Source organism: Bradyrhizobium nivariense (assembly GCF_029846695.2).
Taxonomy (GTDB): Bacteria; Pseudomonadota; Alphaproteobacteria; order Rhizobiales; family Xanthobacteraceae; genus Bradyrhizobium.
In genome coordinates this window covers 1-52,682 of record NZ_JARWCR020000067.1, presented here as the reverse complement: position 1 = coordinate 52,682, position 52,682 = coordinate 1, and the positions used below count along the sequence as shown (strand labels likewise).

The following is a 52,682-nucleotide window of genomic DNA, read 5'->3' as shown; positions in this document are numbered from 1 at the left end:
CGTCAATTATCCACGGCGGTAGCCCGCAAGAGCGGAGCTATATGGGGGACGGTATAGACCCCGGATGCCGCTGCGCTCATCTGGGTTATGCTTGCTACCCCTAAGATTTGGGCGTTGGTCTCGCGACAACCTCACGCGCTCTGCTCATGTCGGCTTGGTAAATAGCGTTGAGGCATTGCCCGTTTGAGAGGTCGAGCTGAAAAGGAACCCAGGCATCCTGGATCGGAGTCCATGCCTCGCCAGATAGTTCCAGCCCGCTTCTCTTGAGACTACGAAAGCCGTCCCAGGAAATTCGCGGACTGTGCCATTTAGTATTGTCCGCAGCGATCGCGCAGAAATCAACTATGGTGCGAAATACAACGAACTTCTCTTCTTCGAGAACAAAGATCTCCTCGATTTGAGCTCCAATACGGTCGCGCAAGCTGCGAGTCTCGGGATCGACGACAACGGCTTCCCCCATCGCGATAACGATTACGTCGCTTCCATTCGGATGATTCAGAACCGAACTGAATTGGTCAATCCACCAAGAAAATTACCAACCCACGGTTCCGAATCCAATGGATAGAAGCGAACAACTTGGCCCTCGCGCCATTCGCGAGGGCCGTTCTCGGTGAACGATACGGCTGGGGGGCCGTACGGCGGTAATCCAGGTAGGACTTCAAACCGCATAGTGAGCACGCCGAGTTAGAGCGTCGCTCACAACACCCGATTGCTCTCCTTCACCTTCTCCGCATCCAGATACACGCTTGAGCCCATCTCCTTGAACTTCGCGCTCATCCTGGCCATGCCGTCCTCGGCGGTCCCGCTCATCGACATTCCCACGCCGTTCGGATCATTCAGCGTCGCCGCATAGTCGCGCACGTCCTGCGTGATCTTCATCGAACAGAATTTTGGTCCGCACATCGAGCAGAAATGGGCGACCTTGTGGGCTTCCTTCGGCAGGGTCTCGTCGTGGAAGTTCTTGGCGGTGTCGGGATCGAGGCCGAGGTTGAACTGGTCGCTCCAGCGGAAGTCGAAACGGGCGCGGGAGAGGGCGTCGTCGCGCAGTTGTGCGGCCGGGTGGCCCTTGGCGAGATCGGAGGCGTGGGCGGCGATCTTGTAGGTGATGACGCCGACCTTGACGTCGTTACGATCGGGCAGGCCGAGATGCTCCTTCGGCGTGACGTAGCAGAGCATGGCGCAGCCGAACCAGCCGATCATGGCCGCGCCGATACCTGAGGTGATGTGGTCGTAGCCCGGCGCGATGTCGGTGGTCAGGGGCCCGAGGGTGTAGAACGGCGCCTCGCCGCACTCCTTGAGCTGCTTGTCCATGTTGATCTTGATCTTGTGCATCGGCACGTGGCCGGGGCCTTCGATCATGACTTGGCAGCCCTTGTCCCACGCGATCTTCGTCAGTTCGCCGAGCGTCTCGAGTTCGGCAAACTGCGCGCGGTCGTTGGCGTCGGCGATCGAGCCCGGGCGCAGGCCGTCGCCGAGCGAGAACGAGACGTCGTACTTGCGCATGAGGTCGCAGATCTCGTCGAAATGGGTGTAGAGGAAGCTTTCCTTGTGATGCGCCAGGCACCACTTCGCCATGATCGAGCCGCCGCGCGACACGATGCCGGTGACGCGGTTGGCGGTGAGGTGGATGTATTGCAGCCGCACGCCGGCGTGGATGGTGAAATAGTCGACGCCCTGCTCGCACTGCTCGATCAGCGTGTCCTTGTAGAGCTCCCAGGTCAGCTTGACGGGATCGCCGTCGCACTTTTCCAGCGCCTGATAAATCGGAACGGTGCCGATCGGCACCGGCGCGTTGCGCAGGATCCATTCGCGGGTGGTGTGGATGTTGCGCCCCGTCGAGAGGTCCATCACGGTGTCGGCGCCCCAGCGAATCGCCCACACCATCTTCTCGACCTCTTCCTCGACGGATGACGTCACCGCCGAGTTGCCGATATTGGCGTTGATCTTGGTCAGGAAGTTGCGGCCGATGATCATCGGCTCGAGCTCGGCATGGTTGATGTTGCAGGGAATGATGGCACGTCCCCGCGCGATCTCGGAGCGGACGAACTCCGGCGTGATGAAGGCGGGCACTTCGGCGCCAAAACTTTCGCCGTCGGCAAGGGCTGCTTCCGCGCGTTCGAGCTGCTCTTTGCGGCCGAGATTTTCGCGCGCGGCGACGTAGATCATCTCCTTGGTGATGATGCCGGCGCGGGCGAATTCGAGCTGCGTGATCTTGTGACCGTCGAGGCCGCGCAGCGGCTGGTGATAGGCGCTGAACGCACGCGCGGCCTTGTCGGTGGAGACGCTGCCATTGTCCTCGGGCTTGATCTGGCGGCCCTGATATTCCTCGACGCCGCCGCGCTCGAGCACCCAGGCCTTGCGGCCGCGCGCGAGGCCGGCGTTGACGTCGATGGTCACGGACGGATCGGTGTAGGGGCCGGAGGTGTCATACACCGGCAGGTTCGGCTCGCCGGCGCCTTCGGACAGGATGATCTCGCGCAAGGGCACGCGGATATCAGGCGCGGCGTCGGGCGACGCGAAGATTTTTCGCGACGACGGCAGCGGGCCGGTGGTGACGGCGGGGATGGTCTTGTCGGGGTTGGAGCGGATGTTCATGGGATCCTCTTTAGTTCGTTGATGTCGTTGCGCGTGCGTCAATTGCGACTGTCATCCCCGCGAAAGCGGGGATCCAGTATTCCAGAGGCCTCGATGGGATACGGAGAGGCCGCGGCGTACTGGATCGCCCGGTCAAGCCGGGCGATGACGGCGGAGTGTGTGGAGAGAGCGAGGCTCATCACGCAGCCTCCTTTGACAGGCCGAGCCATTGCCGTACCCGCGCATCGGGGTCGGCGTTCTGGGTGACGTCGGAAACAACGGCGATGGAATCCGCGCCGGCGGCAAAGATCTCCGCGGCGTGCTCGAACTTGATGCCGCCGATCGCGACCAGCGGGATGGTGCCCACGCGCTCCTTCCATTCCGTGATCTTTGGAATGCCCTGCGGTTCGAAGCGCATCGATTTGAGCGTGGTGAAGAAGATCGGGCCCAGCGCGACATAGTCGGGTTTTGCGGCGAGCGCGGTCGCAAGCTCGTCCTCGTCATGGGTGGAGACGCCGAGCGACAGGCCGGCCTCGCGGATCGATTTGAGGTCCGCATCCGCCAAATCTTCCTGGCCGAGATGCAGGTACTTTGCGCCAGCGACGATCGCGGCGCGCCAATAGTCGTTCACGACGAGCTTGGCTTGCGTGCCCTCGGTGATCGCGAGCGCATCGGTGACCATCTGGAGCGACTGCGAATCATCGAGATCTTTCGCGCGCAGCTGGATGGTGCCGACGCCGAGCTTGGTCAGGCGCTCGACCCAACTGAGGCTGTCGACGACGGGGTAGAAGCGATCAGGATACGCGTTGCGATCAGGATACGGCATGCCAAAAAGGTGTCCCAACGACAGGGGTTGAAGGGGAGGCGAAATCGCGGGCGTTCATCAGCCCGGCTTCGTAAGCGGTGCGGCCGGCCTCGATACCGAGTCGGAAGGCATTGGCCATCGCGACGGGATCGGCGGCTTTTGCGATTGCCGTGTTGAGCAGCACGGCGTCATAGCCGAGCTCGAGCGCCTCGGCCGCGTGCGACGGCGCGCCGATGCCGGCGTCGACCACCAGCGTGATATCGGGCAGCCGCTCGCGCATCAGCTTGAGCGCGTCGCGGTTGGTGATGCCTTTCGCGCTGCCGATGGGCGCGGCCCACGGCATCACCACCTTGCAGCCGGCATCGACCAGGCGGTTGGCGACCGAGAGATCCTCGGTGCAATACGGGAACACCTCAAAGCCGTCCTTGATCAAAATGGTCGCGGCTTCCACAAGTCCGACTACATCGGGCTGCAGCGTGTCATTGTCGGCGATGACTTCGAGCTTGATCCAGGATGTCGCAAACAATTCGCGCGCGAGCTTTGCCGTGGTCACCGCCTCGCGCACGCTGCGGCAGCCGGCGGTGTTCGGCAGCACGGTGACGTCGAGCTCGCGGATCAGGTTCCAGAACGCATCGCCGGTCTTGCCGCCGGCGGATTCGCGCCGCAGCGACACCGTGACGATGTTCGAGCCTGAGCTACGGATCGCCGACTGCATGATCGCAGGCGAGGGATAGAGCGCGCTGCCGATCAGGAGGCGGGAAGCGAATTGTTTGCCGTAGAAGGTCACCATGGGGTCGGTGTCTCCTTAAATGTAGCTGTCATCCCCGCGAAGGCGGGGATCCAGTACTCCGCGGCGGCGCGGCTGGAATCGTGAAGCCGCGGCGTACTGGATCGCCCGGTCAAGCCGGGCGATGACAGTTGAGTGTGGGGCAACTGCATAACCATCACCCTCCCTGCCGCGGCGTGATGATCTCGATCTCGTCGCCCGCTTTCAGGTGGGTTTCGGCCCAGCGGCTTTTCGGCACGACGTCGTAGTTGAGCGCGATGGCGAAATGGGTGCCCTCGTAGTCGAGTTCGCTCAGCAGCGCGTCGACGCTGGCCGAGTTGATCTCGCGCTGCTCGCCGTTGACGATCACGCGCATTGCATCACCTCATTGTCGATCTGGCCGCGCTCGACATAAGCGAGCGTCAGCTCGGCCAGAACAGGCGCGATCAGGAAGCCGTGGCGGTAGAGACCGTTCACGCTGATCTTGCCGCCGCGGATGCCGATGCGCGGGAGATTGTCGGGAAAAGCGGGGCGAAGTCCGGAGCCGAATTCGACGATGCGGGCCTCGCCGAAGGCGGGATGCACGGCATAGGCCGCGCCCAGCAGTTCCAGCGCCGAGCGCACGCTGACGCCGGTGTCCTCGGCTTCGATCGAGGTCGCGCCCAGCATGAACAGATTGTCCTCGCGCGGGATCACATAGAGCGGCCAGCGCGGATGGATCAGCCGCACCGGGCGCGCGAGCTGCACCTCGCCGGTCTCGATCAGGATCATCTCGCCCTTGACGCCGCGTAAGTCAGGCTGCTCGTCGCGCGCAGCAAGGCCGCGGCAGTCGATCACGATGCCGTCGAGTTCGGCCGCGCTGACGCAGCTTTCGAATTTGATGGTGCCGCCGGCGGCGCGGATGCGCTCGTGCAGTTTCGGCAGCACGCGGCGCGGCTCGACATGGCCCTCGGTCGGGAAGAACAGCGCGTCGCGGAAGCGGCCTTCGAGCGACGGCTCGAGCTCGGCAAGGTTGGCGGCATCGAGCCGGCGATGGCCCTGCGTCATCCGCGCAAAGCGCTCGAAGTCGTTGCGTTCGCGCGAATGGGCGACGACCAGCGAGCCGTTGAAAGGCGTGTCCGGCAATTCGCGCCGCCAGATATCGAGCGAGCGCAGGCCGAGGCGGCTGATGATGGGTTCTGAAACTTCCGCCTCGCAATAAGGCGCGAGCATGCCGCCGGCCCAATGGCTGGTGGCATCGGTCATTTCGGCGTCACCGCGCTCGTGCAGGGTGACGGCGTGGCCGGCCTGCGCGAACAGCAAGGCCTGCCAGGCGCCCGCGATGCCTGCGCCGATGATGGATACCGTGGAATCCGGTCGTTTGGTCGTCTGCAACATCCCTGTCCCTTCGCCGGCATGACCCGGATCAGGTTCAAAGGGTCACCGCGGTCCTGGGCGGATTTGCCCATTTAGCGGTATCTCAGCTCCTCCTCGGAGCACCCCTCGGAACGGCTCTAATGTAGGCAAGTGACGGGCTGTGTCAACGCGTTTGGCGGGAACCGCACTTACCTGGGCGCCTGCGCCCGGGCGTTGCGGACGCGCTGGGCAAGCTTCCGGTGCGGCACGGCGCCGAATATCGGCTGCGGATTGCCGTTCGGCTCCAGCCAGGTCTCCGTGCTCGCTTGTTGCACCATCTGTTGCGCGGTTTCCTGCCGCTGCCGCTTTGCGACGTAGTAATAGCCGCCCGCAAAATAACGAACGGCTCGCGCGTGATCGCCATTGGCGGCGTGATAGGCGCCGGCGAGGTATTTGACGGCATAGGTGAGGTTGGTGTTGGGATCGCGCAGGCCCGCAGCGTCGCCGGTGTAGCCGACCCCGCGGGCGGTCGCGAGCTTGATCTGCATCAGCCCGATGGTGCCGCCATGGCCGACCAGGCCGGGCTGGTAGCGGCTTTCGCGCATGATCACGCGGTGCACCAGCGCTTCCGGCACGCCGTTGGCGCGCGCATGGGCCGCGACCATCTCGGCATAGTCGGCCTCGCCCGCGAATACGGCCTGCGGCAACGTCAGTCCGGCCGCGAGCAGCGCGGCAATACGTAAAATTTTCATCAGATTTCCCCGAGTGGCCTGCGCCCGGTTGCCGTTAGGACTCCCGAACACGGCGATGATGTGACCAAACGCCGCCGGCAGCGATTCTGCGGCGCAGAGCCGCCATTCCGACTCAAAGCTGGCGCAGATGCGCTTCGGGGCGGACGACCCCCCGCTCGTGACAGCATGCCTGTCTATTCGCGCAGGTACGCGAAAGCGAGTAAGGACGCGTTGCAAATCGGGAGAGGTGCCATGACAAAAGCCAACAAGGCCAAGGCACATTTCGGCGAAATTCCGAGGCAGAACCCATGTGCCCAATGCGGCACGCCGATTCCGGAGCCGGACTGGATCGAGCCGGGCGAGGGACGCATCTCCTATCTCTGGAATTGCCGCGCCTGCAACTATCGCTTCGAGGCGGTGGCGATCTTCGAGCGTGAGGCCTTCGAGCACCCGCCGCTCGCGGCCTGAGCTTACGCCGCCAGCCGCGGCTGCTGCCACACCGGCAATTGCATCCGCACGATCAAGCCGTGCGGCGCGCGGTCGTGCAGCGACAGCTCGCCGCCATGGGCGAGCGCGATCGCGCGCGCGATCGACAGGCCGAGGCCGAAGCCGGTGGAATCGTCCATGGTGCGCGCATCGTCGCCGCGCACGAACGGCTCCAGCATTTCCTGCTTGCGCGCATCCGAAATGCCGGGACCATCGTCCTCGACGTCGATGACGAGCCTGGTGCCTGACATGTCGAGACGGATCGTCACCTCGGCGCCGAAGCGCACCGCGTTCTCGACGAGGTTGGTGACGCCGCGATGCAGATCGTCGGGCCGCGCCGCGGCGGTCGCAGATAGCGGGCCGTCATAGTGCACGACATGGCCCATGTCGCCGAACTGGTCGGCGATGAGCTGCAGCGTGCTCGCGATGTCGACCAGCGTCACCGCCTCGATCTGGCGGTCGTTGCGCAACAGCGACAGCACGGATTCCAGCATCGAGCGCATCTGGTCGAGATCGATCAGCATGCGCTTGCGGTTGCCTTCGTCCTCGATGAACTCGGCGCGCAGGCGCAGCCGCGTGATCGGTGTGCGCAGATCGTGACTGATCGCGGCGAGCATCCGCGTGCGGTCCGACATCAGTCGCGCGATCCGCTCGTGCATGCGGTTGAGCGCGCGCGCGACCGAGCGGATCTCTTCCGGGCCGCGCTCGGGCAGGGGATTCGCCGTCCCGTCCAGGCTGAAGCTTTCGGCCGCCTTTGCAAACGACGACAGCGGCGCGGCGAGCGCATGCGCGGCCCATACGCCGAGCAGCGTCACGCTGATCACCGCAGATAGCAGCGTCGATATCCAGGGATTGCCCCAGAACCAGCCCGGCCGTCCCCGTTCAATATGGCCAGCGATCGTTGTGCCGTCGGGCACCTGGATGCCGATCCGGGACGAGCCGCCGTTCGGCGCCAGCGTGACGACCTTGTAGCCCTCGCCGAGATGGCGGCGCATGCCGTGCAAATGCGGGCCTTCGCTGTCGCCGATGGCCGTCACGGAGCTGGGCGCGATCGCTTCGACCCGCAGATCCGGAAAGGCGCGCGCGATGTCGGCGAGAAGGCGCGGCCGCTCGCTCGCGTCGGCCGCGGACAGCAGCAGCGCGGCATTAGCCAGTTCATGCTCGCTGTCGGGCGGCGCCGTCGCGCGGTCCGGCCGCGTAATCAGAAAACCAGCGGCGATGATGAGATGAAGCGCGACGATCGACACCACGACGAGCGCGGCGATCTGGCCGCTGATGCTCCTGAGATGGAAAAATCCCAAAAGCCGCATGTCAGACGCTCAAGGCTGCCGCGACCGCTTCCGTTCTTACCGCTTCCGTTCTTGGCGTGAACAAATAGCCGCCGGAGCGCACCGTCTTGATGATGGTCGGATCGGCCGGATTGGGCTCGATCTTGCGGCGGATGCGGCTGACGAGCACGTCGATGGAGCGCTCGAACGAGCCGGTGTTGCGCCCCTGCGTGAGGTCGAGCAGGCTGTCGCGCGACAGCACGCGGCCGGGCCGCTCGCAGAACGTCCGCAGCAGGTCGAACTCGGCGCTGGTCACCGCGACGCGCGCGCCTTCGGGATTGCGGAGCTCGCGCAGGCGCAGATCGATGCGCCAGCCTTCGAAGGCGAGCGTGCTGGCGCCTTCGATCGAGCTTGCGGCTTGTGCGGACGCCTGGCGGCGCAGCACCGCGTTGATGCGCGCGAGCAGCTCGCGCGGATTGAACGGCTTCGGCAGATAGTCGTCCGCGCCCATCTCGAGGCCGACGATGCGGTCGATGTCCTCGCCGCGTGCGGTCAGCATGATGATCGGCGTCTGCGCCTCCGCGCGCACCTTGCGGCACAGGCTGAGGCCGTCCTCACCGGGCAGCATGACGTCGAGGATGATGAGGTCGACGCGATGATCGGCCATGGCGCGCGACATCTCGCGGCCGTCGCTCACGGCGGTGACGTTGCAGGCGTTGTTGCGCAGATATTTCGCAATCAACGTCCGGGTTTCGCGGTCGTCTTCGACGACCAGGATGTTGGGATTGAGAATGGCCATGCGCTTTGTTTGTCCAAGATTCGGGCCAAAAGGCGAAGATTTTTGTTTCAGATTGTTTCTAGAGCCCTCGCCGCAACGCAAGGACATCACCGGGCAGTGGAGCGGCAAGGTCTCGTTAAGACCGTTAACCATATCGTGGCGTCGTCGGCTACGAAACCCCGCAAAACCCACGGAGCCATCATGACCTCGATTTCGGCGGCCTCCGCCGGTAACTACCAGTCGCCGTTGCAGCGGCTGCAGCAGGAATTGCAATCGGAAGTTTCCGCCGGCACGGTCTCGTCGTCGGACCAGTCGGCGCTCTCGACGGCGCTGACCGACATCGACACGGCGCTCCAGCAGAGCCGGTCGAGCGATCAGTCGAGCGGTACGCGTCCCTCCAAGGACGACATGAAGTCGAAGATCGACGACCTCATCTCCAACGAGGTGTCGAACGGGACCCTGACCTCGGACCAGGCCGACGAGCTGAAGAACGTGTTCGAGTCCACCTTCGCCAACGGTCCCGGCGGCGCCGGTGGTCCCGGTGGTGCGGGAGGGCCCCCGCCCGGTCCGCCGCCGGATGACAGCTCCTCGGACTCGTCGTCGACGGACTCGACCAGCAGCACGTCGACCGACTCCACCACGGCCGAGATCCTCCAGCAGTTCCTCAAGGCGCTCCAGCAGTCGCAATCGTCGGCGTCGTCCTACGGCGCCAGCGGCAGCTCATCCACCAGCTCGGACTTCTCCGCGCTTCTGATCGACTACAAGAGCTGACCTGAGCGACGCGGGTCGGTGCGGTCCTCGCCGCGATGATGCTTCTTCCCAGGGCGCATCATCGCCGGCGGGGAACCGTGCATCTCGAACGTTCCTGCGGAACGCAGGAACCTTCGTCGCAGTGCAGCGCCATCATTACGCAACGAAATTGCCGCGACTCAGGAACTGCCCGTGTTCAGCGCGGTTCTCTCCACACGAGTTCTGTCGAAGGAGAGGACAACATGTTGATGAAATCGATCGCCGCCGGCCTTGCCGGCACCGCGTTGCTTGCGACCGTTGCGTTCGCACAATCGCCGACCGCCACCACTGACAAGGCGCCGACTGCGGCCACGACGACAACCGCGACCGCTTCCGGCGAGTGGCGTACGTCGAAGATGTCAGGCCTGAGGGTCTACAATGAGGCCAATGAGAACATCGGCTCGATCAACGAGCTGCTGATGGACAAGAACGGCAACATCAAGATTGCCGTGATCGGTGTCGGCGGCTTCCTCGGCATGGGCGAGCATCTGGTCGCCGTGCCTTACGAGAAGCTGAAATTCGCCAACGAGGCGATAGCCTATACCGGCGCCGGCACGAACCCGGGCGCCAAGCCCCCCGCGAGCACGACGACGGGCGCTGCGACCGGCATGGACAAGTCCACGACGCCCACCGCGACGTCTTCGTCGAAGTGGTATCCGGACCACGCCGTGTTCAATGCGTCCAAGGACGAGCTGAAGAACATGCCCGAGTTCAAGTATTCGGAGTAATGCGGCTCGCTTGACGGCCTAAACGAAGCGCGCCCGGTTTTCACCGGGCGCGCGGTCGCTCGTAATGACGCAGGATGTTCGCTCAGTGCGTCACCAGCGGGCAGCCGCCCCTGCCGAGCGGGCGGAACGCCTCGTCGCCGGGGACGGTGGCGATGAGCTTGTAGAGGTCCCACTCGCCCTTGGATTCCTCAGGCTTCTTGACCTCGAACAGATACATGTCGTGGACCATGCGGCCGTCGATGCGGATATTGCCGTTCTTGGCGAAGAAGTCGTTGACCGGCGTGGCGCGCATCTTTTCCATCACCTTCGGCGCCTCGTCGGTCTTGATGTCTTCGATCGCCTTCAGATAGTGCATGGTCGCCGAATAGAGGCCGGCCTGGATCATGGTCGGCATGTGGCCGACCTTCTCGTTGAAGCGCTTCGAGAAGGCGCGCGTCTCCTCGTTCATGTCCCAGTAGAACGCGTCGGTCACGATCAGGCCTTGCGTGGCCTTGATGCCGAGCGAATGCGTGTCGGTGATTTCCTGCAACAGCGCGATCATCTTCTGGCCGCCTTGCGTCAGGCCGAACTCGGCCGCCTGCTTCAGCGCGTTGGTGGTGTCGCCGCCGGCATTGGCCAGCGCGACCACCTTGGCCTTGGAGGCCTGGGCCTGGAGCAGGAAGGAGGAGAAGTCCGACGAGTTGAGCGGATGGCGGACCTCGCCGAGCACCTTGCCACCGCTCTCCTTGACCACGTTGGCGGCGTCGCGCTGCAGCGCCATGCCGAAGGCGTAGTCGGCGGTGACGAAGAACCAGGTGTCCTCGCCGCGCTTCACCATCGCCTTGCCGGCGACGTTCGACAGCGCATAGGTGTCGTAGGTCCAGTGCACGGTGTTGGGCGAGCAGGCGACGCCGGTGATGTCGGAGGAGCCGCCGCCGGAATTGATGTTGATCTTGTTCTTCTCGCGCGTCAGCGCCGAGATCGGCAGCGCCACCGAGGAGGTCGGCACGTCGAAGATCGCGTCGACCTTGTCGTTGTCGTACCAGTTGCGGGCGATGTTGACGCCGACATCAGGCTTGTTCTGGTGATCGGCGGCGACCACCTGCACGGGCTTGCCGGCGACCTTGGCGCCGTAATCGGCGACCGCCATCTCGACGGCGGCAAGCGAGCCCTTGCCGGTCGCGTCCGCATAGAGGCTCGACATGTCCGTGAGCACGCCGATCTTGACGACGTCGTCGGAAATCTGCGCTTGCGCCGCGCCTGACGTGGCGGCAAGAGCGAGACCGGCCGCGACCGCGGCGATGAGTTTTTGCATATGTTTCTCCCTCAGCGTTGTTGTTTGGGTTTGTTGCGGGGACCGTTCTAGCGAGAAACGGTCGCGGCAGCTAAGCCAAAGATGCGTGAGGGGGTGGAGAAATAAGCAGGGCGCGACGGTGTTTCCTTCGCCTCTCCCGCTTGCGTGAGAGGCCGACGCGCTCGCAGAGCGCGGCGGGTGAGGGCTCTTGCCTCGCAGGGACGTTCTCCGCAATGCTCAACAATCCCGACGCGGAGACACCCCCACCCCAGCCCTCCCCCGCAAGCGGGAGAGGGAGCCCAGTGCCGATGCCGCCGCATCGTGCACACCATATGCGATAGCCCTGCCGCTTGCGGGGAGAGGGAGAAGTTAAGCTCAGGCGCTGCCGCCCTTGAGCCGTTCGTTGCGTCGGCGCAGGCCTTCCAGGGTGGCGAGAAGGATGACCGATACGGTCGTCAGAATCACCGCCGCTGCCGTGATGGTCGGGCTGATGTTCTCGCGGATGCCGCTGAACATCTCGCGCGGCAGGGTGCGCTGTTCCGGACCTGCCATGAACAGCACGATCACCACCTCATCGAAGCTGGTCGCGAATGCGAACAGCGCCCCCGATGCCAGGCCGGGCAGGATCAGCGGCAGGATCACGCGGCGGAACGCATAAAGCGGCGAGGCGCCGAGGGAGGCGGCGGCGCGTGCCAAATTGGTGTCGAAGCTTTGCAGCGTCGCGCCGACCGTGATCACCACAAAGGGCGTCGCCAGCGCAGTGTGGGCCAGGATCAAGCCGAGATAGCTGCCGGTCAGTCCGATCGGCGCGAAGAAGAAATACAGGCCGACCGCGGTGATGACACCGGGCACGACGACCGGCGACAGCACGAAGGCCAGCACGAGCGGCTTGAACCGGCTCTTCCACTGCGCCAGCCCCAGCGCGGCCAGCGTGCCAAGCACCATGGACAGCAGGGTCGAGGCGACGCCTATGATCATGCTGTTCTTCAGCGAATTCATCCAGCGCGGCGAATTGATGAAGTCGTCGTACCAGCGCAAGGAGAGGCCCGGCAGCGGATAGGTGAGGTACGAGCCCGAGCTGAAGGACAGCGGCATGATCGCAAGGATCGGCGCCATCAGGAAGATGAACACCAGCGTGGAGACAATGATAGTCGCGGTCCACGCGATACGCTGGCTCGGCGTGAGGAGCGAGGGATTGTCGCTCAATTCTTCATCCCTCCCGTGACCTGCTGGCCCTGCACCAGCTTTCCGTAGACGAGAGCGAGCAGAACAGTGGCGAGCAGCAGCACCGCACCCAGTGCCGAAGCAAGGCCCCAATTGGCCGTCTCGTTCGTGTAGAGCGCGATAAAGTAGCTGATCATTTGATCGGCGGCGCCCCCGACGAGTGCCGGCGTGATGTAGTAGCCGAGCGCCAGGATGAAGACGAGCAGGCTTCCCGCGCCGATGCCGGGCAGGGTTTGAGGCAGGTAGATCCGCAGGAAGGCGGCGACCGGTGGCGCACCGAGCGAGGCGGCGGCACGCATGTAAGCGGGCGAGATCGCCTTCATGCTGCTGTACAGCGGCAGGATCATGAACGGCAGGAGAACGTGGGTCATTGCCACGCAGACACCGAAGCGGTTGTAGATCAGGCGCAACGGCTCGTCGATGATGCCAAGCCAGAGTAGGCCGTCGTTCACGACGCCTTTGCTCTGCAACAGAACGATCCAGGCGCAGGTGCGGACCAGAAGCGAAGTCCAGAAAGGCAGCAGGACGAAGATCATCAGCAGATTCGACCGGCCCGGCGGCAGCGTCGCCAGCAAGTAAGCGACCGGGAAGCCAAGGATCAGGCAAAGTGCCGTGACACTGAGGCTGATGATGAAGGTGCGGGCGAAAACGTCGCGGTAGATGGCCTGATCCGGCGGGGCTGCGACGATCGTGCTGTCCACGTTCCGCGTCAGGTCGAGCGCCGCCAGCAGGTAGAAGCCGGTCATTGGGCCGCTGGCGTCCTTGATCGTCGTCCAGGTGGTGCGTTCGCGCCAGGCCGGGTTGATCTTGCCCAGCGCCTCCTTGGCCGTGCCAGGCTCCGGCACTGCCTTCAGATTGCGTGCAGTGCTGGTCAGGATGGTGCGGAAGCCGTTCAGCGCGTAGTTGAGCCGCTTGGCCGCGATGGCGATGGTGCCCGAGGCGCGCGCCGCCAGGATGTCGCTTGCGAGCGCCGCGTAGGCCTTTTCATCCGGCAGGTCCTTGCCGTCCCAGCTCGCGAGAGCAGCGACGGTTTGAGGCAGAACTTGACGCACCTCCCGGTCATCGACCGCGCGCCACAGCATGCCGGCGATCGGGCCTGCGAAGGTGAAGAGCAGGAAGACGAGAAGTGGCAGAATTAGTGCCAGCGCCTTGATCTGGCGCGCGCGCTCCGCCTGCTTCAGACGGCGCTTGAGCGGCACCTTGGCCAACGCATCGGCGCCGGTTGAGGAGGCTGCCGTCATCGGGAGCCCCATTGTGACCGGACATCTCTCGCCATTTTGGCTGTGGCAATCGCGTGTGGCCCTTCAGAGCGGCCTGAGCAAGCGCCTCGTCCTTCGAGACGACCGCTTCGCGGTCTCCTCAGGATGAGGCTCTCTGACGTCGCTGCCGCGCACTCCGTCCTCATCCTGAGGAGCCCGCCTAAGGCGGGCGTCTCGAAGGATGGCCGCGACGAAACTGCTGTCAATGCGCGCCGCACGCCGGTTCGGCCGCGCGCTATTTCGCTGCCCATTTGTTGAAGCGCTCAGTCAGGCGGTCGATGTTCTCGAGCCAGAAGGCAACGTTGATCTCGACCGCGTTCTTGATGTTATCAGGCGCTGTCGGCAGGTCCTTCAGAACGGCGGGCGCGAGCAGAGCGGCTGCGTCCTTGTTCGAGGTGCCATAAGCAATGTTCTCCGACAGTTTTGACTGGTTCTCCGCTTTGCCCGCGAAGTCCAGGAACTTGTAGGCGGCGTCCTTGTTCGGGCTACCCTTGAGGATGACCCAGCTATCGAGGGTGAAGAGCGCTCCGTCCCACACCATGCCGAAATTCTTCTTCTCGTTCTTGTTCGCGGTGTCGATGCGGCCATTGTAGACCGAGGTCATCGCCACCTCGCCGGAGGCGAGCAATTGCGGGGGCTGGGCGCCGGCCTTCCACCAGACGATGTCGCCTTTGATGGTGTCGAGCTTCTTGAACGCGCGATCGACGCCTTCGTCGGTCGCCAGCACCTTGTAGACGTCCTTTGGCGCGACGCCGTCGGCCATGAGGGCGATCTCCAGCGTGGTCTTCGGGCCTTGACGCAGGCCGCGCTTGCCCGGAATCTTCTTGGTGTCGAAGAAGTCGACCCAGCCCGCAGGCGCGCCCTTCAGCTTGTCCTTGTCGTAGCCGAGCACGAAATCGTAGAGGATGGCGCCGACGCCGCAGGGATTGACTGACGGCGGGATGTAGGCGGCCTCGCCGCCGATTTTGGAATAATCCAGCTTCTCGAACAGGCCTTCCTCGCAGCCGACCGCGAGCTCGTCGCTCTCGACCTGGACGACGTCCCAGGTGGCGGCACCGCCCTGCACCTTGGCGCGCAACACGCCGACGCCGCCGTCCCAGGACTCGTCGTTCATCGGAACACGGGCCGTTTTCTTGAACGGCTCGAAATAGACCTTCTTCTGGGCATCCTGATAGGCGCCGCCCCACGATACGACGGTGAGGTCACGCGCCTGCGCGACCGTCGCCAGCGCAGCGCTGGCGGTGAGCGCCGCGGCGAAACCCAGAGCAATCTTGCCAGTCTTGCGCTTCAGCATGGTCTTTGTTCCTTCTTCATCTGCGTTGCGTTGAGGTTGATCGATGCGGGTCCGGATCAGACGGGATCGAGGGCCAGGCAGTCCTCCGGGCGGAAGGTGACGAACACGTCTTCGCCGGGTGTGAGATTGTGAAGCGCACCCGGCTGAAGCTTGACCATGAACTCGGCATTCCCACTGACGTCGAGCACGGCCAGCGCGTGGTCGCCGAGATAGATGGTGTTCTTCACCTTGGCCGGCAGCCGGTTCGGTTCGTCGCTGGAGGTGCCATCCGGGATAATGGCGATCCGCTCCGGCCGCACCGACAGGGAGGTCGATGCGCCCGCGCCTGATACATTGACCGCGCGTGCGGTCACGGCGCCGCCACCGGCCAGCGCAACGCGGCAATATTCTTTTTCGACCGTCTCGACGGTGCCGGCCAGCACATTGTTCTCGCCTATGAAATGGGCGACGAAGCTGTTCACCGGATGCTCATACAGCGCGTCGGGCCTGTCGATCTGCTGCACGATGCCGTCATTGAACACGGCGATGCGGTCCGACATGGTGAGCGCTTCACTCTGATCGTGGGTGACGTAGACGACGGTGATGCCCATTGTCTCGTGCAGTTGCTTGATCTCCAGTTGCATCTGCTCCCGCAGGCGCTTGTCCAGGGCGCCCAGGGGCTCGTCCATCAGCACGAGTTGCGGATTGAAAACCAGGGCGCGGGCCAGGGCCACGCGCTGCTGCTGACCGCCGGACAGCTGCCCGGGCCGCCGGTGCGCCAGGGTTTCCATCTTGATCATGCGCAACGCCGCTCTCACGCGCTCCTGAGCTTCGGCCTTGTTCGTGTTGCGGACGGACAGCGGGAAGGCGATATTCTCCGCAATCGTCAGGTGCGGAAACAAGGCATAGTTCTGGAAAACCATGCCGATGTCGCGCTTGTGTGGCGGCACGTTCTTGATCGGCCGGTCAGCGAGGTGGATCTCGCCATGGGTCGGAACCTCGAAACCGGCCAGCATCATCAGGGTGGTCGTCTTGCCCGAGCCCGACGGGCCAAGCAGGGTGATGAACTCGCCCTTCCTGATTTCGAGATCGAGGTTCTTCACCACGAGGTGCTCGCCATCGTAGGTCTTCTGAATGCCGGAAAAGCGCACCAGCGCCGGCGCAGGCGTGACCATGCCGGCTTCCATGTCGTCCTCGCGTCATCAGCTACAGTGCTGTCAGCACCTCGTCCGAGGTTGCGAGAAACAGCTTAGCATCCTCCGACCAGAATGCCAGCGGCGCAAGCGACGACGCGCACGGACCCGTTGCGGAAAGGCGCGCGCTACATCCCCGACAGTTTCGTCACGGACACATTCAGCGTGCCGCCGGCTTCCGCGATCACGCGCAGTGTCTTGGAATCGAAGGCGATGTCGGCGAGGGTCAGGCTGTCGATCCTGGCCTCGACCTTGAGGCCGTCCTCGTTCTTCTGGTAGTCGGCGATCGCGGCGGCGATCTTCTCGCGTGCGTTGGCGGCTATCGGCTTCAGGTCGACCGTCGCTTTCTGCACCAGCGCCTGCTGCATCTGCGGCACCACCGCGCGCGCCGCGGCCCCGAGCAGGCCGAAGGCCGCCTCGGACTCCACCGCGAGCTGGATGTCGGCGAGCCGCAGCGTCTGCTGCGCCTGGTCGAGCATCGGCCGGCCCCAGATGTGCACCGTCGCTTCGGCGCCGAGACCGAGCCAGCTCTTCTTCTCCTTGGCGCGCACCAGAAGCGAGATCAGGAGGCGCTCGCCCGACGGGATCACGTTGACGCTCTTGACGGTGACGTCCACCGGACCGGAGCCGTCCTCGGGATAGGTGTGGCCGACCATCTGCGCCGCGATCAGCTTGTTGATCTCGGTGAAGGGCACGTCGATCGGCACGCCGATGTTCACGCCGGTGCCGGTCGGCGGCACGATCGAGATCTTGTCGGGGAACGGGCAGTCGGGCTTGGTCGGCGTCGAGGTGACGCGCGTCTCCGCTTCCAGGCCCATCAGCAGGGTCACGGCCTGCGCGTCGACGCGCGGCTGCGCCGCAATGGCGCGGATCGGCTTCATCTCCAGCCAGAGCGGCGGCAGTGCGGCCGAGGAGCCCGAGCCTTGCAGCGGGATCGAGCGGCAGGCCTTGGCCCATTGCACCTTCGCGTTCTCCCGCAAGCTCGGATCGTTGCGCATGCGTTCGGAGACGGCGTTGATCTGTTCGCCGACGGTCTTGTCGATCAGCGGCTTCACCTGGGCCGGCACGTTGACCTTGGCGCCGGCGACCGAAAGGTTGGTGTCGCCGAGATTGACCTGGGCGCCGAGATTGGGCTCGAGATGCCAGTTGGCCGCGAGCTTCGGCCGCGCGGTCACGACCACGTTGCCCTTGATCTCGGCGCTGGCGTTCAAATTCTTGATGTTGACCGCGCCGATCTGTTTCGCGGCATTGCCGCCGAGCACGCTGCCGAGCGCCTCGCCGAGGGCACCGGTGGCTTTCGACGACAGCGAGCCCGTCACGTTCAGCTTGCCCGTGAGCGGCGTCGACAGTGTCAGCACGTCCTTGTCGCCGACAGCCGACATCGGTCCGCGCACGGCGGACCAGCCGATGTCGGCGTCTTGCAGGATTTGCGAGATCGGGTTCTCGGCCTTGCCGGCGAAATTGCGGGGGGCGGCCTTCTCGGCCTGCTCGCGGATCGCCGACAGCGCGATGGTGACCGGCGCCACCACGATCGAGCTCTTCGCGACCGGGGGCAGCGGTGGCAGTTGCGCGACCGGTGGCGCGGAATTCGTCGCACGCGGCGACAACCAGTCCATCGCCTTCAGGCTGATGAAAAACGACGCCGCGAGCACCGCGACGGCGATCAGGATAGTCTTCAAATTCAGCGTTAGTCGCATCAATCCCCCAGGCCGCCCGGGGCAGAAGTCTACAGGGCAGGCGAGGAGGGCGCTAGAGCGCACGGATGGGGTGGAATTGGGGCGAACAGGTTAACGGCTGCGAACGCACCGTTGCCGCGCATTCGTCATTGCGCACCTAGCTGCGCTTCGGACGGCGGACCGCTCTCACATTGCCGCGACTTCCGCCACCGCAGAAGAAGCGATCGCCGCCGTCGGACTCCAATCCTGAGACCATTGTCCCGGCGGGCAGGTCGAGTTGCTCCAGCACCTTGCCCGTATCGGGGTCGATCCGCCTGATGTCGCTGTCCTCGCCTTCCCAGGTCCCGTGCCAGAGCTCGCCGTCCACCCAGGTCACCCCGGTGACGAAGCGCTTGCTTTCGATGGTGCGGAGAACCTTCCCCGTCTGGGGATCGACCTGATGGATCTTGCGTTCCCGATACTGCCCGACCCAGAGCGAGCCCTCGGCCCAGGCCAATCCGGAGTCGCCACCGCCGCCAGGCGCCGGGATGGTGGCGAGCACCTTGCCGGTTGCAGCGTCGATCTTCTGGATGCGGTCCTCGGCGATCTGGAACAGGTGCCGGCCGTCAAACGCCGTTCCCGCGTGCGCGGCGACATCGATGGAGCGGGCGATCTTGCCATCGGTCGGATCGACCGCATTCAACCTGTCGCCGGATGCGAACCACATATGGGTGCCGTCATAGGTGACGCCGTGCACGGCTTCGACGCCCGCAAAGGGCCCGTATTCCCTGACGATCTCGGCGGCTGAACGTTTCATCTGCTTGATCCCTGTGTGATGACCATCCTACGTCTTCAGGAGCGGTCCGGGGAGTAACAAGCCTGTCGGGAAACCCGGGACCGGCGGGGTCATCCAGCGCCGCGCCCGTCCGTGTCCGAAGAACTGCACCTTGTTCGATCGCGCCAGCTGTTCGAGGGCACGCTGCACGGTGCGCGCGCTCGTTCCCAGCGCCAGTGCGAGCGCCGAGCTCGACCAGGGCTCGCCGTCGGAGAGGAGGGCGAGCACCGTGGCGTGCTTTTCCTCGACAGGCCGTGCCAGCACGAGAACCTGCCGCGTCTTGCGAGGTGTCAGCGCAAAACCATGCCTGGTCGCGCTGACATCGGCGAGAAGCTTGAGCTTGGTGCGGAGCCGCCCGATTTCGACGCGCAGCCGGGCGCGATGCGATTCATCGACGTGCCTTGCCTGAAACGCTCCCGTGATCAACGCTTCCCGCGAGACATCCGCGGGCCAGGCCTGCGCCAGGATGCGGGCGAGCGCGAACAGCACCGGCCGCCTTCCGAGCGGCACGAGGATGCCCCGCCTGCGAACCGCGTGATGGAACGTGTCCACGACAAGCGCCTCCGACGTCGCGAGGTCCTCGACCTCCTTGAGCAGCAACGGCCGTTCGTGCCCGCGCGTGATCAGGCGTGCCGCGGGCGTGTCGAGCACGAGGCTCGTGCTTTCGACCTCGGCCGCAAGCGCAGCAATGCCGGCCTGCCGTGCTGCGCGAGCCGCGCGGCCGAGCGCCGCGCGCGCGTCTTTCGTTCTGAGCCGCCTGATTGCGACGCCGGCGATCACGAGCTCGCGGGCGACCTGCGAAGCCGGGGGCAGCAGCGTGGTGTTGATTTCGGCCAGCGTGCGTTCGGCCTCGTCGAGGCGCCCGACGAGGAGAAGACGACGCGCCTCGATGTGACCCGCATGGGCGGCGTTGGCGAGATCGCCATGCCCTTCGAGCGTCGCCCGCGCGGCCGCGAGCGTCTTCGCCGGCCAATTCAGGTCGCGCGAGACGAGCGCGATCTCGGCTTCGGCCACCACGCACCTTGCGCGCGCCACGGCCTCTCTCGGACCGAAGGCGCGTGCGGCGCTGCGCAGCAGCGTCTTCGCCTTCGCGAGATCGCCGAGCTGCGCCATCGCGATGCCGCGCAGCGCCAGCGAAGGTGCATCGTTGCGCAGTGCAACGCGGTTCAGCGCGCCGAGCGGATCGCCGGCTTCGAGCGCGCGCGCCGCCGCCGTGATCAGCGACTCCATTCAAATCCCGCCACACTTGTTACTCCCACCGCGCAACTGTCCGGTGCGAGAGATCGTTGACGACCGACAATGTGCGGTGAGGGGCGACCGGTTCCGCATCTCGCATAGCGCGACGCGGGATGGCCGCTCGGGCAAAAAGTCAAGCAAGAGGTTTGGAGAGCCATGATGACATCAGCTGAAAACGCAGGAAATAACCGACTGGCCGCCATGCAAACACCGCCGGTGGTATCGTCGCAGGACTGGGAGGCAGCCCGTCAGCAACTGCTCGTGAAGGAAAAGGCGCATACCCGTGCCCGCGACGCCTTGGCCGCCGAACGCCGGCGCATGCCGTGGATGGAAGTCACTAAAACCTATGCGTTCGAGGGGCCCGGCGGCAAGGTCAGTCTGCCCGACCTGTTCCAGGGCCGGCGGCAGCTGATCGTCTACCGTGCCTTCTTCGAGCCGGGCGTGTTCGGCTGGCCCGATCATGCCTGCCGCGGCTGCTCCATGGTGGCCGACCAGGTCGCCCATGTCGCGCACCTGAACGCCCGCGACACCACGCTGGTGTTCGCCTCGCGCGCGCCGCAGGCCGATATCGCACGGCTGAAGCAGCGGATGGGCTGGACCATGCCATGGGTCACCGTCACCGACAGTTTCGATGCCGATTTCGGCGTCGATGAATGGCACGGGACGAACGTGTTCTTCCGCGACGGCGACCGCATTTTCCGCACCTATTTCGTCAAGAGCCGGGGCGACGAGCAGATGGGCGGCACCTGGAACTATCTCGACATCACGCCGCTGGGACGCCAGGAGGTCTGGGAGGATTCGCCGAAAGGCTATCCCCAGACGCCGACCTATAAATGGTGGAACTGGCACGACAGCTACACCGAAGGTGCCGCGCCCGACAAGAAATGGGTCGAGATCTCGGCCGCCGGCGAGAAGGCTTTTCGCGAGGAGGCCGCAGGCGAAAGGAAATGACCAATCCCGTCAGCGCGGCCGCCGGCGCCAGCCGTGATGGCGTCATGGCCGCCCGTCACCTCGCCAGATGGCTGGGGCTGGCGGCCACGCCGACCTTCGCGATCATGGCCGTGCTGACGGCCGTGCTCGGCGCTCCGGCGGACATGCTGTGCGCTGCCGGACACGGCTCTTTGCTGGGCGGGATGGTGCCGATGTATCTGCTGATGACCGCGTTTCATTCGGCGGCGTGGCTGAGGCTGATCGCGGAGCGGCGAGGCAGGGCGGCGTGAGTAGCGTCCCGCGTGGTGCCCGCCTCGTCCTTCGAGACGCCCGCTTACGCGGGCTCCTCAGGATGAGGCTCAACGGGCATTCTGCGGGTTGCGGTAGGCGTGGCAAAGCGGAGGTCTTTCGTCGAGTAGCTTGAGCGATGCACTCAGCCCTCATCCTGAGGAGCCCGCCGCAGGCGGGCGTCTCGAAGGATGATGAGATCCGCGCTTGGCCAATTCATGCAGCTCAGCAAAATCGCCGCGCATGAAGGCTTCCTTCTTGGCGCGGCTCCATTTCTTGAGTTTGCGCTCGCACTCAATCGCGTCGGTGATCCTGCCGAACCATTGGGAGAAGGCCAGCGTCACCGGTCTGCGTGACTTAGTATAGCCGCCGAATGTGCCGGCGTTGTGCTGCGCGATTCTGATCTCAAGCTCAGTGCGCGTCGTTCCGATGTAGTAGCTGCCGTCGGCGCATCTGAGAATGTAGAGATACGCGCCTTCTGTCATCGTGCCGGCCCCATCCTTCGAGACGCGCGCAAGGGCGCGCTCCTCAGGATGAGGCTAACTGGCATCTGTGACGTAGTGCAAGTGCTGCGGGCAGATTGGTGGCCGCGCACCCGCCCTCATCCTGAGGAGCCCGCTGGAGGCGGGCGTCTCGAAGGATGCGCCGTGATTTCCAATGCAAACCAGAGCGGTGCGCCGGGCCGCTATTGCCCGCCCGCCGCCTGCAAATAAGCAACCACTTTCGCCGCTTCTTCTGCCGAGACACCACCATAGGGCTGCATCTTGTTGCCGGACACGACCTCGTCCGGCTTGACCATGAAGCGGGTGAGCTTGTCCTGGTCCCAGACGAAGCCGGCTTCTTTCATCGACGGAGAATAGTTGTAGTTCGGCAGCGAGCCTGCCTTGCGTCCGACAATCTTGCTGAGGTTGGGACCAAGGCGATTGTCGCCCTCCTTCACGGAGTGGCAGGTGCGACATGAATTATTGAAGGCTTGTTGGGCCGCGTCGCTCGCCGGCTGCTGCGCGAGCGAGGAGGGCGCGGACAGCAGCAGCGTCAATGCGCCGGCGATCGCGCGCAGCCATGTACCTGGCGGCGTTTGCGGGCGTGGTTGCATTTGCGCCTCCGTCGGGCATCGCGCCGCAGCACGCGCGCGCATCGGGATGCCGAGGGCAAACGAAAACGGCTCCGGTGGGTTCCGGGGCCGCTTGCGTCACAATGTCCTGTCGCTTACCGCGTTGCGGCTCCAAGGTCCGCGCGGCGTTCCGTCATCGGCAGCACGATCACCTTGGTGCCGACATTGACGCGAGAGTAGAGATCCGAGACGTCGTCATTGGTCAGGCGAATGCAGCCGGAGGAGACGTGCTTGCCGATGGTGTCGGGCGCGTTGGTGCCGTGGATGCGGTAAATTGTGCCACCGAGATACATGGCGCGGGCCCCGAGCGGGTTGCCGGGGCCGCCGGCCATGTGGCGCGGCAGATAGGGCTGGCGGACGATCATCTCCGGCGGCGGGGTCCAATCCGGCCACTCCGCCTTCTTGGTCACCGACTGGGTGCCGGACCAGGTGAAGCCGTCGCGGCCGACGCCGATGCCATAGCGCATCGCCTGGCCGTTGCCGAGCACGAGATAGAGGTAGGTGTTGGGCGTATCGATGATGATGGTGCCCGGCGCCTCGCGCGTCGCGTAGGAGACCGTCTGGCGGCGGAACCGCGCCGGCGTTTCGACGGCGTCCTGATCTTCGGACGGCGCGGCCTGATAGGGCGTCGCTTGATAAGGCTGGTATGGCTGCGGCGCTGCGATCGGCGGCAGCGGCTGGAAGAACGGGAAGAGCTGCACGGGCGCGGCCTTGGCCGGGCCGGCGAACGCGATCGCGGTAACAGCCACTGCGCCAAAAGCAACGGCGCGCGAATAATTCTTCAACGTGTCCAGATTGATCATTGGTCGCCCCTGTTTGCGCGGTGTTTCTTGGTCACCCCGGCACCGTTTCGGTGCTCTGTTGCGTAAATCACTAACGACAAGAAGTTTCGGGACGTTTGCGCGGAAACCCGAAAACGGTTTCGTCGCGGCAAGGATTGTTTCATGACAGTTTCGTGGCCCCGCCAGCCCGTTAACGAACAAAACAGTGGGCCGACACTTCTATGACGTCACACGCCTGAAATATCCGTGGTTGATGGTCCTAAGCCGAGAATCATCAAACTCTCGGGATTTCCCCATGCGGGTATTAATCGCGACTGACGCCTGGCATCCGCAGGTCAACGGTGTGGTGCGGACGCTGACCTCGCTGGCCGGCGCTGCCAAGGCATTGGATGTCGAGATCGACTTCCTGACGCCGGACGGCTTTCGGTCGTGGCCGTTGCCGACCTATCCGGGGCTGCGCATTGCCCTGCCGAGCGGCAAAGAGATCGCGCGGCGGATCGAGAAGGCTGCGCCGGAAGCCCTGCACATCGCGACCGAGGGACCGATCGGCTGGGCGGCGCGGGCCTATTGCCGGCGAAACCGGCTCGCCTTCACCACCTCCTACACCACGCGCTTTCCGGAATACGTCTCGGTGCGGACCGGCATTCCGGCTGCCGTCGGCTACGCCGTGCTGCGCCATTTCCACGATGCCGCCGCGATGACGATGGTGGCGACGCCCTCGCTGCGGCAGGAGCTCTCCGAGCGCGGCTTCAAGCGGCTCGGCTTCTGGACGCGCGGCGTCAACACCGAACTGTTCCATCCCGACAGTCCGGTAGAGCTCGATCTGCCCGGGCCGATCTTCATGACCATGGGCCGCGTGGCGGTGGAGAAGAATCTCGAAGCATTCCTCTCGCTCGACCTGCCCGGCACCAAGGTCGTCGTTGGCGACGGCCCGCAGAAGGCCGCCCTTGAGAAGAAGTATCCGGACGTGGTCTTCCTCGGCGAGAAGAAGGGCGCCGATCTCACCGCCCATCTCGCCGCCGCCGACGTGTTCGTGTTTCCGAGCCTCACCGACACGTTCGGTGTGGTGCAGCTCGAAGCACTCGCCTGCGGCACGCCGGTTGCGGCGTTTCCGGTGACCGGACCCAAGGACGTCATCGCCGATCACCCGATCGGCGCGATCGACCACGATTTGCGTACCGCGTGCCTGCGCGCGCTCGCCATGTCGCGCGAGACCTGCCGCAACTTCGCGCTGGAACGTTCCTGGGAAAACAGCGCGCGCCAGTTCGTCGGCAACCTCACTTCACTTCAGCCCAGCCGTGCCTTGCGCGCCTCGCCGGTCATGGCGCGGCAGCCGGTGCGCGGTTGACCCCAACGTTTTGAACCACAGCGAGAACCTCATCGATGGCTAAGATCATGAACCTTGACGGCACCCAGCAGCTCGACCTCACCCGTGGCACGGTCGAGCAGGCGTATGACCGCTGGGCACCCGTCTACGACCTCGTGTTCGGAGGCGTGTTCGCCAAGGGCCGGCAGGCCGCGATCGCGGCCACCAACAAGATCGGCGGCCGCGTGCTCGAGGTCGGCGTCGGTACCGGCATCTCGCTGCCGCTCTACGCGCCGCATCTGCGCATCTTCGGCACCGACATTTCGGAAGCGATGCTCGACAAGGCGCGCCAGCGCGTCGTCGAGGGCAAGCTGAAGAACGTCGAGGGCCTCGCGGTGATGGATGCCGAGAAGCTCGAATTCCCCGACAACTGCTTCGACGTCGTGATGGCGCAATACGTCGTCACGGCCGTGCCGAATCCGGAAGTCGCCCTGGACGAATTCGCCCGCGTGCTGCGCCCGGGCGGCGAGCTGATCATCCTCACCCGCGTCAGTGCCGATACCGGCATGCGCCGCTTCATCGAGCAGAAGCTCCAGCCGGTGGTGCGCCCGCTCGGCTTCCGCACCGCCGAGTTCGCCTGGTCGCGTTACGCCAAGTGGCTGGCCGGTGCCAACGGCATCGAGCTCGCCGAGCGCCGCCTGATTCCGCCGCTCGGTCATTTCTCGCTGGTGCGCTTCCGCAAGATCGACGTCGCCAAAGCGGCGTAACTGTTGCCCCTCATGGTGAGGAGGCACGTAGCGCCGTCTCGAACCACGAAGGCCCGTGCTGCTGCACCTCGGCCTTCATCCTTCGAGACGCGTGTTCCGCGCTCCTCAGGATGAGGGGAGAAAGTAACCGTGCGTCATCGCGCCGCTGCACATCGTCACATGACAAAATGATGATGTCACACGGCGTACACCGAATCCCTGTAAATCCTGAACCCGAAAGCATTTTGGGGGAGAGCATGATCAAGAATTATCTCGAGCAGCTGCGGATCCAGCGCTGGGACGACCATCGCTACTATCACCATAGCCGCATCAATCAGAGCCTGCACTTCGTCAGCGCGGCGAGCTTCCTGTTCGCCTATGTCTGGCTGTTCATCGATCCCATGGTCTCCGCGCTGGTCGGCTGGCTGGTCTCGATGACCTCGCGCCAGGCCGGTCACTTCTTCTTCGAGCCGCACGGCTACGACCAGATCAACCAGGCGACGCACGAGCACAAGGAAGAGATCAAGGTCGGCTACAATCTTCAGCGCAAGGTGGTGCTGATGTCGATCTGGGCGCTGTCGCCGGTGGTGCTGTTGGTCGATCCCACGCTGTTCGGACTGTTCACGCCCTGGGCGGGCGCGACCGACTTCATGCGGCAGGTCGCCAAGATCTGGCTCGTTGTCGGCGGCGGCGGTCTGATGTTCCGCACGGTGCACCTGTTTTTCATTCGCGACGTCGAGACCGGCCTGGTCTGGATGACGAAGATCCTGACCGACCCCTTCCACGACCTGATGCTCTACCGCAACGCGCCGCTGGCGCTGATGCGCGGCGAGCTGATGGACCCCGGCCTGCACCTCAACCCCGAGCACACGCTGGGCCTCATCGGCGAACCCACGCTCGAAGAGCAGCACGCCTGAGCGCGCCGTTCTCACCAAGGCCTCCGATGTCTGATGGTTGCGTCATGCCCGGGCTCGTCCCGGGCATCCACGTCTTGAGCATCCTAGTCTTGGGGGCTGGAAACGCGATGTTTCCTTCACCTCTCCCCGCGTGCGGGGAGAGGTCGAATTTGCGCGCAGCGCGAATTCGGGTGAGGGGGGCTCTCGGCGTATCCAACTGCCACCGACTTCGTGGAGAGTCCCCCTCACCCCAACCCTCTCCCCGCAGGCGGGAAGAGGGGGAGGCGGGGGCGGTGCTCGCGGCGAAGTCTAAGGAAGCGTCAGCGCCCGAAGCGCTTGGCCAGCATCTCTTTCAGGATCTGCCGCTTGATGGTCTTGTTGGTGAGCACGCCATCGTGCCACCAGAAGCCGTCGGCCTTCATCTTCTCGGCCGCGCGGACGAAGCGCTCGGCCACTTCCATGAAATCGGCGTCGGTATAGTTCAGGCTGAAGATCAGCCGGCCGGTGCCGACCCAGCTCAAGGACAGGCCTTCGGCGCGCAGATAGTATTGCAGCATCCAGTTGTAGCGGGACGGCGTGGTGTATTTCACCGTCCAGATCGACGAGAAGTTCGCGAACCGCACCGGCAGATCGGCATCGGTCATCATCTGGTTGAGCTTTCGCGCGCGGCCGTTCCAGGTCTCGTCCAGTCCGTCATAGACGGCGTGGAAGTTCGGGCTGGCGAGCCGGCTCAGAAACTCGTCCATCGCCGTCATGACGTAGGGATGCGAGTTGAAGGTGCCGCGGGCGAAGCAGACGTCGGCCGGGCGGTCGTCGCGGAAGCGGCGCATCAGCTCCCGTCTGCCGCAGACCACGCCGACCGGCAGGCCGCCGGCGAGGCTCTTGCCGTAGGTCACCATGTCGGCGCGCACGCCGAAATATTCCTGGGCGCCGCCTGCGGCGAGACGGAAGCCGACGAAGACCTCGTCGAAGATCAGCACGATGCCGCGCTGGTCGCAGACCTCGCGCAGCCTCTTCAGCCACTCGGTGTAGGCCGCGCGGTCGAAATTGCCGCCGCGGGAGGAGTCGACCAGCGCGGAATCGCCCGGCGCGTTGCCGTTCGGATGCAGCCCCTGCAGCGGGTTGACCAGCACGCAGGCGATGTCTTTGCGCGTACGCAGCACGTGCAGCGTCTTCTCCGACATCTCGGCGAGGGTGTAGGTCTCGTGCGCGGTGATCGGATTGCCGACGCCGGGCTGCACGTCGCCCCACCAGCCGTGATAGGCGCCGGCGAAGCGGACGAGATGCGTGCGCTTGGTGTGGTAGCGCGCAAGCCGCACCGCCTGCATCACGGCTTCGGTGCCGGACATGTGGAAGGATACTTCGTCGAGGCCGGAGATCTGACAGAGCCGCGCCACATTCTCGAGAATGACGGGATGGTAGGGGCCGAGCACCGGTCCGAGCGCATGGGCCCGCTTCTCGGAGCCCTCGATGCACTCCTTGTAGAAGTCGTTGCCGAAGATGTTGACGCCGTAGGAGCCGGTGAGGTCGTAGGAGGTGTTGCCGTCCACGTCCGTGACCGTGACGCCGCGCGAGGACTCCACGAAGGTCGAGGTGCCCAGCTGCTCGCGGACGAGACGCGAGAACTGGAACGGCACGCGGTAGGTCTCGGTGAAGTGCAGGTCGGAGATCTTCTCCGCCGCTTCCCTCGTCATCGCGCGGCCCTTGGGGTAGCGCTCGGCGTAGAGGCGCGCGAGATGGAAGAAGGCGTCCTTGCGCTGCGTTGCGACGTTCGCCGGCGCGCCGTCGCAGGCGAAGTACGTATCGCCTTCGAATTCGTAGAACGGGACCAGCTTTGCCACCCGGCGCGACATCTTGGAATGCCCGGAGAGCGAGCGATGCTTGGCGCGGGACAACGCAATCCGCGCCTTGAGCTTCGGGAAGGCGGCGGCAGCGGACGCTGCGGCGGCCACGGAAAATGAGAGAATCGGGAGTGTCGTTTCCATGACAACAAGCGCTAATACTGCGAGCTGACAGATTCATGACAGTCAAAGCCCTCATCGCCTCTTTCACCCAGCAGGAAGACCTCAACTTCCTGCTGACCAACCGCATCCCCCGCGCGGCCCTGACCCGCTTCATGGGCTGGTTCTCCAAGATCGAGAACCCGCTGGTGCGGGACGGCTCGATCGCGCTGTGGAAGCTGTTCTCCGACCTCGATCTGTCGGAGGCGCGCAAGACCCACTTCAAGAGCCTGCACGACTGCTTCACCCGGGAGCTCAAGCCCGGCTTGCGAGTCTTCGATCCGGACCCCTCCATCGTCGCCAGTCCGTCCGACGGCATCGTCGGCGCCCATGGCCGGATCGCCGACACCGAGCTGTTCCAGGTCAAGGGCGCGCCTTACTCGCTGCTCGATTTGCTCGGCGATTCCGCGCTGGTCGACCAACACCGCAACGGCTCCTTCGTCACGCTGCGGCTGACCTCGAGCATGTATCACCGCTTCCACGCGCCCTTTGACGCGCATATCGAGCGCGTCACGCTGATCCACGGCGACGTCTGGAACGTCAATCCGATCGCGCTGAAGCGGGTCGAGCGTCTCTTTTGCAAGAACGAGCGCGCGGTGATCCGCACGCGTTTGCCGACCGGCGAGGCTGTGACGCTGGTTCCGGTCGCCGCGATCCTGGTCGCAAGCATCCGTCTGCACTTCCTCGACATGGTGCTGAATGCGCAGACCAGGGGGCCGGTCAATTTTCCCTGCGACGTCAACGTGAGCAAGGGCGAGGAGCTCGGCTGGTTCGAGCATGGCTCGACCATCATCATCCTCGCGCCCGGCGATTTCACGTTCTGCGACGGCATCGCCGAAGGCACGCGCATTCGCGCAGGTCAAGCGCTGCTGCGAAAAAACTAGCCTTCAATCCGCCGCGTCGGCCGCCTATATCGTCCGTGGGGACGATTTGATCGACACGGATCTGGTGATGGCGCGGGCGCCGGTCATGGCGGCGGGTGGTATTGTGCTGCGGCGAGGCGCGCCGCCGCTGATTGCCGTCGTGCGCCAGCGCAAGCGTAACGAATGGGTGCTGCCCAAGGGCAAGCTCGACGATGGCGAGACGCCGAAGCAAGCCGCGCACCGCGAAGTGCTGGAAGAGACCGGCCATGACGTCGCCATCCATGAGTTTTTGGGCACGCTCGTCTATCAGTCCGGTGGCCGCTCCAAGGTCGTGCATTTCTGGCGCATGGAGGCCGATGGCGGTCCCGTCCGCAAGCTGATGAACGACATCAAGGCGGTCGACTGGCTGACGCTGGAAGACGCGCTCGCGCGCCTGTCGCGAGAGTACGAGCGCGTGTTCCTGGTACAAGTCGGCCCAATCGCGCTGGCGGCGGCGGGGCTAGCGCCGGCCGACGCGGAGATCCCACCGCCGCTTGCAAACGACGACGTCGACGCCGCGATGCAGACCCTGACACCGGCCGAAGCCGCCTCCATCGACGAAGTGCGCCATGGCCTGTTGCAGAAGGTGCGGGCCTGGCTGCGCGGCGAGGCGTAAGTTCTCATCGCCTCGCCCCGCGTTGACGGTGCACCCTCGCCCCTTGTGGGAGAGGGTGGCTTTGCGAAGCAAAGCCGGGTGAGGGGTCTCTCTCCACGCGTGAAGCTGTCGATGAGTTTTCGCGGATAGAACCCCTCATCCGGCGCCTCGCGCCACCTTCTCCCGCAAGGGGAGAAGGAAGAAAGTCACCGCCGCTCTTTCTTCTCCTTTGGCGCCGGCGCCGGTTTTCGCTGTGGAGCAGGCCGTTGCGCGCCCGGCGGGCGCTGCTGCAAGCCGGGCTGGCGATGCACGCCACCTTGTTGCGGCTGGACTGTCGGCTGCGCGCCGGGCTGACCGGGCTGCAATCCGCTGCGCGGCGTTTGTGGCTGTGGCGGTGTGCCCGGCCGTGGCGGCGTGACCGCTCCAGGCTGTGTCTGTCCGCTGCGTGGCGGCTGGGTTTGCGGCGTGCTGCCGGGCGTGCCTTGTCCGGTGTGCGACGCGCCTGCCGGCCGTCCCGCACCTTGCTGCTGACCTTGACCCGCGCGCGGTGTGCCCGGCTGCACGGCGCCGCCTTGTCCTTGCCGCTGCTGCGGCTGGGCGCCTTGTCGGTTCGGCGCGCCCGGCTGCTGCTGGCCTGGACGGTTGTTCTGACCGGGCTGGCCGTTCGGCCGCTGCGGCTGTTGTCCGGGCGCCGTGTTCGGCCGCAATTGCTGCTGTTGCGGCTGGAGCGGCCGCGGGATGCGCGGGCTCGCGGTCGGATTGGCGCGGCGGAAGTCGCGCTGCTCGGTGACGATCTGCCGGCCCGTGGTCTGCGCCAGATGCACCTGGCTGACGAAGCCGCGGTCGCGCGCGATCTGCTGTGGCGCGATCGTGATCGGTACCGCGGCAAAGCGCGTGACGCCAGCAGCGGCTGCGCCCGGCCGGATCGCAAAACCGCTCGCGCCTTGCGTCAGCGCGCCGAGCCGCGTCCCGCTCGTGCGGTCGTCGACGTCGATGTGTCCGACCCGTCCGTCAGCGTCGGGATAGAGCTTGATGTTGACGTTGTTGGCGTTGTTCGCGGCCGCGCCTTCCGGCACGTCGACGACGCCCGTGGTGCCGCGGATGCCGAGCGTCGCCGTCGGCGTCGTGATCTTCATGTCGCCGGTCTTTGCCACCGCCGCTGCGACGAAGGCGACCGTGCCCTTGCCGATGTCGAAGACGCCTGCGTTCTGCTTGCCGCCGTCCTCATAGACGTAATTGTCGATGGTGATTTTTGCGCTGGCGGAGAGGTTGAACGTGGTCGCGTCGTTGAAGGTGATGCCGAGCGAGGAGTTCGACGAAGTCTGCACGACGTCGTTGAGATAGATGTCGTCGCGCACCCGCAGCGGATAGGAATTCCTGTCGCGGATCACGGTCGCGATGCCCGTCACCGTCGCGACGTTGCCGATCGGCTCGACGGCGGCGGGTTGCGCCTCCGCCGCGGGAGCCGGTGAAGTCGATGGTGTCGGAGAGGGGGCGGGCGCCGGCTGCGTTTGTGGCTGCGCCTGCGCAAGCTCGATCGCATCGGATGCGAATGCAACGCTCGCGCCGGCCGGCGGCAACGCCAGCAGCACAAGCGCGAACATGAAGCGGCGCCAAGCCACGATAAAAGTCACGAGGAGTTCCGGTGAGAAACGCGAGGCGAGATCGACCGATATCAGCCCGATACAGCTGAACGGCGGATGAATGTCTATCGCACGGGGGCGGTGAACGTTCAAACCCAACTCTTTCCCCTCATGGTGAGGAGCGCGCCCTTGCGCGCGTCTCGAACCATGCAGGCCCGGCTCTCGATCCCGGGCCTCGCCCTTCGAGACGCCTGCTTCGCAGGCTCCTCAGGGTGAGGGGATAAACTGAGGCTGTCGCGGAAGATCCCGGGTCGATGCTTCGCATCGCCCGGGATGACGATAGTATAGGACGATGGTGGTGCGTCAGCTCACGCGTTTCCAGGTCTGGCCGCCGCAGAACATGCCGCCGAAAGCGCAGCCCTGCACGCGCATCGCATTCGGGCCCTTCATCGCGATCGTCGAGTCGTAATTTCGGCCAGAGTCGGGATCGTGGATGCGGCCGCTCCACTTCGCGCCGTCGGGCTTCATGTTGATCAGGATGCGCTCGTTGGACTTCATGGCATAGCCGCAGAGATTGGCCCCGCACTGTTCGACGCGAACATTGCCCTTGTTCTCTTCGGTCGCCCAAATGCCGATCGGCGTGTTGGCGGCCGGCGCAGGCGCGGCGGCGACCGGAGCCGGCGCGGGAGCAACCGCGACCGGCGCGGGCGCAGCAGCGGGAGCAGGAGCCGCAACGGGCGCAGTCTGCGTCGTGTTGTCGTAGCTGGCGGCCGGAGCAGCGGCAATCGTCGTGGCCGGAGCCGCGATAGCGGGAGCCGCCGGCGCGGTCGCCTGCACCGGGGCCTGCTGCACGGGCTGCTGCTGCACCGGAGCCGGCTGCGTGGTCGTGGCCGGAGCCGGCGTGGTGTCGATGTCATCGTCCTTGGAACCAAGGTCTTTGGAGCCAAGGCCCTTGAGGTTGATGTTGTTCAGCTTGATCGGCTTGTCCGACAGGCCCGGTGCGACGATGGTCACGCAGTTGAGCGAGGCGCAGTTGTGCGATGTCTCGATGCGGACCTGCTGGCCCTCGATCTGGAACGAGATCGAGTTACCGGCATGCGCGGCGGCGGTCGAAGCGAGGAAGAGCGCGGTGGCGGCGATGGTGAGCTTGTTCATGACAACCTCCGAAAAATGTGTGGGTCCCGATAGGACTGGAGTCGCTGGTGGATGAAGCGTGGTTCGACCCTACGCCGGGCCGGTCGGGCGCTCTGTGATAGACGTCACAACGGCCCGCCGGCGCTGGGTGAGGCAGCGCACATTCGGCCGCGGTTCTTCTGCGTAACGTCGTCGCGACACAGAGGGAGGCGACGATGATGCGGCTTGTGACTTCGCTTGGCACATTGATCGCGCTGATGGCGATTGCGCCCGCAGCCGAGGCCGGTTCTTACGCGTTCTCGATCGGCGGTCATCGGTTCCAGGTCGAGTCGCCCAGGAATTGCCGATCGGCCTCCTGTGTTTCGGTTTCCTCCAATCGCGGCTTTCGACCGGACGTCGATACGACACCGGCGCCGCCGGCGGTTGCGCCGTCGCAGCCGGTCTATCCCGTGGCTCCGGTCAGGCCGGCGCAAGCAAATGTGGTCGCGCCTCCACCGGCGCCGACAACTCCTGTCGCTGCTTCAACGACGTCGCAGCCCGTTGTCCTGCCGCAAGCGCCAAGACTTGAGGCGCCAAGACTTGCGGCGCCCAGCCTCAATCCGCCACGGGTTGAGCTGCCGCGGACAGATCCGCCGAAGACCGTCGCGCTCGATGCGCCGCGCATGGAGGCACTGGTCGTTGCTCCAAGGTCCGAGATCAAGCAGGCTGTGACGAGCCCAGAGCGCGGCGACGACGAGCCGGCCTATTTGCCGCTCGGTGAATGGGAGAGCGCAGGCGCCAAGGGCACGGTCCGCATCGAACGCTGCGGCCCTGCGCTGTGCGGCTACGCGCTGACCGAGGCGTCGAGCAGGGGCGAGAGCGTGCTCGTCAACATGAAGCCGAAAACGCACGACGTCTGGACCGGCAACATCTATAGCCGCTCCAGCGGCAGCACCTATTACGCGACGATGACGCTGCAGAATTCCGGCAAGCTCCACGTCGAAGCCTGCGCACTCGGCCACTTCTGGTGTTCCGGCAACGACTGGACGCGACCCGAAGAGCGGCCGGAGAAGCTGATCACGACGTCGCGGCAGTGGAGTGCGCGGTCGTAGTGTAACGTGGCCGCGCGCTCTTTCCCCATCCCCACAAAAAGGGAAGTGAAGAACGGCAGTCTTCGATGCGCTTGATGAGCCGCTAGATCATGCCGAGCACGATGGCGCCGACGAAGGCCAGCGCGAGGTACGCGGTGATAACGCTCAGTCTGCCGGCGAACGTCATGAGGTCGCTCCAGCTGTCGCGCCGCCTTGCGCGAGCGCATCATGGTTAACAGAAAGTCTCTTTCCGAAAAAGTCAGCCTTGCTGTCGCTCATCCTCGCCAGCGTTCGGCCGTGCGCGGGCTGGCATGGTTAAAGAAGGCTGAAATCAACACGTTGAAGAGTCTTTAAGTAAATTCACCGAACGTGCGTGCATGACGCGCGGAGTTCGTTTGTATCTCGTCGGCTCCATCGTCCTTGTTTCGCTAGCGGGTTGCGGACGCGGCTTCTTCCAGGCCGAACGTGAACCGTGGCGGGCCGAGGCCGAAGCCGCGTGCCTGAAATCGGGCGCGGTGAAAGAGGGGCCGGATCTCGTCCGCATCGACCCGATCTCCGGGCCGGGCATGTGCGGCGCCGAGTTTCCGCTCAAGGTCGCCGCCATCGGCGAAGGCTCGAGCAGCTACGGCTTTGCCGATGAAGAACTGCGTCCGCCCGGGAGCATTGGCAACCAGCCGCGCTGGCCGGTGACGCAGCCGCGATCGAATTACCCGCAGCGTCAGAACGCTCCGGCATCGTCCTATCCGCAACAGTCGAACTATCCCGAGAGCGCGGTGCGCCAGCCCTCCGGCTACGGTGCACCGTCCGGCCCGGTGTCGCTGAACGCGCCCGGCGTGGCGCCGCAGGAAGACGAGATCGATCTGCCGCCCGAGGGCACCGATGCCGCTGGCGCGTCGCGCTATATGAATGCGCCGAGCTATCCGGCGCGGCCGGCGCCTTACTCACAGGCGCCCGCGCAGCAACCGCCGCCGCGTCTTGGTCCGGCACAGGGCAATCCCGTCACCGCCGTCGGCCCGGTTGCGATCAAGCCGGTTGCGACGCTGGCCTGTCCGATCGTGTCCGAACTCGACCGCTGGCTCGCCGACACCGTGCAGCCCTCGGCGATGCGCTGGTTCGGCGCCCGCGTCGCGGAGATCAAGCAGATCTCCGCCTATTCCTGCCGCGGCATGAACGGCAATTCGCATGCCCATATCTCCGAGCATGCCTTCGGCAACGCGCTCGACATCGCCGCCTTCGTGCTCGCCGACGGCCGCCGCGTCACCGTGAAGGACGGCTGGCGCGGCATGCCGGAAGAGCAGGGATTTTTGCGCGACGTGCAGTCGGGTGCGTGCGCGCATTTCACCACGGTGCTGGCGCCGGGCTCGAACGTCTATCACTACGATCACATCCACGTCGATCTGATGCGTCGCGCCAGCCGCCGCCTGATCTGCCAGCCCGCCGCCGTTTCCGGCGACGAGGTCGCCGGGCGCGCGCACCAGCGCAATCCCTATGCGAATGCGCGCGATCCCTCCGTGACCGGCTCGCTCGGCCGCAAGAGCATCGCGCACAAGCGCGAAGAAGACGAGTACGCGGACGATTAGCCGGACTGGATTTTCCTTGTAGCCCGGATGAGCGAAGCGATATCCGGGACAGCATTCCCGCATATCGCTGCGCTCATGCGGACTACGATCGCGTCAACCGAGATGCCCATCGTCCGCTATCTCACCCACCCGCAGGTGCAAATCGACCCCGCGGTGCCCGTACCGCTCTGGGGCCTCAGTCCGATCGGTCGAACGCGCACCGAAGCGCTGGCGAATGCGAGCTGGCTCGCAAGCACCTCGCAGATCGTCACCAGCGGCGAGCGCAAGGCGATCGAGACCGCCGAGATCATTGCCGGCAAGCTCGGAATTATGATCGAAATCCGCGAGGCCATGCATGAGAATGACCGTTCGGCGACCGGGTTCCTGAAGCCGGCCGAATTCGAGGAGGTCGCCGACCAGTTTTTCGCGCAGCCGCATCTCAGCGTTCGCGGCTGGGAGCGCGCCGTGGATGCGCAGGCGCGCATCGTGCGCGAAGCTGAGGCGGTGCTTGCGCGCAATCGGCTTGGCGATATCCTCTTCGTCGGCCACGGCGCCGTCGGCACGCTGTTGCTCTGTCACTGTTCAGGCCAACCCATCGATCGCGTCCTCGATCAGCCAGCCGGCGGCGGTCATGTGTTCGCATTCGCGCGCGACGGGCGCCGTGTCCTGCACGCGTGGCGCCGCATGGAAGACCTGGACCGGCCGGCCTCGCGCTGAGCTCTGCCTGTTCAGCCGACGCCGCGTCTTCGGCAGAGCGCATCTCGGGCGCAAAAATTTGCGCACTCGCGATTGTTTCCTAAATCATTGAAATCAAAGCGACTATTGTGCCGCTGCGGGCTTTTCCGGCAATTGGCACAGTCGCTGCAATGAGGAAGCTGCAACGAAGCGGCGCGGCCGGCGCTGTGAGCCAACGGAACCCGTCATGCAGATGTCCGTCACCCCACCTTACTCCGATCTCGAACAGCGCGTGCTGTCGCGCATCACGGAGGAGCGCTGGCTTGATTTGGCATCCGAGCTGATCCGCACCGGCCAGCCGCGCTCCGGCAATCCGCTGGATCCCGATTTGCCGCCTGCCGAGGAAGAGGCGATCTCGATGCTGGTCGCGGGCAAGCTCGAAGCGCTTGGCATGGACGTCGCCAAGCACAGCGCGCAACCGCATCGGCCGAACGTGCTCGGTGTGTTGAAAGGACGGGACGGCGCGCCCTCGCTCATTCTCAACGATCACCTCGACACCTATCCGGTCGTCGAGCCCGAGAAATGGCACATGACGGATTTCGATCCGTTCAAGGCGACGCGGCACGGCGATCTGCTCTATGCGCGCGGCACGTCCGACACGCGCGGGAACCTCGCTGCATCGTTGCTCGCAGTGCAGGCCCTGATCGAAGCGGGTGTGAAGTTCGATGGCACCTTGATGTGCTGCTACACCGTCGATGAGGAGCGGAACGGCACCGAGGGCTCCATCTACATGCTGAACAAGGTTGGCCTCACCGCCGACTACGAGATCACCGCCGAGCCGACCGCCTGGGGTGACGTCAACAAGGACTGGGGCATGAACCTGTCGGTGGCCAATTCCGGCCACTGCCTGATCGAGCTCACGGTTCACGGGATCAAGTCGCACATCTGGCGGCCTGACATCAGCGTCAACGCCATCATGGAAGCGGCAAAGCTGTTGCCGAAGTTGAAGGACATGGCATTCACGCACGTGCCCAGCAGGTTCATGGGACATACGCCGCCCTGCTGCGCCGTGGTGCGCATCCGGGCCGGCCTGCCTGGCGAGATGCAGTTCTCGCCAGATGCCTGCACCATCACGCTCGCCGTGGTCGGCATCGTGCCCGGCATGACGCTATCGAGCGTGATCTCGGACATCGAGCGTCTCGGACGGGACACTTTTGCGGGTGTGAACGACGTCAAGGTGGAGGTGCGCCAGGTGCCCGGCTCGCTGTTCGTCAACGCGACCGAACCGGTGCCAGTCGAGGAGGAGCCGTGCCGCTCCTTGCGCGCGGTTTACCGGCGTCTGATGGGCCGCGAGCCCGGGGTCAACCGCAAGAATGCCTTCAACGACACGATCCGCTTCCGCGAAGCCGGCATCAATGCGGTGACGTTCGGTCCCGGAGAAGACGGCTGGGCCGTCGACAACGAGAACATCTCCATCACCAAGTCGGTGATGGCGACGCGGATCTACGCGCTGACCATCATGCAGATCCTGGGAGTGCGGACATGAGCGTCGAGGCGAGCCACATGACGATTCCAATCTCGCCCGATCGCACGCGACGCGGCAGCTTGCGGCTGCGGCTTCCAAAAGTCCCACGATCGGTGCTGCTCTCGACGCTGACCGTCGCCGTGCTGCTGGCTGGCTGGGCCATCGTCACGGAGAGGGGCTGGGCCAACGAGCTGTTCCTGCCGAAGCCGCAGGCGGTCTGGGCCGCGTTCGTCAAGACGATGACGAAGGGATATCAGGGCGCGACCCTGCTTCAGCATCTCGGCGCAAGCCTCTATCGTATCCTCACGGCCTTCACGCTGGCCTGCCTGATCGGCATTCCGCTCGGCGTCATCATGGGCGTGTCGCGCAACGCACGCGCGCTGCTCAATCCGTTGATCGAGTTCTACCGGCCACTGCCGCCGCTCGGCCTTTATACGCTGCTGGTGATGTGGCTCGGCATCGGTGAGAGCTCGAAGCTGTCGCTGCTGTTTCTTGCCGGTTTGCCGGGCATCGTCATCTCGACGATCCAGGCCGTCACCAGCGTGGACCCCGTCTATGTGCGCGCCGCACAGTCGCTCGGTGCGACCCGGCGCCACCTGCTCTTTCAGGTCTACCTGCCGGCGGCGGGACCGCTGATCCTCGCCGGCATGCGTATCTCGCTCGGATTTACCTATACCGTTCTCGTCGCCGCCGAAATCGTGGCGGCATCCGCCGGCATCGGCTGGATGATCTGGGACGCCGCAAAATTCCTGCTCTCCGACATCGTGATCATGGGGCTGATCGTGCTCGGTCTCACCGGCGTCGTGCTCGACCTCATTATGCGCGGCATCGCGAAACTGTTGATGCCGTGGGCCTGAATCCAATCCTGATCGAAGGGGAGACCTCCATGATGAAGAGACTGATTGCGACGCTCGCGTTTACCACGTTGGCGCTCACGGCCGCAGCACGCGCCGAGGACAAGCCGGCGAAGGTGACCGTCGGCTATCTGAACCTCGTGAACGCGCAGCTGGTCACCAAGCATCTCGGCCTGCTCGCCAAGGAGATGCCGGGCGTCGACATCAAATACGTCAAGATCGGCGGCGGCGGCGACATGCTGCGCGCGATCGCCGGCAACGACGTCGACTTCGGCGGCCTCGGCAACCCGCCCACCGCGATCGGCGCGACGCGCGCCCTGCCGATCAAGGGCATCCTGGTGATCAACATGCTCGATTATGTCGAGTCGATGGTGGTTCGCGCCGACAAGAACATCACCTCGCTCAAGGACCTCAAGGGCAAGACAGTGGCGGCGCCGTTCGGCTCCACCACACACTACCTCCTGCTCCAGGCGCTCAAGGACGAGGGTGTCGATCCCGCCTCGATGAAGATTTTGGACCTCGCGCCGTCGGACATCGCGGCGGCCTGGCTTCGCGGCGACATCGACGCTGCCTGGTTCTGGGAGCCGAATCTCGGCAAGACCGTGAAGAGCGGCGGCAGGATCCTCGTCACCTCGGGCGAGATGGCCAAGCGCGGCTACCCGACCTGGGACATCGGCGTCGTCATGAACGCGTTCGCGGAGAAATATCCGTCCTACGTCGATAAGTTCATCAAGGCCGAATGCGAAGGCATCGAATTCTGGCTGAAGAACCCGGAGAAGACCGCGGAGATCATCGCGGAAGAGCTATCGCTGCCCATCGAGGACGCGCAGCGAATGATGAAGGGCACCGGGATGGTCCCCTGCAACGAGCAGCTCACGGAGGAGTATCTCGGCACATCCGCGAAAAAGGGCAAGTTCGTCGACACGCTGGTCTCGACCGCCGACTTCCTGGTGAAGCAGGAGCGCCTGCCTAAGCTGTTGCCGCGCGCCGACTTCGAAGCCTTCATCCAGCCCGCATATCTGGAGAAGGTGATCGGCCGCTAAGGTCGGGGCGCGCCGCGTTGCAATCTGAGCGGAGACCTCCTAGGCTTCGAGCCGTCACTCGAAGGGAGACCGATCGTGGAGCGCAGCGATGCGCATGAGGTGGCCGATCCAGCTGAGCCGCGCGCCGAACTCCCACGGCCCGGGACCGGACGTTATGTGCTGAAGGCGTTGGACAAGCCCGATCTGGACCTGGTGATGCGAACCGGCAGGCTCGCGACCTACCAGAATCGCGAATATCTGCTGCGGGAGGGCGAGCCCGCAAACGGCATCCACATCATCCTGAACGGAATCGTCGAAAGCACCCATGCCGGCACGCAGGGGCGCGAGCTGATGCTGTCGACCTGGGAGGCAGGTGACTTCGTCGGCGCGCCCTATATCCTCGGCGATCACCGCCACAGTTGGTCAGCCCGTGCGCTCGGGCGGGTCGAAGCGCTGCATCTCGACCAGGATGCGGTCCGCGCGCTGATCGCGCAGTCGCCGTCGTTCGCAGTCGCGCTGATCGAGTGCCTCGGCTTCAAGGGCGAGACCTATTCGATGCTGGCGCAGACGCTGGCGGGACAGAAGGCGGCGGAACGGCTGGTGCTGCTCCTGGTCAAGCTGTGCGAGAACGCGGCCCAGGATGAAACGGGCCCGATCCCGCTCGGCCGCATCACGCAGGCCAATCTCGCGCGCATGATCGGCGCGACGCGCCAGTCGATCAGCCTGATCCTCAGCCGCCTCCAGGACGACGGCATCATCTCGACTGGCCCGACCAAGATGGTCGTCAACGATCTCGCTGCGCTCCGGAAGCAGGTTACCGACTAGGCGTGTACTCATAAAGGTCAGCTTACCGACAAGGTCAGCTTACCGACGCAAAACGGGAGTCTCCCGCCTTGAGCATGGTCGGCGGCTTGTGGCCCGAGCTGGACGTCCATTCAACATCACCGCAACAACTTGTAAGCGCCGTGAACCTAGTCAGCAACCCTGACCAACGCAAAGCCGCAAAACTCTGGTAGGTTCGAGCACCCGGGCGTTTGGCCCCTGCGGGGAGGCAATGGTGACGGACTCAGAAGTCTCCAGCGACCGACCGAATAAACCGGCATCCGATAGTGACCCACTGAACAAAACGCCATCTGATGACGAGCCTCCGGACCAACCGGCATCGACTCGCAACTTTAAGGGCCGCTTCCGGATGCGAATGCAATTGATCGGCGGGGCGCTCGCTTCGATCGCGGCTATCGGTGCGATCGCGGGTGGCCTCGTCGGCTATTGGACTGTGTGGAAGACGCTCCGCACCGACGTGTTTCCGGACAAGCAACAGACGCAGAGGGAGGCTATGGCCCGGCCCGACATTGCTCCCCGCTTGTCACTTGTCATTCTGCCGTTCGCAAACGTCAGCAACGATCTGGAGCAGGACTATTTCGCCGACGGCATCACAACCGACCTAACGACCGACCTCGCGCAAATGCCCGGCGCGTTCGTTATCGGACGCGGAACGGCGTTTACATACAAGAACAAGCAGATCGACTTCAGGACGCTCGGCAAGGACCTTGGCATCCGCTGGGCGGTCCAGGGCGCGGTGCGGCGCAACGGGGATCAGGTTCGGGTCAACGTATCACTTACGGATATCGCGAGCGGTCGGGACGTCTGGTCCGATCGTTTCGACGGCGATCGTACGAACCTCGCCGCCTTGCAGGACCAGATCACAGCGCGGCTCGCTCGCTCGCTTAACATTGAACTGATCCAAGCCGAAAGCCGTCGCAGCGAAGTAGACCGATCGAGAAATCCAGACGCTACGGACTTTACGATGCGCGGCTGGGCAAAGCTCTATGGGCCGCAGTCGAAGATCCAAAATGGTCAGGCAAGGGACCTATTCGATGACGCGCTGCGCCTCGATTCGGACAACGTCGAAGCCATGATTGGCAAAGCGCGGTGTCTAGCGGCTGGTGTGAACAACCGATGGTCTACGTCCGTTGTTGAAGACAAAAAGCAAGCGATCGACCTCATCGACAGAGTTCTGTCCAAAAGCTCGGCAAGCGCGAGTGCTCATACGACCAAGGGAACCATTCTTCTATTTGGACGTCCTGAGGAGGCATTGGCTGAATACGATACGGCGCTCGAAATTGATCCAAATAATCCAGCTGCCTACGCTGCTAAAGCGATTGCACTCGTCGCCTCCGGGCGCGCGCGCGAAGCCTTCTCGCCGGTCCAGTTGGCTCTCCGTCTCAGTCCCAGAGATCCTTTTGCTTTCCAATGGCGCTTCTGGCTCTGCCATGCACACTTGCACCTGCACCAATATGGAGAAGCCATCGAGGAATGCGGGCGCTCGGTCAATCTGAACAACTCGCACATGTACGCTTATGTAGATCTGACTTCGGCTTATGGAGCCACGGGGCAATTGGAACAGGCACAGCGGAGCTTGACTGAATTGAACAAGCTGCGACCAGACTTCACGATCCATTGGTACCGTGATCTTGTTTACTCAATGTCAACCAACCCGCAGTTTCGCCGAGAGATCGACGACATTCTCGATGGGCTGAGGAAGGGAGGGGTCCGGGAGCAATAAGAAGCAAGGCTATTCGCTTGCTGACGTCGACGGCCTCTTACATCTCGAATGTTACCTATTGGCCCATCTGCGACCTCGGAGGGCCATCCGCTCTTCGGCCGGTGTTGGCGTTAAACCGGACATCAGGCGGCCAGCCGCTCAATGAGTACACGCCCTGGTGCCAGGCGCCGAGGGAATCATTTTCAGGCCGACTTGGACGGTGCTGGGACCATGCCCATGCAGCGCTGCACTTCGGCCGGGACATTGTAGGTCCGCATGATGTGGCGGCTGTCGCGCAAGCCGGATGCCTCACGCTGCACCACGAACATCCATAGCGCGTGGCCGGCTTTCATCACCAGCTTGCGCCTGGCGGGTTGCATCGAGGCCGGCACCTCAGGGAGGGCATGGGCGGCGTCGAACTCGCGCAAGCGCGCTAGCGCCTGTTCGAGCGTGTGGCCCATCCGGCCAAGCGCGGAGGCCTGTTCCTGAACGATCTCGTAATGGAGGATATCGACGGGCGGGCGAAGATCACGGGACATGAGCCCCAATATAGGACCGCCGGAACGGCCTGCAACGCATGCCCAGCTTGCCGCTACTTCGCTCGATACGTCGCCAGAAACATCCGCGTCGCGCTGTCGACGACTTCGCTCATGCGCTCTTCCGACGGTGCGGGCGCAGCCTGGAAGACGAAGGGCAGGAAGAGCGAGGCCTTGCACAGCTCCATGAACTGCGACGCCGCAAGGTCGCAATCGTCGATATCGAGATCGCCGGTGGCGACATGGGCTTTGAGATAGTCAGAGAGGCGGTTGATGGTCTTGTCCAGCACCCGCGCATAGTAGCGGCGGCCGACGTCGGGCATGCGCTCGGCGATCGCCATCACGGTGCGGATCGCGGACCCGCCGCCGGGCCGGCACAGCAGATGGATATAGGCCTGGCCGAAATCCTTCAGCGTGGTCCCCGCATCGCGCGCGGGATCGAAATTGAACACGACCTGACCGTGCTGAAGCGCCTCCTGCTCGAGGATGGCTTCGAACAGCGCGCATTTGTCGGCGAAGTAGACGTAAAGCGTGCCCTTGGAGACCTGCGCCGCGCGGGCGATCTCGCCCATGCTGGCGCCGTCGAAACCGAGATCCATGAACACCTTGCGGGCCCCGTCCAGGATCTGGCGGCGTTTGGAGCTGTCCTCCTCTTGGATGACGTGCAGATGTTCGCGGTCGGCTACAACCATTGGTTTAGTGTCTCGGAAAGTTTTTGGATCGGTCCAGGGCCACGAAACCGAAATAAAAGGATTCGGACCAGTAGGGTCTGCTTGGGATTATTATGTATATTGACCGAACCGTTCAGTCAATGGTATTTGGGATAAGCGAAGGAGAACCGGCCGCACGGCGGCCGTCCCTCATCGCGCTTTTTTTGGGGAGGCCTTTATGGCCGTATTGAGAGACCAGGCTGCGCGCGTCCTTCGCCAGGACAAGGTGGAGACGCCGGCGTCTGCGAACGGTGACGCTGCCACCGAGACGTCCGCAGTTCTCGCCGAGCAGTTGCGCTCTCATGTGGCCGAGGAAACCAAGCGCCGCCCCGGCGAGGCGCCGGAGAAGCCCGTGACCGACAAACCGGCCGCAGCCCCGGACGCGCCCGCCGCCGCCGGCGCGCCGAAGTCCGGCAAGCGCAAGTTCGTGATGATGGGAGTAGGCCTCGTGCTGGCGCTCGCGGCCGCGAGCTATGTCGGCTATTACACGCTGGTCGGCCGCTTCTACGTCGCCACCGACGACGCCTATGTCCGCGCCAACAACACCATGCTGGGCGCGCGCGTTGCCGGCCACATCTCCTCGATCCTCGCCGGCGACAACACGACGGTGCGCGCCGGCGACATCGTCTTCCGCATCGACGACGGCGACTACAAGATCGCGGTCGACGCCGCCGCAACCAGGATCGCGACCCAGCAGGCCACCATCGATCGCATCGGCCGCCAGGTCGCGGCGCTCGACAGCCAGGTCGCACAGGCCAAGGCGCAACTCGTCTCCGCCGAAGCCGGCCTCAAGCGCGCCGATCTCGATTATGAGCGCCAGCAGGCGCTGAGCAACAAGGGTTTTGCCTCGCGCGCCACCTTCGAGAGCTCCGAAGCCGGACGCGATCAGGGCGCCGCCGCGGTCAAGGCTGCGCAGGCCGCCTATGACGTCGCGGTCAGCAATGTCGACGTCGCCAAGGCGCAGCAGGCCGAAGCGCAGGCGCAGCTCGCCGAGCTCAAGACCACGCTGGCCAAGGCCGAACGCGATCTCGCCTTCACCGCGGTGCGCGCGCCGGTCGACGGAACGTTCTCGAACCGCCTCGTCAGCGCCGGCGACTTCGTCGCGGTCGGCCAGCGGCTCGGCAACGTCGTGCCGCTCGACAACGTCTATATCGACGCCAATTTCAAGGAAACCCAGCTCAAGCGCATCCGCCCCGGCCAGCCGGTGACGATCAAGGTCGACGCCTACGGCATGCGCAAGTTCTCCGGCGTCGTCGATAGCATCGCGGCGGGCTCGGGCTCGGTGTTCACACTGCTGCCGCCTGACAACGCCACCGGCAACTTCACCAAGATCGTGCAGCGCGTGCCGGTCCGCATCCGCGTGCCGAAGTCGGTGGCGAAGCAGAACCTGCTCCGTGCCGGCATGTCGGTCTATGCGACCGTCGATACCAACAAGGGCGCGGCCGACGCCGACAGCGAGATCGATCTCGACGATTCCACCATGATCCATCCGCAGTAAGCGCGCCTCTCGAGCGCTGCGAGGTCAGACCATGGCCAACGCCACCACCGCTTCCGCCGCCATGATGGCGAACCCGGCTTCGGAGCGCATCGCGCCGAAGCGGCTGTTCGCCTTCATCATCATGGTGTTCGGGATGTTCATGTCGATCCTGGACATCCAGATCGTCTCGGCCTCCCTGAGTGAAATCCAGGCCGGACTGTCGGCGAGCTCCAGCGAAGTCTCCTGGGTCCAGACCGCCTATCTGATCGCCGAGGTCATCGCGATCCCGCTCTCGGGATTCCTGTCGCGGGCCTTCGGCACGCGGCTGTTGTTCGCGATCTCGGCGGCGGGCTTCACCGTGTCGAGCCTGCTCTGCGGCTTCGCCACGACCATCGAGGAGATGATCCTCTGGCGCGTGCTGCAGGGCTTTCTGGGCGCCGGCATGATCCCGACGGTGTTCGCTTCTGCCTACACCGTCTTCCCGCGCACCAAATTCCACATCGTCGGCCCCATCATCGGGCTCGTCGCGACGCTGGCGCCGACCATCGGGCCGACCGTCGGCGGCTACATCACCGACCTGATGTCGTGGAACTGGCTGTTCTTCATCAACATCGTGCCCGGTATCGGCATCACCTTGGGCGTGCTGGCGCTGGTCGATTTCGACGAGCCGCATTTCGAGCTGCTCGACCGCTTCGACTGGTGGGGCCTGCTCTTCATGGCCGGCTTCCTCGGCACGCTGGAATATGTGCTGGAAGAAGGCCCGCAATATGAATGGGTGCAGGACACTTCGGTCGCGATCTGCGCCGCGGTCTGTGCCGTCTCGGCGATCGCCTTCTTCTGGCGCGTGTTCACGGCGGTCGAGCCGATCGTCAATTTGCGCACCTTCTCCAACCGCAATTTCGCGATCGGCTGCGTACTTCAGTTCTGCATCGGCATCGGCCTCTACGGCCTGACCTATATCTATCCGCGCTATCTTGCCGAAGTGCGCGGCTACAGCGCTCTGATGATCGGCGAGACCGTGTTCGTCTCCGGCATCACCATGTTCCTGGTCGCTCCGCTGGTCGGCCGCCTCATGGCGAAGTACGACATGCGCTACATGATTGCGTTCGGCCTCGTCGTGTTCGCGCTCGGCTCCTACCAGATGACCTGGATCACGCGCGACTACGATTTCTACGAGCTGATGATTCCGCAGATCCTGCGCGGCATCGGCATGATGTTCGCGATGGTGCCGACCAACAACATCGCACTCGGCACGCTGGCGCCGGACCGGGTGAAGAATGCTTCGGGCCTCTTCAACCTGATGCGCAATCTCGGTGGCGCCGTGGGTCTCGCCGTCATCAACACCGTGCTCAACGACCGCACGGACCTGCACATCACGCGCCTGCAGGAGCGCGTGACCTGGGGCAACGCGACCGCGACCGAAACCCTGACCATGTTCATGCAGAAGTTCCAGGGGCTTGGCGATTCCACGCTGATGGCGATGAAGCAGCTCTCGCAACTCGTGCACCGCCAGGCGGTCGTGATGAGCTTCGGCGATGCCTTCTTCATCCTGACGCTGTTCTATCTCGGCCTCAGCCTGCTCGTCACGCTGTTGAAGAAGCCGGCCTCGCCGTTCGGCGCCAGCGGCGACGCGCACTAAGCCAGCCACGCATTCGGTGTCATCGCCCGGCTTGACCGGGCGATCGGGTATTCCGAGAAGGTTGTGATAGGGCCGAGGCGCCGCGGCGTACTGGATGCCCCGCCTGCCGCCTACGCTAAAAGCTTCGGCGCCCCTGGACCTCAACCTCGGCGAAGCCTTGGCGTAGCCGGGTCGCCGGGCATGACGGGGGAGCGCGCGGCGACGCGCACTAATTTGCAACACCCGTGCGTGATCTCGCGCGAGCCCCGTTGCAAATCGCCAGTGACACATCTATAAAGCGCATCTCATTCATCGAACCGGGAGGGATTTGCATGATTTCGTCGCATTCGCAGATCGTACGCCCGCGCTCGATGATGTTCCGGCTCGGTATGTGCTCGGCCTCCTAGAGGCCTCTTCCGCCAGCTTCGATTGGGCTTCCAGTTCCGATCGCTCCGCTCCCCAAGTCAAAACCAACTTCAAGTGACGCCGTCTTGGCCCTCGCGGCCGGCTTGCGTCCATCAATGGAGCCGGCCCGCGCCAAAAGCGGCCGGATGATGCCATGACCGCTCTGTCGAAAAGGCCCGCAGCGATACGCGTGGTGCTGCCCTTCGTGTTCCGGCACTGGCTGAAGCAGCCGGGGCCTACGCTGGTCGTCGTCGGCAGCCTGCTGGGCGCGACCGCCGCCGACCTGTTCATGCCGGTGTTCTCGGGACACCTGATCGATGCCCTGACGCGCGGTCCGTCGGATTCCGGTGCGCGTCACGCGGCGCTGGTCGCGTTCGGCGCCATCGTGGCGCTGGGCGCAGCCTCGATGGTGCTGCGGCTCGCAGGGCTGCAGGCGATCGTGCCGTTCACGCTGAAGATCATGTCGGAGGTTGCGCAGGACGCGTTCATGCGCGTGCAACGCTTCTCGACCGACTGGCACGCCAACTCCTTTGCCGGCTCCACCGTGCGCAAGATCACGCGCGGCATGTGGGCGCTCGACCTCCTCAACGATACTATCCTGCTGGCGCTGCTGCCCTCGCTTGTCGTGCTGATCGGGTCGATGGTCCTGCTCGGCGTGCACTGGGCCTCGCTCGGCGGGGTGATCGCGCTCGGCGCGCTGGTCTATGTCACGATGACGGTGCTGTTCTCGACGCGCTACATCGCGCCGGCCGCGCGCATCTCCAATGCCTGGGACACCAAGGTCGGCGGCACGCTGGCGGATGCGCTGACCTGCAACGCGGTGGTGAAATCCTTCGGCGCCGAAGCGCGCGAGGATGCGCGGCTTGCCCGCGTCATCAACCGCTGGCGCGTGCGGGTGCGGCGGACCTGGTTTCGCTACAACTACACCGCCGTGGCGCAGCTCTCGCTGCTGCTGGCCTTACGCGCCTCCGTGATCGGCGGCGCGGTGCTGCTGTGGATGTCGGGGCGAGCCTCGCCCGGCGACGTCACCTATGTGCTGACGAGCTATTACGTCATCCATGCCTATTTGCGCGACGTCGGAATGCACATCAACAACCTCCAGCGCTCGGTCAACGACATGGAGGAGCTGGTGGCGATCCATGACGAGCCGATCGGGATTGCGGACGCGACGGACGCACGGCCGATCGCGATCGAGAGCGGCGAGATCGTGTTCGACCACGTCACGTTCCATTATGGCGGCCATCGCGCGCCGCTATACGACGGACTGTCGGTCACGATCCGCGCCGGCGAACGTGTCGGCCTCGTCGGCCGCTCCGGCTCCGGCAAGACCACCTTCGTCAAGCTGGTGCAGCGGCTCTACGACGTCACCGGCGGCCGCGTGCTGATCGATGGGCAAGACATCGCACTGGCCTCGCAGCAATCGCTGCGCAGCCAGATCGCGATCGTGCAGCAGGATCCGATCCTGTTTCACCGCTCGCTCGCCGAGAACATCGCTTATGGCCGGCCCGGGGCCAGCGTGGAGGCGATCGAGCAGGCGGCGCGGCTGGCGAACGCGCACGACTTCATCCTGCGCCTGCCGAAAGGCTACGGCACGCTGGTCGGCGAGCGCGGCGTCAAGCTCTCGGGCGGCGAGCGGCAGCGGGTCGCGCTGGCGCGCGCCTTCCTGGCGGACGCGCCGGTGCTGATCCTGGACGAGGCGACCTCGAGCCTCGATTCGGAGTCGGAGGCGCTGATCCAGCAAGCGATGGAGCGGCTGATGAGGGGCCGTACCTCGATCGTGATCGCGCACCGGCTGTCGACGGTACGCAGTCTCGATCGGATCCTGGTATTCGACCGCGGCGACATCGTCGAGCAAGGCACCCATGCCAAGCTCGCGGCCAAGCCCGGCGGCATCTATCGCGGCCTGTTCGAGCGCCAGGTGGTGGAGCTCGGACGTATCGCAGCAGCGGAATGAGTGGCGCGCGGCCGGCGGACCAATATCGGCCGCGTCGCCAGGGAAACCGTCAAGGAATCCGTCAAGGATGGAATGACATGAAAGACCTGACAGACGGCTCCATCGTGAGACACATCCTGGTCATGTCGCCGCCGATCATGGCCGGCATGATCTCGATCATGATCTGCCAGCTGGTCGATCTGTACTTCGTTTCGGGATTGGGCGATGCCGCGGTCGCGGGCGTGGCGGCGGCCGGCAACGCCGGCTTTCTCGTCAACGCGCTGATGCAGGTGCTTGGCGTCGGCACGGTGGCGCTGATCGCGCATGCCGTGGGACGCAAGGATCGGCCGGACGCCAATCTGATCTTCAACCAGGCGGTCGCGCTGTCAGCGCTGTTCGGCCTGTTGACCCTGATCGCGGGATCGGCGCTGTCGCCCCTCTATATGCGTTCGATCGCCGCAGACCAGGCCACGATCGAGGCGGGAACCATTTATCTGCTGTGGTTCATGCCGGCACTCGCCCTGGAGTTCGTCATGCAAGTGATTGCATCCGCGCTGCGCGCGACCGGCATCGTGCGCCCCGCAATGTTGGTGCGTGTCGTCGCGGTCGTCATCAACATCGCGCTGGCGCCGGTGCTGATCTCGGGCTGGGGCACCGGCTACGCGCTCGGCGTCGCCGGTGCGGGGCTGGCGAGCTCTGTCGCGGTCGCCATCGGCGGCCTGATGCTGCTTGCCTATTTCCGCAAGGTCGAGCGCTATGTCGCCTTCAATCCGGCGCAGTGGCGTCCGCAACCGCGTCATCTGATGCGCATCCTCAATGTCGGCCTGCCTGCCGGCGGCGAGTTCGCGATGATGTTCATCCTCATGGCGGTGGTCTATTTCGTGCTGCGCGATTTCGGCGCGGCGGCGCAGGCGGGTTTCGGGATCGGACAACGGGTCCTGGGCCTGATCCAGATGCCGGCGCTTGCGGTTGCACTCGCCGCCGGGCCGATCGCCGGCCAGAACATGGGCGCCGGAAAGGGCGAACGCGTGCGCGAAACCTTCGTCAAGGCGGCGCTGATCACCAGTGTCGTGATGATCGGCTTCATGTGCCTTGCGCAGTTGAAGCCGCAGCTCCTGCTCGCGGGGTTCTCGAACGACCGGGAGACCATGGAGATCGCCTTCCTGTTCCTGCGCATCATCTCGTTCAACATGGTGGCGCAGGGCTTGATCTTCACCTGCTCGAGCATGTTCCAGGGCCTCGGCAATACCAAGCCGGTGCTGTGGAGCTCGGCAACGCGCGTGTTCACCTATTCGCTGCCGGCGATCTGGCTATCGACGCGGCCGGGCTTCCGGATGGAGCACGTCTGGTACCTGTCGATCGCGGCAACCACGCTGCAGGCGGCCCTGAGCTTGTGGCTGCTACGGCGTGAATTCGGGAAGCGCCTGGTGGTGCTCCGGAACGAAGAGGCTCCGGAGCAGGCTGCGCCCGAGCCGGTGGCGTCTCCTGCACGCGCGCCCGCGTAGCGATCGCTTGTCCCAGCCCCACGGCTCCGGCTAATTTGCCGCGCCGTGGGGATGGCGGCTGCAAGGGGCCAAATGACCGATGTGTTGAACGAGCAGCGGCCCGATTCCTGGCTCTCCGTGATCTGGGCGGCACGTTATCGCACGCCAGCCCGCTTCGTCGCGCTGATCGCGCTGCTGCTGCCGTGGACCACGACCGGGCTCACCTTTGCGCTTATTCCCTGGCTGATCGCGTTCGCGTTCGTCGACCTTCGCGAGTTTCCGCGTTCGCTGCTTCGGCCGATCTGCCTGCTGCCGATTGCGCTGGTCGCACTCGCCGCCATCGGCACGCTCTGGTCGGATGCGCCATGGCCGGACCGAATCCACGCGATCGGGCCGGCGGCGAAGCTGCTGGTGATCCCGCTTCTGATCTACCAGTTCGAGCGCTGGCCCTATGGCAACTGGGTGTTTTCCGCGTTCCTGGCGTCCTGCACGGCGCTGATGCTCTATTCCTTCGCCGTCGCCATCGACCCCGCACTGTCGCTGAAACTCTATCTGTCGCGCGGGCCTTACAAGGTCGAAAGCGGGATCGCGGTGCGCAACTATATCGACCAGAGCCAGGAGTTCGCGCTCTGTGCGATTGCGTTGGTCTACCCGATCGTGTCGCTGCTGCGACGAGGCCGCTTCCGCATCGCGGCGCTGTTCGCGGCGCTCGCGATCGGATTCCTCGCCAACATGATGTTCGTCGTGGTCTCGCGCACGGCGCTGGTGACGCTGCCGATCCTGATTGGGGTGTTCGCGCTGCTGCATCTGCGCCGCCGCGCCGCGCTGCTCGCCGCCGGCGCGATGGGGCTGCTGGCCTTACTGCTGTGGACCGTCTCGCCGCATCTGCGCTCGACGGTCGCCAAGTTCAGCGGAGACTATGAAGTCAGTATCGTCGGCAACGACGTCAGCGGCATGGGGTCCCGACTGGAGTTCTGGCGCAAATCGCTCGCGTTCACGGCGGACGCGCCGCTGCTCGGTCACGGCACCGGCGCGATCCGCGGCTTGTTCGAGCGCGCGGCTGCTGGCGAGAGCGGGATGCGGGCGGAAATCGTCGGTGATCCCCACAACCAGACGCTCAATGTCGCCGTGCAATGGGGGGCGCTGGGTGTCATGATCCTCTATGCGCTCTGGTTCGCACATCTCTCGCTGTTTCGCGGCGAGGGGCTGGCCTGCTGGGTCGGCCTCCTGATCGTGGTGCAGAACATGCTGTCCTCGCTACTCAACTCGCATCTGTTCGATTTCGCCGAGGGCTGGATCTACGTGCTTGGCGTTGGCGTTGCGGGCGGCATGGCGCTCGCCACGAAGAAAATACGGAATTAGTGCGTGCCAAAACTGTTCCAGACGAGGCCGAGGCCCGACAGGAACAAGAGACCGAGCACGACATCGCCAAAATGCTTGTCGCTCAGCGCGTGATAGACGCGCGCGCCGGCCCATGCGCCGATCAGCGTGCCGGGAAAGGCGACCAGCGCGAGCCAGACCACCTTGAAGGCGACGAGGCCCGAGGCGGTCTGCAATCCCAAAGCGGTGGCGAGCACGGTGAAATTGAACAGCTGGAAGATGCCGCGCCGCTCGTGCTTGTTCCAGCCGCGGATGTTGGCCCACAGGATCGGCAGCGGCCCCGACAGTCCGGCAAGTCCGCCCAAAATGCCGCCGGCAAAACCGATCGCTCCGTCGGCAATGCGGCCGCCGAAGGTGATGGCGAGCGGCTTCTTGTTGAGATACAGCGCGCTCGAGAAGATCAACAGCAGCACGCCGACACTCAGCTTGAACACTTTTGGATCGGCGGAGGCGACCAGCATGGTGCCCAGCGGCACGCCGATCAGTCCTCCAATCAGGAACGGCCAGACCAGCGAGAGATCAAAACTCTTCCACATCGACGGCAGTGTCGAGCTCTGCGCGATCACCGAGCAGATCAGCACCAGGGGCACCGCGAGCGAGGGCGGCAGCACGTAGAGCCAGATGCCGAGCGCCATCAGCGCCGTGCCGAATCCGGCAAGGCCCGAGACGAAGCCCCCGGCCAGTGCGCCGAGCAGCAGCAGCGCGTAGGTGAGCGTTTCCAACAGATCGTCCCTGTCGCCTAGGCGATCCCGAACTGTTGATCGCCATCGCTCGCATAGCACAGCTGCGGCCGTGCAGGTCAATTTCAAAACTGCACGCAAGCGTGATCTGCAACGGCGGGCGTTCGCGAAAGACAGGCCTAGATGATGCTCGTACTTGAATCGGAGGACCCGCCCCATCACGGGGGTTCAATCGGCCAGCCCCCGAATGAGAATATGGAGAAGGACGATGACCCGCACGAAGATTGCCGTTGCGGCCGCGCTATTGTCGGCGGCGGCCTTGATGCCGACAATGGCGCAGGCGCAGTTTTCCGAGCCTGCGGCCTATCAGGCGGCCCATCCGGACCGCGACGTTCTGAATGGCGGCCAGCTCACGCCCGCCGCGCGCGGGTCTCTCGGCCAGCAGGGAATGCCGAGCGATGCCTATGCGGCCTATCCGTCACCCGCTACGCCTGTCGTCCGCTCCCGCCATCGCCGTCATCAATAGTGATGGCTTGTTGGTTGAGCATGATCTTGTCGGAAAACAGCTACGCACTTTGCGCTAACGCGGCCCTTCGGGTCCGGATCATGCTCTAGGGTCTGTTGAGATTCACTTGGAATGGATGACAGCGGTGGCGAGGTAGATCATCGCTGCGAAGCTGCCGTCTGTCTTGTCACATCGCATCGCTATGCGTTTGAATTCCTTC

Annotated in this window: 50 protein-coding genes and 1 riboswitch; of the genes, 25 read left to right on the top strand and 25 right to left on the bottom strand. The window is 64.6% G+C overall.

The window, feature by feature from the left end; translation table 11 throughout:
- Positions 1-301: 301 nt before the first annotated feature.
- Positions 302-565, top strand: a complete 264-nt coding sequence (locus QCM77_RS36160) for a hypothetical protein (protein ID WP_280096148.1) — start codon at positions 302-304, stop codon at positions 563-565.
- A 131-nt stretch (positions 566-696) separates the two neighbouring features.
- On the opposite strand, the gene thiC is transcribed toward QCM77_RS36160, so the two are convergent.
- From thiC to QCM77_RS36130, 6 genes are all read right to left on the bottom strand, one after another.
- Positions 697-2,595 carry a phosphomethylpyrimidine synthase ThiC gene (gene thiC / locus QCM77_RS36155; protein ID WP_280096147.1) on the bottom strand — a complete coding sequence of 633 codons (1,899 nt, stop codon included), beginning with the start codon at positions 2,593-2,595 and terminating at the stop codon, positions 697-699.
- A 178-nt stretch (positions 2,596-2,773) separates the two neighbouring features.
- Positions 2,774-3,400: a thiamine phosphate synthase gene (locus QCM77_RS36150; protein WP_280096146.1), complete on the bottom strand. Its 627-nt coding sequence runs from the start codon at positions 3,398-3,400 to the stop codon at positions 2,774-2,776.
- Positions 3,387-4,169 (bottom strand): thiazole synthase, encoded by a 783-nt coding sequence (locus QCM77_RS36145; protein WP_279690869.1) that lies wholly within the window; start codon positions 4,167-4,169, stop codon positions 3,387-3,389. Before QCM77_RS36145 ends, QCM77_RS36150 begins: the two co-directional genes overlap by 14 nt.
- Positions 4,170-4,323: 154 nt before the next feature.
- A complete protein-coding gene (gene thiS, locus QCM77_RS36140) occupies positions 4,324-4,521 on the bottom strand; it encodes a sulfur carrier protein ThiS (RefSeq protein WP_092228243.1) in 198 nt (65 codons plus the stop codon).
- Positions 4,512-5,522, bottom strand: a complete 1,011-nt coding sequence (locus QCM77_RS36135; RefSeq protein ID WP_280096145.1) for an FAD-dependent oxidoreductase — start codon at positions 5,520-5,522, stop codon at positions 4,512-4,514. The genes thiS and QCM77_RS36135 overlap by 10 nt, the downstream gene beginning before the upstream one ends.
- Positions 5,510-5,638: riboswitch (TPP riboswitch) on the bottom strand. It overlaps the preceding gene by 13 nt.
- A 51-nt stretch (positions 5,639-5,689) precedes the next feature.
- Positions 5,690-6,232, bottom strand: coding sequence for a transglycosylase SLT domain-containing protein (locus QCM77_RS36130; RefSeq protein WP_279690862.1), 543 nt, complete (start codon positions 6,230-6,232; stop codon positions 5,690-5,692).
- Positions 6,233-6,463: 231 nt separating this feature from the next.
- Between QCM77_RS36130 and QCM77_RS36125 the strand changes: the two genes are divergently transcribed.
- Positions 6,464-6,679 carry a hypothetical protein gene (locus QCM77_RS36125; protein WP_279660915.1) on the top strand — a complete coding sequence of 72 codons (216 nt, stop codon included), beginning with the start codon at positions 6,464-6,466 and terminating at the stop codon, positions 6,677-6,679.
- A 2-nt stretch (positions 6,680-6,681) separates the two neighbouring features.
- Here QCM77_RS36125 and QCM77_RS36120 read toward each other — a convergent pair whose 3' ends face one another.
- Positions 6,682-8,007, bottom strand: coding sequence for an ATP-binding protein (locus QCM77_RS36120; protein ID WP_280096144.1), 1,326 nt, complete (start codon positions 8,005-8,007; stop codon positions 6,682-6,684).
- A 1-nt stretch (position 8,008) separates the two neighbouring features.
- On the bottom strand, positions 8,009-8,764 hold the full coding sequence (locus QCM77_RS36115) for a response regulator (RefSeq protein ID WP_279660917.1): 756 nt from the start codon (positions 8,762-8,764) through the stop codon (positions 8,009-8,011).
- A 180-nt stretch (positions 8,765-8,944) separates the two neighbouring features.
- Here QCM77_RS36115 and QCM77_RS36110 point away from each other — a divergent pair, with 180 nt between their 5' ends.
- Positions 8,945-9,514 carry a hypothetical protein gene (locus QCM77_RS36110; RefSeq protein WP_279660918.1) on the top strand — a complete coding sequence of 190 codons (570 nt, stop codon included), beginning with the start codon at positions 8,945-8,947 and terminating at the stop codon, positions 9,512-9,514.
- A 221-nt stretch (positions 9,515-9,735) separates the two neighbouring features.
- On the top strand, positions 9,736-10,260 hold the full coding sequence (locus QCM77_RS36105) for a PRC-barrel domain-containing protein (RefSeq protein WP_279690856.1): 525 nt from the start codon (positions 9,736-9,738) through the stop codon (positions 10,258-10,260).
- Positions 10,261-10,342: 82 nt separating this feature from the next.
- On the opposite strand, the gene QCM77_RS36100 is transcribed toward QCM77_RS36105, so the two are convergent.
- From QCM77_RS36100 to QCM77_RS36065, 8 genes are all read right to left on the bottom strand, one after another.
- Entirely contained in the window at positions 10,343-11,554 is a 1,212-nt protein-coding gene (locus QCM77_RS36100; protein ID WP_280096143.1) for an ABC transporter substrate-binding protein, read from the bottom strand.
- A gap of 354 nt (positions 11,555-11,908) precedes the next feature.
- Positions 11,909-12,739: an ABC transporter permease gene (locus tag QCM77_RS36095; protein WP_279660921.1), complete on the bottom strand. Its 831-nt coding sequence runs from the start codon at positions 12,737-12,739 to the stop codon at positions 11,909-11,911.
- Positions 12,736-13,998 carry an ABC transporter permease gene (locus QCM77_RS36090; protein WP_279660922.1) on the bottom strand — a complete coding sequence of 421 codons (1,263 nt, stop codon included), beginning with the start codon at positions 13,996-13,998 and terminating at the stop codon, positions 12,736-12,738. Before QCM77_RS36090 ends, QCM77_RS36095 begins: the two co-directional genes overlap by 4 nt.
- Before the next feature lie 253 nt (positions 13,999-14,251).
- Positions 14,252-15,310 carry an ABC transporter substrate-binding protein gene (locus tag QCM77_RS36085; protein ID WP_279660923.1) on the bottom strand — a complete coding sequence of 353 codons (1,059 nt, stop codon included), beginning with the start codon at positions 15,308-15,310 and terminating at the stop codon, positions 14,252-14,254.
- 56 nt (positions 15,311-15,366) lie between these two features.
- Entirely contained in the window at positions 15,367-16,476 is a 1,110-nt protein-coding gene (locus QCM77_RS36080; protein ID WP_279690849.1) for an ABC transporter ATP-binding protein, read from the bottom strand.
- A gap of 134 nt (positions 16,477-16,610) precedes the next feature.
- Complete coding sequence (locus QCM77_RS36075; protein ID WP_280096142.1) at positions 16,611-18,179, bottom strand: DUF4403 family protein; 1,569 nt, start codon at positions 18,177-18,179, stop codon at positions 16,611-16,613.
- Between the two features lie 136 nt (positions 18,180-18,315).
- Positions 18,316-18,954, bottom strand: coding sequence for a Vgb family protein (locus QCM77_RS36070; protein WP_280096141.1), 639 nt, complete (start codon positions 18,952-18,954; stop codon positions 18,316-18,318).
- 27 nt (positions 18,955-18,981) lie between these two features.
- Positions 18,982-20,202 (bottom strand): helix-turn-helix domain-containing protein, encoded by a 1,221-nt coding sequence (locus QCM77_RS36065; RefSeq protein ID WP_280096140.1) that lies wholly within the window; start codon positions 20,200-20,202, stop codon positions 18,982-18,984.
- 162 nt (positions 20,203-20,364) lie between these two features.
- Between QCM77_RS36065 and QCM77_RS36060 the strand changes: the two genes are divergently transcribed.
- Both QCM77_RS36060 and QCM77_RS36055 read left to right on the top strand, forming a co-directional pair.
- Positions 20,365-21,159, top strand: coding sequence for a DUF899 domain-containing protein (locus QCM77_RS36060; RefSeq protein WP_280096139.1), 795 nt, complete (start codon positions 20,365-20,367; stop codon positions 21,157-21,159).
- A complete protein-coding gene (locus QCM77_RS36055; RefSeq protein ID WP_279660929.1) occupies positions 21,156-21,428 on the top strand; it encodes a hypothetical protein in 273 nt (90 codons plus the stop codon). Before QCM77_RS36060 ends, QCM77_RS36055 begins: the two co-directional genes overlap by 4 nt.
- Before the next feature lie 150 nt (positions 21,429-21,578).
- Here the strand turns inward: QCM77_RS36055 and QCM77_RS36050 are convergent, their stop codons facing one another.
- The 3 genes from QCM77_RS36050 to QCM77_RS36040 all read right to left on the bottom strand — a co-directional run bounded on the left by QCM77_RS36050 (position 21,579) and on the right by QCM77_RS36040 (position 23,343).
- Complete coding sequence (locus tag QCM77_RS36050; RefSeq protein WP_279660930.1) at positions 21,579-21,911, bottom strand: GIY-YIG nuclease family protein; 333 nt, start codon at positions 21,909-21,911, stop codon at positions 21,579-21,581.
- A 200-nt stretch (positions 21,912-22,111) separates the two neighbouring features.
- Complete coding sequence (locus QCM77_RS36045; RefSeq protein WP_280096150.1) at positions 22,112-22,522, bottom strand: c-type cytochrome; 411 nt, start codon at positions 22,520-22,522, stop codon at positions 22,112-22,114.
- A gap of 113 nt (positions 22,523-22,635) precedes the next feature.
- Complete coding sequence (locus QCM77_RS36040; protein ID WP_280096138.1) at positions 22,636-23,343, bottom strand: L,D-transpeptidase; 708 nt, start codon at positions 23,341-23,343, stop codon at positions 22,636-22,638.
- 274 nt (positions 23,344-23,617) lie between these two features.
- Here QCM77_RS36040 and QCM77_RS36035 point away from each other — a divergent pair, with 274 nt between their 5' ends.
- The 3 genes from QCM77_RS36035 (at position 23,618) to QCM77_RS36025 (ending at position 26,291) form a co-directional block, all read left to right on the top strand.
- Complete coding sequence (locus QCM77_RS36035) at positions 23,618-24,670, top strand: glycosyltransferase family 4 protein (RefSeq protein WP_280096137.1); 1,053 nt, start codon at positions 23,618-23,620, stop codon at positions 24,668-24,670.
- Positions 24,671-24,705: 35 nt separating this feature from the next.
- Positions 24,706-25,395 (top strand): class I SAM-dependent methyltransferase, encoded by a 690-nt coding sequence (locus QCM77_RS36030; RefSeq protein ID WP_280096136.1) that lies wholly within the window; start codon positions 24,706-24,708, stop codon positions 25,393-25,395.
- A gap of 236 nt (positions 25,396-25,631) precedes the next feature.
- Positions 25,632-26,291 (top strand): hypothetical protein, encoded by a 660-nt coding sequence (locus QCM77_RS36025; protein ID WP_280096135.1) that lies wholly within the window; start codon positions 25,632-25,634, stop codon positions 26,289-26,291.
- A gap of 299 nt (positions 26,292-26,590) precedes the next feature.
- Here the strand turns inward: QCM77_RS36025 and QCM77_RS36020 are convergent, their stop codons facing one another.
- Positions 26,591-28,255: an aminotransferase class III-fold pyridoxal phosphate-dependent enzyme gene (locus QCM77_RS36020; RefSeq protein ID WP_280096134.1), complete on the bottom strand. Its 1,665-nt coding sequence runs from the start codon at positions 28,253-28,255 to the stop codon at positions 26,591-26,593.
- 35 nt (positions 28,256-28,290) lie between these two features.
- Here QCM77_RS36020 and asd point away from each other — a divergent pair, with 35 nt between their 5' ends.
- Positions 28,291-29,154: an archaetidylserine decarboxylase gene (gene asd / locus QCM77_RS36015; protein WP_280096133.1), complete on the top strand. Its 864-nt coding sequence runs from the start codon at positions 28,291-28,293 to the stop codon at positions 29,152-29,154.
- 67 nt (positions 29,155-29,221) lie between these two features.
- The gene (locus QCM77_RS36010) at positions 29,222-29,788 is read left to right on the top strand and encodes an NUDIX hydrolase (protein ID WP_279690938.1); all 567 of its coding nucleotides are present in this window, start codon (positions 29,222-29,224) and stop codon (positions 29,786-29,788) included.
- A 185-nt stretch (positions 29,789-29,973) separates the two neighbouring features.
- Here QCM77_RS36010 and QCM77_RS36005 read toward each other — a convergent pair whose 3' ends face one another.
- Entirely contained in the window at positions 29,974-31,392 is a 1,419-nt protein-coding gene (locus tag QCM77_RS36005) for a FecR domain-containing protein (RefSeq protein WP_280096149.1), read from the bottom strand.
- A gap of 321 nt (positions 31,393-31,713) precedes the next feature.
- Positions 31,714-32,505 carry a DUF2147 domain-containing protein gene (locus tag QCM77_RS36000; protein WP_280096132.1) on the bottom strand — a complete coding sequence of 264 codons (792 nt, stop codon included), beginning with the start codon at positions 32,503-32,505 and terminating at the stop codon, positions 31,714-31,716.
- 194 nt (positions 32,506-32,699) lie between these two features.
- Here QCM77_RS36000 and QCM77_RS35995 point away from each other — a divergent pair, with 194 nt between their 5' ends.
- From QCM77_RS35995 to QCM77_RS35960, 8 genes are all read left to right on the top strand, one after another.
- Positions 32,700-33,575: a DUF2147 domain-containing protein gene (locus QCM77_RS35995; protein WP_280096131.1), complete on the top strand. Its 876-nt coding sequence runs from the start codon at positions 32,700-32,702 to the stop codon at positions 33,573-33,575.
- A 356-nt stretch (positions 33,576-33,931) separates the two neighbouring features.
- Positions 33,932-35,134, top strand: a complete 1,203-nt coding sequence (locus QCM77_RS35990; RefSeq protein WP_280096130.1) for an extensin family protein — start codon at positions 33,932-33,934, stop codon at positions 35,132-35,134.
- A gap of 102 nt (positions 35,135-35,236) precedes the next feature.
- Complete coding sequence (locus tag QCM77_RS35985; RefSeq protein ID WP_279661175.1) at positions 35,237-35,830, top strand: histidine phosphatase family protein; 594 nt, start codon at positions 35,237-35,239, stop codon at positions 35,828-35,830.
- A 205-nt stretch (positions 35,831-36,035) separates the two neighbouring features.
- Positions 36,036-37,334 carry a M20 family metallopeptidase gene (locus QCM77_RS35980; RefSeq protein ID WP_280096129.1) on the top strand — a complete coding sequence of 433 codons (1,299 nt, stop codon included), beginning with the start codon at positions 36,036-36,038 and terminating at the stop codon, positions 37,332-37,334.
- Positions 37,331-38,170, top strand: coding sequence for an ABC transporter permease (locus QCM77_RS35975; protein WP_280096128.1), 840 nt, complete (start codon positions 37,331-37,333; stop codon positions 38,168-38,170). The genes QCM77_RS35980 and QCM77_RS35975 overlap by 4 nt, the downstream gene beginning before the upstream one ends.
- A 29-nt stretch (positions 38,171-38,199) precedes the next feature.
- Positions 38,200-39,210 carry a taurine ABC transporter substrate-binding protein gene (locus QCM77_RS35970; RefSeq protein WP_280096127.1) on the top strand — a complete coding sequence of 337 codons (1,011 nt, stop codon included), beginning with the start codon at positions 38,200-38,202 and terminating at the stop codon, positions 39,208-39,210.
- Between the two features lie 75 nt (positions 39,211-39,285).
- Positions 39,286-40,014, top strand: a complete 729-nt coding sequence (locus QCM77_RS35965; protein WP_280096126.1) for a Crp/Fnr family transcriptional regulator — start codon at positions 39,286-39,288, stop codon at positions 40,012-40,014.
- Between the two features lie 373 nt (positions 40,015-40,387).
- Complete coding sequence (locus tag QCM77_RS35960; RefSeq protein WP_280096125.1) at positions 40,388-41,755, top strand: tetratricopeptide repeat protein; 1,368 nt, start codon at positions 40,388-40,390, stop codon at positions 41,753-41,755.
- A gap of 182 nt (positions 41,756-41,937) precedes the next feature.
- Here QCM77_RS35960 and QCM77_RS35955 read toward each other — a convergent pair whose 3' ends face one another.
- Positions 41,938-42,273 (bottom strand): DUF6665 family protein, encoded by a 336-nt coding sequence (locus tag QCM77_RS35955; protein WP_279660946.1) that lies wholly within the window; start codon positions 42,271-42,273, stop codon positions 41,938-41,940.
- Between the two features lie 53 nt (positions 42,274-42,326).
- On the bottom strand, positions 42,327-42,962 hold the full coding sequence (locus QCM77_RS35950) for a TetR/AcrR family transcriptional regulator (protein WP_279660947.1): 636 nt from the start codon (positions 42,960-42,962) through the stop codon (positions 42,327-42,329).
- A gap of 196 nt (positions 42,963-43,158) precedes the next feature.
- Here QCM77_RS35950 and QCM77_RS35945 point away from each other — a divergent pair, with 196 nt between their 5' ends.
- The 5 genes from QCM77_RS35945 (at position 43,159) to QCM77_RS35925 (ending at position 51,259) form a co-directional block, all read left to right on the top strand.
- Entirely contained in the window at positions 43,159-44,478 is a 1,320-nt protein-coding gene (locus QCM77_RS35945; RefSeq protein WP_280096124.1) for an HlyD family secretion protein, read from the top strand.
- Between the two features lie 31 nt (positions 44,479-44,509).
- Complete coding sequence (locus QCM77_RS35940) at positions 44,510-46,096, top strand: DHA2 family efflux MFS transporter permease subunit (RefSeq protein WP_280096123.1); 1,587 nt, start codon at positions 44,510-44,512, stop codon at positions 46,094-46,096.
- 538 nt (positions 46,097-46,634) lie between these two features.
- On the top strand, positions 46,635-48,434 hold the full coding sequence (locus QCM77_RS35935) for an ABC transporter ATP-binding protein (RefSeq protein WP_280096122.1): 1,800 nt from the start codon (positions 46,635-46,637) through the stop codon (positions 48,432-48,434).
- 77 nt (positions 48,435-48,511) lie between these two features.
- The gene (locus QCM77_RS35930; protein WP_280096121.1) at positions 48,512-49,918 is read left to right on the top strand and encodes an MATE family efflux transporter; all 1,407 of its coding nucleotides are present in this window, start codon (positions 48,512-48,514) and stop codon (positions 49,916-49,918) included.
- Positions 49,919-49,990: 72 nt separating this feature from the next.
- Positions 49,991-51,259 (top strand): O-antigen ligase family protein, encoded by a 1,269-nt coding sequence (locus QCM77_RS35925; protein ID WP_280096120.1) that lies wholly within the window; start codon positions 49,991-49,993, stop codon positions 51,257-51,259.
- Here QCM77_RS35925 and QCM77_RS35920 read toward each other — a convergent pair.
- Positions 51,256-51,999, bottom strand: a complete 744-nt coding sequence (locus tag QCM77_RS35920; RefSeq protein WP_279660953.1) for a sulfite exporter TauE/SafE family protein — start codon at positions 51,997-51,999, stop codon at positions 51,256-51,258. The genes QCM77_RS35925 and QCM77_RS35920 overlap by 4 nt on opposite strands.
- A 226-nt stretch (positions 52,000-52,225) precedes the next feature.
- On the opposite strand from QCM77_RS35920, the gene QCM77_RS35915 reads away from it, so the two are divergent.
- Positions 52,226-52,483: a hypothetical protein gene (locus QCM77_RS35915; RefSeq protein ID WP_279693124.1), complete on the top strand. Its 258-nt coding sequence runs from the start codon at positions 52,226-52,228 to the stop codon at positions 52,481-52,483.
- The last annotated feature ends 199 nt before the right edge of the window (positions 52,484-52,682 follow it).

Bases quoted from the DNA above. Each gene is read 5' to 3' on its own strand.
- thiC (WP_280096147.1), bottom strand. From the start codon at position 2,595: ATGAACATCCGCTCCAACCCCGACAAGACCATCCCCGCCGTCACCACC.
- QCM77_RS36150 (WP_280096146.1), bottom strand. From the start codon at position 3,400: ATGCCGTATCCTGATCGCAACGCGTATCCTGATCGCTTCTACCCCGTC.
- QCM77_RS36145 (WP_279690869.1), bottom strand. From the start codon at position 4,169: ATGGTGACCTTCTACGGCAAACAATTCGCTTCCCGCCTCCTGATCGGC.
- thiS (WP_092228243.1), bottom strand. From the start codon at position 4,521: ATGCGCGTGATCGTCAACGGCGAGCAGCGCGAGATCAACTCGGCCAGC.
- QCM77_RS36135 (WP_280096145.1), bottom strand. From the start codon at position 5,522: ATGTTGCAGACGACCAAACGACCGGATTCCACGGTATCCATCATCGGC.
- QCM77_RS36130 (WP_279690862.1), bottom strand. From the start codon at position 6,232: ATGAAAATTTTACGTATTGCCGCGCTGCTCGCGGCCGGACTGACGTTG.
- QCM77_RS36125 (WP_279660915.1), top strand. From the start codon at position 6,464: ATGACAAAAGCCAACAAGGCCAAGGCACATTTCGGCGAAATTCCGAGG.
- QCM77_RS36120 (WP_280096144.1), bottom strand. From the start codon at position 8,007: ATGCGGCTTTTGGGATTTTTCCATCTCAGGAGCATCAGCGGCCAGATC.
- QCM77_RS36115 (WP_279660917.1), bottom strand. From the start codon at position 8,764: ATGGCCATTCTCAATCCCAACATCCTGGTCGTCGAAGACGACCGCGAA.
- QCM77_RS36110 (WP_279660918.1), top strand. From the start codon at position 8,945: ATGACCTCGATTTCGGCGGCCTCCGCCGGTAACTACCAGTCGCCGTTG.
- QCM77_RS36105 (WP_279690856.1), top strand. From the start codon at position 9,736: ATGTTGATGAAATCGATCGCCGCCGGCCTTGCCGGCACCGCGTTGCTT.
- QCM77_RS36100 (WP_280096143.1), bottom strand. From the start codon at position 11,554: ATGCAAAAACTCATCGCCGCGGTCGCGGCCGGTCTCGCTCTTGCCGCC.
- QCM77_RS36090 (WP_279660922.1), bottom strand. From the start codon at position 13,998: ATGACGGCAGCCTCCTCAACCGGCGCCGATGCGTTGGCCAAGGTGCCG.
- QCM77_RS36085 (WP_279660923.1), bottom strand. From the start codon at position 15,310: ATGCTGAAGCGCAAGACTGGCAAGATTGCTCTGGGTTTCGCCGCGGCG.
- QCM77_RS36080 (WP_279690849.1), bottom strand. From the start codon at position 16,476: ATGGAAGCCGGCATGGTCACGCCTGCGCCGGCGCTGGTGCGCTTTTCC.
- QCM77_RS36075 (WP_280096142.1), bottom strand. From the start codon at position 18,179: ATGCGACTAACGCTGAATTTGAAGACTATCCTGATCGCCGTCGCGGTG.
- QCM77_RS36070 (WP_280096141.1), bottom strand. From the start codon at position 18,954: ATGAAACGTTCAGCCGCCGAGATCGTCAGGGAATACGGGCCCTTTGCG.
- QCM77_RS36065 (WP_280096140.1), bottom strand. From the start codon at position 20,202: ATGGAGTCGCTGATCACGGCGGCGGCGCGCGCGCTCGAAGCCGGCGAT.
- QCM77_RS36060 (WP_280096139.1), top strand. From the start codon at position 20,365: ATGATGACATCAGCTGAAAACGCAGGAAATAACCGACTGGCCGCCATG.
- QCM77_RS36055 (WP_279660929.1), top strand. From the start codon at position 21,156: ATGACCAATCCCGTCAGCGCGGCCGCCGGCGCCAGCCGTGATGGCGTC.
- QCM77_RS36050 (WP_279660930.1), bottom strand. From the start codon at position 21,911: ATGACAGAAGGCGCGTATCTCTACATTCTCAGATGCGCCGACGGCAGC.
- QCM77_RS36045 (WP_280096150.1), bottom strand. From the start codon at position 22,522: ATGCAACCACGCCCGCAAACGCCGCCAGGTACATGGCTGCGCGCGATC.
- QCM77_RS36040 (WP_280096138.1), bottom strand. From the start codon at position 23,343: ATGATCAATCTGGACACGTTGAAGAATTATTCGCGCGCCGTTGCTTTT.
- QCM77_RS36035 (WP_280096137.1), top strand. From the start codon at position 23,618: ATGCGGGTATTAATCGCGACTGACGCCTGGCATCCGCAGGTCAACGGT.
- QCM77_RS36030 (WP_280096136.1), top strand. From the start codon at position 24,706: ATGGCTAAGATCATGAACCTTGACGGCACCCAGCAGCTCGACCTCACC.
- QCM77_RS36025 (WP_280096135.1), top strand. From the start codon at position 25,632: ATGATCAAGAATTATCTCGAGCAGCTGCGGATCCAGCGCTGGGACGAC.
- QCM77_RS36020 (WP_280096134.1), bottom strand. From the start codon at position 28,255: ATGGAAACGACACTCCCGATTCTCTCATTTTCCGTGGCCGCCGCAGCG.
- asd (WP_280096133.1), top strand. From the start codon at position 28,291: ATGACAGTCAAAGCCCTCATCGCCTCTTTCACCCAGCAGGAAGACCTC.
- QCM77_RS36010 (WP_279690938.1), top strand. From the start codon at position 29,222: ATGGCGCGGGCGCCGGTCATGGCGGCGGGTGGTATTGTGCTGCGGCGA.
- QCM77_RS36000 (WP_280096132.1), bottom strand. From the start codon at position 32,505: ATGAACAAGCTCACCATCGCCGCCACCGCGCTCTTCCTCGCTTCGACC.
- QCM77_RS35995 (WP_280096131.1), top strand. From the start codon at position 32,700: ATGATGCGGCTTGTGACTTCGCTTGGCACATTGATCGCGCTGATGGCG.
- QCM77_RS35990 (WP_280096130.1), top strand. From the start codon at position 33,932: ATGACGCGCGGAGTTCGTTTGTATCTCGTCGGCTCCATCGTCCTTGTT.
- QCM77_RS35985 (WP_279661175.1), top strand. From the start codon at position 35,237: ATGCCCATCGTCCGCTATCTCACCCACCCGCAGGTGCAAATCGACCCC.
- QCM77_RS35980 (WP_280096129.1), top strand. From the start codon at position 36,036: ATGCAGATGTCCGTCACCCCACCTTACTCCGATCTCGAACAGCGCGTG.
- QCM77_RS35975 (WP_280096128.1), top strand. From the start codon at position 37,331: ATGAGCGTCGAGGCGAGCCACATGACGATTCCAATCTCGCCCGATCGC.
- QCM77_RS35970 (WP_280096127.1), top strand. From the start codon at position 38,200: ATGATGAAGAGACTGATTGCGACGCTCGCGTTTACCACGTTGGCGCTC.
- QCM77_RS35960 (WP_280096125.1), top strand. From the start codon at position 40,388: ATGCAATTGATCGGCGGGGCGCTCGCTTCGATCGCGGCTATCGGTGCG.
- QCM77_RS35955 (WP_279660946.1), bottom strand. From the start codon at position 42,273: ATGTCCCGTGATCTTCGCCCGCCCGTCGATATCCTCCATTACGAGATC.
- QCM77_RS35950 (WP_279660947.1), bottom strand. From the start codon at position 42,962: ATGGTTGTAGCCGACCGCGAACATCTGCACGTCATCCAAGAGGAGGAC.
- QCM77_RS35945 (WP_280096124.1), top strand. From the start codon at position 43,159: ATGGCCGTATTGAGAGACCAGGCTGCGCGCGTCCTTCGCCAGGACAAG.
- QCM77_RS35940 (WP_280096123.1), top strand. From the start codon at position 44,510: ATGGCCAACGCCACCACCGCTTCCGCCGCCATGATGGCGAACCCGGCT.
- QCM77_RS35935 (WP_280096122.1), top strand. From the start codon at position 46,635: ATGACCGCTCTGTCGAAAAGGCCCGCAGCGATACGCGTGGTGCTGCCC.
- QCM77_RS35930 (WP_280096121.1), top strand. From the start codon at position 48,512: ATGAAAGACCTGACAGACGGCTCCATCGTGAGACACATCCTGGTCATG.
- QCM77_RS35925 (WP_280096120.1), top strand. From the start codon at position 49,991: ATGACCGATGTGTTGAACGAGCAGCGGCCCGATTCCTGGCTCTCCGTG.
- QCM77_RS35915 (WP_279693124.1), top strand. From the start codon at position 52,226: ATGACCCGCACGAAGATTGCCGTTGCGGCCGCGCTATTGTCGGCGGCG.